Annotated in this window: 47 protein-coding genes (1 of these 47 running past the window's edge); 21 read left to right on the top strand and 26 right to left on the bottom strand. The window is 66.8% G+C overall.

Annotation, left to right across the window (positions count from 1 at the left end; translation table 11 throughout):
• Positions 1 to 90 precede the first annotated feature (90 nt).
• Both CRO07_RS15715 and CRO07_RS15720 read right to left on the bottom strand, forming a co-directional pair.
• A complete protein-coding gene (locus CRO07_RS15715) occupies positions 91 to 2556 on the bottom strand; it encodes a fibronectin type III domain-containing protein (protein WP_097031612.1) in 2466 nt (821 codons plus the stop codon).
• Positions 2556 to 2894 (bottom strand): spike base protein, RCAP_Rcc01079 family, encoded by a 339-nt coding sequence (locus tag CRO07_RS15720; protein ID WP_235841043.1) that lies wholly within the window; start codon positions 2892 to 2894, stop codon positions 2556 to 2558. Before CRO07_RS15720 ends, CRO07_RS15715 begins: the two co-directional genes overlap by 1 nt.
• Before the next feature lie 111 nt (positions 2895 to 3005).
• Between CRO07_RS15720 and CRO07_RS15725 the strand changes: the two genes are divergently transcribed.
• The 13 genes from CRO07_RS15725 (at position 3006) to CRO07_RS18785 (ending at position 21194) form a co-directional block, all read left to right on the top strand.
• On the top strand, positions 3006 to 4088 hold the full coding sequence (locus CRO07_RS15725) for a glycosyltransferase family 4 protein (RefSeq protein WP_176504601.1): 1083 nt from the start codon (positions 3006 to 3008) through the stop codon (positions 4086 to 4088).
• A gap of 128 nt (positions 4089 to 4216) precedes the next feature.
• The gene (locus tag CRO07_RS15730) at positions 4217 to 5008 is read left to right on the top strand and encodes a WecB/TagA/CpsF family glycosyltransferase (RefSeq protein WP_235841044.1); all 792 of its coding nucleotides are present in this window, start codon (positions 4217 to 4219) and stop codon (positions 5006 to 5008) included.
• Between the two features lie 73 nt (positions 5009 to 5081).
• Complete coding sequence (locus tag CRO07_RS15735) at positions 5082 to 6611, top strand: hypothetical protein (RefSeq protein WP_097031614.1); 1530 nt, start codon at positions 5082 to 5084, stop codon at positions 6609 to 6611.
• On the top strand, positions 6612 to 7574 hold the full coding sequence (locus CRO07_RS15740; protein WP_097031615.1) for a glycosyltransferase family 2 protein: 963 nt from the start codon (positions 6612 to 6614) through the stop codon (positions 7572 to 7574).
• A 4-nt stretch (positions 7575 to 7578) separates the two neighbouring features.
• Positions 7579 to 8421, top strand: coding sequence for a sulfotransferase family protein (locus CRO07_RS15745; protein WP_097031654.1), 843 nt, complete (start codon positions 7579 to 7581; stop codon positions 8419 to 8421).
• On the top strand, positions 8418 to 9377 hold the full coding sequence (locus CRO07_RS15750; RefSeq protein ID WP_097031616.1) for a glycosyltransferase family 2 protein: 960 nt from the start codon (positions 8418 to 8420) through the stop codon (positions 9375 to 9377). Before CRO07_RS15745 ends, CRO07_RS15750 begins: the two co-directional genes overlap by 4 nt.
• A gap of 359 nt (positions 9378 to 9736) precedes the next feature.
• A complete protein-coding gene (locus tag CRO07_RS19205) occupies positions 9737 to 10408 on the top strand; it encodes a VPLPA-CTERM sorting domain-containing protein (protein WP_097031617.1) in 672 nt (223 codons plus the stop codon).
• A 184-nt stretch (positions 10409 to 10592) separates the two neighbouring features.
• The gene (locus CRO07_RS15760) at positions 10593 to 11951 is read left to right on the top strand and encodes an oligosaccharide flippase family protein (RefSeq protein WP_097031618.1); all 1359 of its coding nucleotides are present in this window, start codon (positions 10593 to 10595) and stop codon (positions 11949 to 11951) included.
• A gap of 189 nt (positions 11952 to 12140) precedes the next feature.
• Positions 12141 to 14609, top strand: coding sequence for a tetratricopeptide repeat protein (locus CRO07_RS15765; protein ID WP_141400085.1), 2469 nt, complete (start codon positions 12141 to 12143; stop codon positions 14607 to 14609).
• A 141-nt stretch (positions 14610 to 14750) separates the two neighbouring features.
• The gene (locus CRO07_RS15770; RefSeq protein ID WP_097031620.1) at positions 14751 to 15368 is read left to right on the top strand and encodes a polysaccharide biosynthesis/export family protein; all 618 of its coding nucleotides are present in this window, start codon (positions 14751 to 14753) and stop codon (positions 15366 to 15368) included.
• Between the two features lie 23 nt (positions 15369 to 15391).
• On the top strand, positions 15392 to 16738 hold the full coding sequence (locus CRO07_RS15775) for a hypothetical protein (protein ID WP_097031621.1): 1347 nt from the start codon (positions 15392 to 15394) through the stop codon (positions 16736 to 16738).
• Positions 16739 to 16783: 45 nt separating this feature from the next.
• On the top strand, positions 16784 to 17515 hold the full coding sequence (locus CRO07_RS15780) for a rhomboid family intramembrane serine protease (protein ID WP_097031622.1): 732 nt from the start codon (positions 16784 to 16786) through the stop codon (positions 17513 to 17515).
• A gap of 445 nt (positions 17516 to 17960) precedes the next feature.
• Complete coding sequence (locus CRO07_RS18785; protein ID WP_176504602.1) at positions 17961 to 21194, top strand: right-handed parallel beta-helix repeat-containing protein; 3234 nt, start codon at positions 17961 to 17963, stop codon at positions 21192 to 21194.
• A gap of 46 nt (positions 21195 to 21240) precedes the next feature.
• Here the strand turns inward: CRO07_RS18785 and CRO07_RS15790 are convergent, their stop codons facing one another.
• Positions 21241 to 22533, bottom strand: coding sequence for a glycosyltransferase family 4 protein (locus tag CRO07_RS15790; protein WP_235841045.1), 1293 nt, complete (start codon positions 22531 to 22533; stop codon positions 21241 to 21243).
• 165 nt (positions 22534 to 22698) lie between these two features.
• Between CRO07_RS15790 and xrtD the strand changes: the two genes are divergently transcribed.
• Positions 22699 to 24297, top strand: a complete 1599-nt coding sequence (gene xrtD / locus CRO07_RS15795; RefSeq protein ID WP_097031623.1) for a VPLPA-CTERM-specific exosortase XrtD — start codon at positions 22699 to 22701, stop codon at positions 24295 to 24297.
• Between the two features lie 52 nt (positions 24298 to 24349).
• Here xrtD and CRO07_RS15800 read toward each other — a convergent pair whose 3' ends face one another.
• From CRO07_RS15800 to CRO07_RS15815, 4 genes are all read right to left on the bottom strand, one after another.
• Positions 24350 to 26098, bottom strand: a complete 1749-nt coding sequence (locus tag CRO07_RS15800; protein WP_097031624.1) for a PQQ-dependent sugar dehydrogenase — start codon at positions 26096 to 26098, stop codon at positions 24350 to 24352.
• A 63-nt stretch (positions 26099 to 26161) separates the two neighbouring features.
• A complete protein-coding gene (locus tag CRO07_RS15805) occupies positions 26162 to 26983 on the bottom strand; it encodes a tyrosine-protein kinase family protein (RefSeq protein WP_097031625.1) in 822 nt (273 codons plus the stop codon).
• Between the two features lie 37 nt (positions 26984 to 27020).
• On the bottom strand, positions 27021 to 28544 hold the full coding sequence (locus tag CRO07_RS15810; RefSeq protein ID WP_097031626.1) for a GumC family protein: 1524 nt from the start codon (positions 28542 to 28544) through the stop codon (positions 27021 to 27023).
• Positions 28541 to 29446 (bottom strand): ExeA family protein, encoded by a 906-nt coding sequence (locus tag CRO07_RS15815; protein ID WP_097031627.1) that lies wholly within the window; start codon positions 29444 to 29446, stop codon positions 28541 to 28543. Before CRO07_RS15815 ends, CRO07_RS15810 begins: the two co-directional genes overlap by 4 nt.
• A gap of 439 nt (positions 29447 to 29885) precedes the next feature.
• Between CRO07_RS15815 and xrtE the strand changes: the two genes are divergently transcribed.
• The gene (gene xrtE, locus CRO07_RS15820; protein ID WP_097031628.1) at positions 29886 to 31487 is read left to right on the top strand and encodes an exosortase E/protease, VPEID-CTERM system; all 1602 of its coding nucleotides are present in this window, start codon (positions 29886 to 29888) and stop codon (positions 31485 to 31487) included.
• Between the two features lie 181 nt (positions 31488 to 31668).
• Positions 31669 to 32265 carry a VPLPA-CTERM sorting domain-containing protein gene (locus tag CRO07_RS15825; protein ID WP_204840033.1) on the top strand — a complete coding sequence of 199 codons (597 nt, stop codon included), beginning with the start codon at positions 31669 to 31671 and terminating at the stop codon, positions 32263 to 32265.
• Positions 32266 to 32317: 52 nt separating this feature from the next.
• Here the strand turns inward: CRO07_RS15825 and kdsA are convergent, their stop codons facing one another.
• Positions 32318 to 33157, bottom strand: a complete 840-nt coding sequence (gene kdsA, locus CRO07_RS15830; protein ID WP_097031630.1) for a 3-deoxy-8-phosphooctulonate synthase — start codon at positions 33155 to 33157, stop codon at positions 32318 to 32320.
• Between the two features lie 77 nt (positions 33158 to 33234).
• Positions 33235 to 34656, bottom strand: a complete 1422-nt coding sequence (locus tag CRO07_RS15835) for a mannose-1-phosphate guanylyltransferase/mannose-6-phosphate isomerase (RefSeq protein WP_097031631.1) — start codon at positions 34654 to 34656, stop codon at positions 33235 to 33237.
• Between the two features lie 124 nt (positions 34657 to 34780).
• Here CRO07_RS15835 and CRO07_RS15840 point away from each other — a divergent pair, with 124 nt between their 5' ends.
• Positions 34781 to 36274, top strand: a complete 1494-nt coding sequence (locus CRO07_RS15840; protein ID WP_097031632.1) for a phosphomannomutase/phosphoglucomutase — start codon at positions 34781 to 34783, stop codon at positions 36272 to 36274.
• Here CRO07_RS15840 and rfbA read toward each other — a convergent pair whose 3' ends face one another.
• The 5 genes from rfbA to CRO07_RS15865 all read right to left on the bottom strand — a co-directional run bounded on the left by rfbA (position 36275) and on the right by CRO07_RS15865 (position 40589).
• Positions 36275 to 37162: a glucose-1-phosphate thymidylyltransferase RfbA gene (rfbA, locus tag CRO07_RS15845; RefSeq protein ID WP_097031633.1), complete on the bottom strand. Its 888-nt coding sequence runs from the start codon at positions 37160 to 37162 to the stop codon at positions 36275 to 36277.
• Positions 37159 to 38010: a dTDP-4-dehydrorhamnose reductase gene (rfbD, locus tag CRO07_RS15850; protein WP_097031634.1), complete on the bottom strand. Its 852-nt coding sequence runs from the start codon at positions 38008 to 38010 to the stop codon at positions 37159 to 37161. Before rfbD ends, rfbA begins: the two co-directional genes overlap by 4 nt.
• A complete protein-coding gene (rfbB, locus tag CRO07_RS15855) occupies positions 38007 to 39047 on the bottom strand; it encodes a dTDP-glucose 4,6-dehydratase (protein WP_097031635.1) in 1041 nt (346 codons plus the stop codon). Before rfbB ends, rfbD begins: the two co-directional genes overlap by 4 nt.
• Positions 39044 to 39610: a dTDP-4-dehydrorhamnose 3,5-epimerase gene (rfbC, locus tag CRO07_RS15860; protein ID WP_097031656.1), complete on the bottom strand. Its 567-nt coding sequence runs from the start codon at positions 39608 to 39610 to the stop codon at positions 39044 to 39046. The genes rfbB and rfbC overlap by 4 nt, the downstream gene beginning before the upstream one ends.
• Positions 39611 to 39674: 64 nt before the next feature.
• Positions 39675 to 40589: a replication initiator protein A gene (locus tag CRO07_RS15865; RefSeq protein ID WP_097031657.1), complete on the bottom strand. Its 915-nt coding sequence runs from the start codon at positions 40587 to 40589 to the stop codon at positions 39675 to 39677.
• Between the two features lie 660 nt (positions 40590 to 41249).
• Here CRO07_RS15865 and CRO07_RS15870 point away from each other — a divergent pair.
• The 3 genes from CRO07_RS15870 (at position 41250) to CRO07_RS15880 (ending at position 45281) form a co-directional block, all read left to right on the top strand.
• Entirely contained in the window at positions 41250 to 42704 is a 1455-nt protein-coding gene (locus CRO07_RS15870; protein WP_097031658.1) for an AAA family ATPase, read from the top strand.
• A gap of 124 nt (positions 42705 to 42828) precedes the next feature.
• A complete protein-coding gene (locus tag CRO07_RS15875) occupies positions 42829 to 43878 on the top strand; it encodes a ParB/RepB/Spo0J family partition protein (RefSeq protein WP_097031636.1) in 1050 nt (349 codons plus the stop codon).
• A 92-nt stretch (positions 43879 to 43970) separates the two neighbouring features.
• On the top strand, positions 43971 to 45281 hold the full coding sequence (locus tag CRO07_RS15880) for a DUF2793 domain-containing protein (RefSeq protein ID WP_097031637.1): 1311 nt from the start codon (positions 43971 to 43973) through the stop codon (positions 45279 to 45281).
• 3 nt (positions 45282 to 45284) lie between these two features.
• Here CRO07_RS15880 and CRO07_RS15885 read toward each other — a convergent pair whose 3' ends face one another.
• Positions 45285 to 47519, bottom strand: a complete 2235-nt coding sequence (locus CRO07_RS15885) for a glycosyltransferase family 2 protein (protein ID WP_097031638.1) — start codon at positions 47517 to 47519, stop codon at positions 45285 to 45287.
• Between the two features lie 135 nt (positions 47520 to 47654).
• On the opposite strand from CRO07_RS15885, the gene CRO07_RS15890 reads away from it, so the two are divergent.
• A complete protein-coding gene (locus CRO07_RS15890) occupies positions 47655 to 48539 on the top strand; it encodes a glycosyltransferase family 32 protein (protein WP_097031639.1) in 885 nt (294 codons plus the stop codon).
• Positions 48540 to 48560: 21 nt separating this feature from the next.
• On the opposite strand, the gene CRO07_RS15895 is transcribed toward CRO07_RS15890, so the two are convergent.
• From CRO07_RS15895 to CRO07_RS15945, 11 genes are all read right to left on the bottom strand, one after another.
• Positions 48561 to 49565 carry an NAD-dependent epimerase/dehydratase family protein gene (locus CRO07_RS15895; protein WP_097031640.1) on the bottom strand — a complete coding sequence of 335 codons (1005 nt, stop codon included), beginning with the start codon at positions 49563 to 49565 and terminating at the stop codon, positions 48561 to 48563.
• Positions 49566 to 49770: 205 nt separating this feature from the next.
• Entirely contained in the window at positions 49771 to 50559 is a 789-nt protein-coding gene (locus CRO07_RS15900; RefSeq protein ID WP_097031641.1) for a DUF1217 domain-containing protein, read from the bottom strand.
• Positions 50556 to 50966 (bottom strand): flagellar biosynthesis repressor FlbT, encoded by a 411-nt coding sequence (gene flbT, locus CRO07_RS15905; RefSeq protein WP_097031642.1) that lies wholly within the window; start codon positions 50964 to 50966, stop codon positions 50556 to 50558. Before flbT ends, CRO07_RS15900 begins: the two co-directional genes overlap by 4 nt.
• Positions 50963 to 51328 carry a flagellar biosynthesis regulator FlaF gene (flaF, locus tag CRO07_RS15910; protein WP_097031643.1) on the bottom strand — a complete coding sequence of 122 codons (366 nt, stop codon included), beginning with the start codon at positions 51326 to 51328 and terminating at the stop codon, positions 50963 to 50965. Before flaF ends, flbT begins: the two co-directional genes overlap by 4 nt.
• Positions 51329 to 51418: 90 nt before the next feature.
• Positions 51419 to 52261, bottom strand: coding sequence for a flagellin N-terminal helical domain-containing protein (locus CRO07_RS15915; protein WP_097031644.1), 843 nt, complete (start codon positions 52259 to 52261; stop codon positions 51419 to 51421).
• 330 nt (positions 52262 to 52591) lie between these two features.
• On the bottom strand, positions 52592 to 53287 hold the full coding sequence (locus tag CRO07_RS15920; protein WP_097031645.1) for an ABC transporter ATP-binding protein: 696 nt from the start codon (positions 53285 to 53287) through the stop codon (positions 52592 to 52594).
• The gene (locus CRO07_RS15925; protein WP_097031646.1) at positions 53284 to 54036 is read right to left on the bottom strand and encodes an ABC transporter ATP-binding protein; all 753 of its coding nucleotides are present in this window, start codon (positions 54034 to 54036) and stop codon (positions 53284 to 53286) included. The genes CRO07_RS15920 and CRO07_RS15925 overlap by 4 nt, the downstream gene beginning before the upstream one ends.
• The gene (locus tag CRO07_RS15930) at positions 54033 to 54962 is read right to left on the bottom strand and encodes a branched-chain amino acid ABC transporter permease (RefSeq protein ID WP_097031647.1); all 930 of its coding nucleotides are present in this window, start codon (positions 54960 to 54962) and stop codon (positions 54033 to 54035) included. Before CRO07_RS15930 ends, CRO07_RS15925 begins: the two co-directional genes overlap by 4 nt.
• Positions 54959 to 55876, bottom strand: coding sequence for a branched-chain amino acid ABC transporter permease (locus CRO07_RS15935; RefSeq protein ID WP_097031648.1), 918 nt, complete (start codon positions 55874 to 55876; stop codon positions 54959 to 54961). Before CRO07_RS15935 ends, CRO07_RS15930 begins: the two co-directional genes overlap by 4 nt.
• 31 nt (positions 55877 to 55907) lie before the next feature.
• Positions 55908 to 57071 carry an ABC transporter substrate-binding protein gene (locus CRO07_RS15940; RefSeq protein WP_097031649.1) on the bottom strand — a complete coding sequence of 388 codons (1164 nt, stop codon included), beginning with the start codon at positions 57069 to 57071 and terminating at the stop codon, positions 55908 to 55910.
• A gap of 454 nt (positions 57072 to 57525) precedes the next feature.
• Positions 57526 to 57671, bottom strand: partial view of a hypothetical protein gene (locus CRO07_RS15945; RefSeq protein WP_097031650.1) — the 3' end only. The gene runs 484 nt beyond the window's last position; 146 of the gene's 630 nt are visible here — the last part of the coding sequence; the start codon falls outside the window, past its right edge; the stop codon is at positions 57526 to 57528.

The raw sequence follows: 57671 nt of genomic DNA on the forward strand, positions 1-57671 counted from the left end.
CCACGCCCCATTCCGTGACCGAGGCGGATTTGCCGCCAGACGACACGCCGAAAGGCTGGCCCGCGACGGGGCCTTTGAACTTGATCCGCATCACAATGCCCCGCACTCAAAGTTATCCAGCGATCCGATCGGCAGGCCCGCCTCATCGCTGGCGTTGATGAACCCAAGGCCGGCCTTTCCGGCGCCAAGGAAGGTGGTGTCCGTCACCGTGGCGACGACGGTCGATCCGGAGATCACCCGCAGCGTCGATCCCTGTGCCTCGACCCGGAGAGTGCCGCCCAGCGGGACAGGGACGCTGGCAATGTTCGAGACAGTCGTCTCCACCCCACCAACGGATTTGAGCACACGGGCCGCGCCGTTGGCCCGCACTCGGATTTTTAGCCAGTTGCCGGGGTCTTGCCAGCGCAGGAAGGCGTAGAAATAGCCGTTGACCGTGACGTTCAGCTTTTCCGACACGGTCACCTGCACATACTGATCCGCCGGCAGATCGACGTTCGCCACAACACAGTTTTCCCCGGTCGCCGCGCCCGCGCTTGTTTTCAGCACGTTTCCGACGATTTCCGGCGACGACCCGATAAAAGCCGTCCAGTTCGGTGAGGCCGAAAGCAACTGATCCGCTCGGTTGAAATCATCCACGAACGGCAGGATCAGCGAACCCGAGGCCGGGGTCGCCGTCACAGGGGCACTCGCCTCGCCGGCGCCGATGGCATTCACCGCCAAAACGCGGAAGCTGTAGCCGGTGCCGTTCGTCAGCCCGATCACGGTGGCGCCTGTCCCGGTGCCCGTGCCATCGGCAAACACCGACCAGCCCGCGCCGCTGGCGTATTCCACGATGTAGTCGATGATCGGCGATCCGCCGTCGGATGCCGGAACCGTCCATGTCAGCGCCACCTGACCATCGCCCGCCACGGCCGACAGCCCCGCGACCTGCCCCGGCACGGTATCGGGAACGCTGACCGTGACCGCGGTGCTGATTGCCATGGCGGTCCTGGAACCGCTGATGGCGGTCTCGGCCACCGTGATCGCGGCCCCGGCATCGGCGCCTGTCAGCACATGGCTCGTGCCCGTGGCGCCATCGATCGCCACGCCATCGCGGCACCATTGCAGGATCAGGTCCGGCTCGGGGTCAGCTTCGGCATAGGTCCACAGCCCGCTTTCAGCCGTCAGGGTCTCACCGACCATTGCGGTTCCGAACAGCCGCGGCGGCAGAAGACTGACCGGCCCGGCCGCCAGATTGTCCTGCGACACCAGCACAGGCCATGTCCGCGCCAGGGCATACGCCCCGCTGGTGACCGAGACCGGCACGCCTTGGTCCGACGGCACGAGGCTGTTGATATCAAGGATCAGGGTGTTGTCACTGTCGGTCTGCAACCGAGAGGCATACTGGACGGTGACAGGATCGGTGGCAAAGGCCCGCTCGGCGCCCCCGGTCGTGCGCACCGTGACCTGGAAACCCGCCCGCTGGCCTTCCAGCAGCGGTTGGTCAGCCGAGACCGCATCGCCCAGAAACGTCACCGAAACCGTGGCGATGCTGTCACCCTCGACCGTGAAATTCGCCGGTGCGATCATCTCGGCATGGAAGGGCACATCCTGCACCGACTGGCCTTCGTAAAGCGGCGCCATCGCGGGCGGACGCGAGGCAAGGACCGCAACCACCGGCACGATGGCGCTGCCGGATGCCGACCATGGGCCCACCCCCAGCGCGTTCACCGCGCGGGTCTGGACATGACAGGGGATGCCGGCGGCAAGGCCCGTCAATGTCCAGAGTTCCGCAATGGCGGTGACCTCGGTCCAGGTCGTCCCATCGGTCGAATGACGCAGATCGTAACGCAGGATGGGGGCATGGTTGTCGGCCGGGGCCGCGGCACGGGCAACAAGCACCCCGCCCGCCCCCGAGGCGGTGACGGCGGGGGCAGCCATCGGCTCGGGCTGGTCGGCCACCGTCAGCGCAAAGCCCGCTTCGGCCTGGCCGCCGGCATTCACGGCCCGCACCACGACGGGCGCCGCGGCGACCAGAGTGGTGGGCCGGCCGGAAATCCGCCCTGTCGCGGCATCAAGCGCCAGCCCCAGGGCCGCAATGTCGGCCGAGACCGGCGCAAGCGTGAAGCTCAGCCCCTCGCCGGTGAAGGCCGCCCCCGCCTCGACCGGGGCCAGCGTCTGGCCACGCTCGGACAGGACGGCGGCAAGCGGGGCCGCAAGCCGCGGCGCCTGCGGCAGGACAACCGTCGTGCCCGCACCAAAGACAAAGGCGTTTCCGGCACTGTCCACGACCGCGACGCGGGCCCGGACCGCGGCGCCGGTGCGCACCCTTGCCGTCCCGTCCAGGGTCCACGGACCGGCATCGACGGACCATTCCGCCGTGGCGGAAACGATCGCGCCCTTGCGGGACAGGTAGTTCGCCGGATCGGTGGCCGAGACGGGAAGCGTCTCGGCAAGGCTTGTATCGTCCCTCACCGCAAGGATCGCGGGACGGACATGGGCGGTAAAGACGGCGCTGGCTGCGGCCGCCGGCTCCAGGGGGGTCCCCGCGCCAAGGGCAAGAGCAAGACTGATCATCAGAACATCGCCACGATGCCGGTGGCGGTGGTGCCGGTCGCCCAGACCCGGCAGGCGCGGACCGGGAAGGCGGTTCCGGCGGCGATCGTCACGGTGGCGATATCGCCGCCGCAGGTGGTGATCCGCACGGCGCCCGAGATCGCAACGTTCAGCGCCCGGCTGACGTTGCTCAGGTTGGCGGTATCGCTGGGGATCACCTCTTCAAGGTGGCTGGCGGGGCTTTCGAGACCGGGAACGCAATGGGCGAAGTGATCGGTCATCTGGATCTCCATCATGGCGGGACAGCGCGGATCGGCAAAGCGCAGCCGGGGCGCTGGCGCAGGTGTCAGGGCCGCCATCTTCCCGAAGATTCACCAACACGCCGTAAGGGTACCGTTCGGGGGGGCTGGCGGTTGTCAGACCGGGGCCTGTCCACTAGGACAACGGACATCACAGCCGGAGCGGCCTGCATGAAAATCACATTCGTTCTTCCCATCCCATCCCTTGCAGGGGGGGTACGTGTGGTTGCCATCTATGCCGGAAAGCTGCTGGAACGGGGGCATGATGTCCGGGTGATCTCGCTGTGCCCTCGCGCGTCTTCGCGGTCACACCGGCTGATGCAACTGGCCCGTCATGGATTCCGGCAGGGGCGCAAGAAATCCGACACCACGCTGCTCGATTTCCTGGGCGACCGGCATATCGTCATCGACAAGCCCCTTCCCCTGAACCCCGATCTGATCCCCGATGCCGATGCCATCGTCGCGACCTGGTGGAGCACGGCCTTCGCGGTCTCGGCACTGCCGCCGTCCAAGGGCCGGCACTTCTACTTCATCCAGCATCACGAGGTGCATGACCACCTGCCCTGGCACCTGTCGCGGGGCAGCTACTTCCTGCCGATGCGGAAGATCACGATCTCGCAGTGGCTGGCCGAGACCATGGCCACGCTTTACGGCGACCGGGATGTGGCGATCATCGAGAACAGCGTGGACATGGCGCAGTTCCACGCCCCCGAACGCGACAGGAACGCGGTGCCCACGGTGGGGCTGCTGTATTCGACAAAGCCGATGAAGGGTGTGGACATCAGCCTTGCCGCGATCAGGATCGCACGGCAGCGGGTGCCGGACCTGCGCGTGGTGGCCTTTGGCGAACATCCCGTCGATCCCGCGCTGCCCCTGCCCCAAGGGTCCGAGTTCCACCTGCGCCCCGATCAGGACCGGCTTCGCGACATCTATGCCGCCTGCGACGTGTGGCTGTGCGGCAGCCGGACCGAGGGCTTTCATCTGCCGCCGTCCGAGGCGATGGCCTGCCGCTGCCCGGTGGTCTCGACCCGGATCGGCGGCGCGGTCGAGATCGTGACCGAAGGGGTGAACGGTCACATCGTCGATGTCGAAGACAGCACGGCACTGGGGGAACGGCTGGCGGATGTGCTCTCGCTGTCGCCCGCGGCCTGGAAGGCCATGTCGGATGCCGCCCTTGCCCGGGCACAGAGCTACACTTGGGACGAGGCGGCCGAGCGGTTCGAACGCTGTCTTGTGGCGGGGCTTTGCGACTGACACCGGCCAAAGACCCTGCAACCGGGCCGCCGCCGGCCCGGAATGCGCAAAATCGACCCGATGCGGTTTGATCCTGCACCGGGTCGGGGTATTGCTGGGGTCGGCCGCAAGGGCATGGAGATCGACGGATGCTGGACTGGTCGGACATGGGCGCCTCTGCCGCGAAGGATGGCGGCGATGGGGTGCGGGTGAACGTGGCCACGCAGGCGGATCTGCTGGCCGATCTCGACCGCCGCCTTGATGCCGGGCACGGCTTCACGGTGGCCACGCTCAACCTCGATCATGTGGTGAAGCTGGGCCGCGATCCGGCCTTTTGCCGCGCTTACCGCGCCCACAGCCATGTCACCGCCGACGGCAATCCGATCGTCTGGCTGTCGCGGCTTGCCGGGCAGCGGGTGGATCTGGTGCCCGGTTCAGAGCTGATCGGACCTTTGGCGCAACTGGCCGCGCAAAAGGACATTCCGGTGGCCTTCCTGGGTTCGACGGCGGACACGCTGGACCGGGCGGCCGAGGTGCTTGTGGCGCGCCATCCCGGGCTGCGGGTGGTGGCACGGATCGCGCCGCCGATGGGCTTCGACCCCGAGGGGGCCGAGATCGGGCCCTGCCTCGACCGGATCGCCCGCAGCGGCGCAAGGCTCTGCCTGCTGGCGCTCGGGGCGCCCAAACAAGAGATCTTTGCCGCCCGGGCGCAGGACCGGCTGCCCGGGGTGGGCTTTGTCTCGATCGGGGCCGGGCTCGACTTCCTGTCCGGCCGGCAGGTGCGGGCGCCGCGGCTGTTGCGGCGGCTGGCACTGGAATGGCTGTGGCGGCTGGCGATGAACCCCAGGCGGCTGGCGGCGCGCTATGGCGCCTGCTTTGCCGTGCTGCCGCAGGCCTTCGGCCAGGCGCTGAAAAGCCGGCAGGCGCAGGGGCGAGGATGACCCCGGCCATGCGGTTTTCCCGGACCCTGCGACGGCCGCCCCACCGGCGTTCGGTCAGAAAGGCGGTCCGCCCATGCTGATGCCCGAGATCGCGCTGTTCTCCTGGCCGCTGGTGGTGCTGATCCTGTTCCGGACCCTGTCCCCGGCCGCCGCGGTGGCGACAGCCATCATCGCGGGTTATCTGTTGCTGCCCGGCGAGCCTTCGATCAACGCACCGCTGCTGCCCACCATCGACAAGGATTCGATGCCCGCCATCACGGCGATGGCGATGGCGCTGATCTTCGCGGGGACGGCCGGACATGCCAGCCGTGCCAGCCGTGCCCGGTCCGGACCCACGGCCACGATCCTGCCGGGCTGGCTGCCACGGACCCCGGTCTCGCATCTGCTGCTGGCCATGCTGTTCATCGGCAGCATCCTGACCGTGCTGACCAACGGTGACCGGCTGGTCTATGGCGACACCACCCTGCCCGCCATCCAGCTCTACAGCGGCTTTTCGGCCATCCTCACCAGTCTGGTGATGCTGCTGCCGTTCCTGCTGGCCCGCAAGTTCCTGGCCGATGACGACGGGCACCGCACGCTGCTGCGCATCCTCTGTCTTGCGGGGCTGCTTTACTCGGTTCTTGTCCTTTACGAGATCCACATGTCGCCGCAGCTCAACCGGATGGTCTACGGCTTCTTCCCCCACAGCTGGATCCAGCACATCCGCGGCAATGGTTTCCGGCCGCTGGTCTTCCTGCATCACGGGCTTTGGCTGGCCATCTTCATGGCCGGCACCTTCCTTGCCGCACTCGGGATGACGCGGCTGTCTTCGGGCGCCACAAGGCTGCGCTATCTGGCGGCGGCGGGCTGGCTGTTTGCCACCCTTGCGCTGTCCAACAGTTTCGGCGCGCTTCTGATCGCGATCTGCGCCGGCGGCCTGATCCTGGCCTTTCCCGTGCGGATCGTGCTGCTGTCGACCGCGGTCATCGCCGCGATCATGCTGACCTATCCGGTGCTTCGCGGCGCGGATCTGGTCCCGGTGGACAGGATCGCAAGCTGGGTGGGCACGATCAGCGACGAACGCCGCCGGTCGTTCGTCTACCGGACCGCGAACGAGGACATCCTGCTGGAGAAAGCCAACGAGCGTCCGCTGGCCGGCTGGGGTGGCTGGAGCCGGGGCCGGGTCTTCGACGAGGATGGCCGCGACATCAGCACCACCGACGGACTTTGGGTGATCGTGATCGGCAGAAGCGGCTGGATCGGCTATCTGGCCCAGTTCGGCCTGCTTGGCCTGCCACTGATCCTGCTGGCGTTTCGGCAGCGAGCCCGCGGGGTGGGGGCGCCCACTGCCTTTCTGGGCCTGATCCTTGCCGCCAACATGGTCGACCTGATCCCCAATGCGACCCGCACGCCGGTGACATGGCTGATCGCGGGCGCGCTGATGGGCCGGCTGGAGCTGTCGTCAAGCCGTGCCGCAGCAAGGTCCGGGGATGCCGCCCCGACGGCCGATCCGCCGATTGCGGACGCGGCCCCGACCGCCGCCGGGCCCGAGCCCCGGCTTTCGCCGCAATACAGCGCCCGTTACACGCGGCAGAAATACCTTCACGAAAGAACCGATTCCTGAATGAGCTGCTCCTTCGTCGTTTCCATCATCAATTACCGAACCGGCGCGCTGACCCTTCAATGCATCCGCTCGGTGCTTGAAGCCGCGGCCGGGCACGAGGTGCATGTCGTCGTGGTCGACAATGCCTCGGGCGACGGCTCGGCCGAGACAATCGCGGACTGGATCGCCGCGCAGCCCGCGCCGCTGCCGGTCACGCTGGTGAAATCGCCCAGGAACACCGGCTTTTCCGGCGGCCACAACATCGGCATGCGGACGCGGACGGCGGATGCCTATCTGATCCTGAATTCGGATGCGCTGCTGCGGCCGGGCTTTTTCGACCGGATTGCGGCGGCCCTGGCCGCCCATCCCGAAGCCGGGCTGTTCGCTCCCCGCATCGAGCACGAGGACGGCACGATCCAGACCTCGTGCTTCCGCTTCCCCTCGCCTTTGGGCGAACTGGTGGGCTCGGCCCGCAAGGGCCCCGTCACCTGGCTTTTCAAGCGTCACGAAGTGGCGCTGGGGCCCCATCCCGACCCCGCCGCCATCGAATGGGCATCCTTCGCCTGCATCCTGCTGCGCGGGCGCATGGTCGATGAGCTGGGCCCGATGGACGAGGGCTACTTCCTTTACTACGAGGATACCGAATATTGCCTGCGCGCCCGTCGTGCCGGCTGGGGCATCGTTCATGTCCCCGACGCGCGGGCGGTGCATTTCCGCGGCGGCAGCGGCCCGGTCAAGGCGCTGGTCAGCGCCCGCAAGCGCCTGCCGGGCTATTACTATGCCTCGCGCACGCGGTTTTTCTATCAGGCGCATGGCTGGGGCGGGGTCATTCTGGCCAATCTGATGTGGTATCTGGGCCGGGGCGTCGCCCATGGTGCCCGCCTGCTGGGCAAGCCCGGCTCGCCGCTGCCCGAAAGACAGGGCCGCGACATCTGGATCAATGCGCTTCGGCCGCTTGGCCCCCGTCTGGCACCGGGGGAATAGGGCGATGGCGCTTCCCGACTTCCTGCTGATCGGCGCGATGAAATGCGGCACCACCACGCTGGCGGCGCAACTGGCCGCCCAGCCCGGCCTGTTCATGACCGACCCGAAAGAGCCGAACTTCTTTTCCGACGATGCCATCCATGCCCGCGGCGCGGGCTGGTATGAAAGCCTGTTCGCCGCCGCCGCCCCCGGCGATCTGAAGGGCGAGGCCAGCACCCATTACACCAAGCTGCCCACCCATCCGCAGACCATCGCGCGCATGACGCGGATGCTGGCGGCGCCGAAGCTGATCTACATGATCCGCAATCCGCTTGACCGCGTGATCTCGCATTTCATCCACGAGACCAGCCACCGGGTGATCCGGACCGACCTTGACCGGGCGATCGGGATGCATCCCGAACTGGTGGAATATGGCCGCTATGGGATGCAGATCGCGCCCTTCCTTCAGGCCTACGGCGCGGGGGCGGTGCTGCTGACCAGCCTTGAACAGCTCAAGGCCGATCCGCAGGCGGAACTGGGCCGCATCGGCCGCTTCATCGGGGCACCCGGCCCGCTGCATTGGGATGACGCCATCGGCGCCCGCAACAGCGCCGAGGACCGCTTTCGCCACCTGCCCGCCCACCAGCTGCTGGTGAACAGCCCCTGGGCCACGGCACTGCGGCGGACGCTGGTGCCGAAATCGCTGCGAGAATGGGTGAAGCGCAAGCGCAGCTTCACCGAACGGCCGCAGCTTTCCCCCGAGACGCGCCGCCGGCTGGAAGACATCTTTGCCGCCGACCACACCGAGCTTGCCCGGGCCTTTCCCGGCCATCCGGCGCTGTCGGCCTGCTATCCGTTCCGCGCATGAGCGGCCCCATCGTCGCCGCTGTCGTGATCGGCCGCAACGAGGGCGCGCGGCTTGCGCGCTGCCTCGGCTCGCTTTCGGGGGTGGCGCGGCTGGTCTATGTCGATTCCGGCTCGACCGATGGCAGCCTTGATCTGGCACGCCGCCACGGCGCCGAGGTGGTCGCGCTTGACCCCGCGCAGCCCTTCACCGCGGCACGGGCCCGCAATGCGGGCTTGGCGCAGCTTCTGGCCGGGGCCGAGGCGCCCGACCATATCCAGTTCGTCGATGGCGATTGCGAGTTGCGCGAAGGCTGGCTGGCCACGGCCACCGCCTTCCTGGACAGCCACCCCCGGGCCGCCGTGGCCTGCGGCCGCCGGCGCGAACGTCACCCGGACGCATCGGTCTACAACCGTCTGATCGACCGCGAATGGGATACGCCGGTGGGCCGAACCCGCGCCTGCGGCGGCGATGCGCTGATCCGGACCCGCGCGCTGACGGCGGTCGGGGGCTACAATCCCGGCCTGATCGCCGGCGAGGAACCCGAGCTTTGCCTGCGCCTGCGTCAGGCCGGCTGGGAGATCTGGCGCCTCGACCACGAAATGACCTGGCACGACGCCGCCATGACCCGCTTTGCGCAATGGTGGACACGGGCCCGGCGGGCGGGGCACGCCTATGCCGAAGGGGCGGCGCTGCACGGCCGGACAGCCGAGCGCCACAATGTGGCCCCGATGCGCCGCGCGCTGATCTGGGGGGCGGGCGTTCCGCTGGGGGCGCTGGTCTCTGCCACAGTGTCGCCCTGGGGGGGACTGCTGCTGCTGGCCTGGCCTGCGCAGGTGATCCGGTTGGGCCTGCGCGACGGCGACTGGGTGCGGGCCTGTTTTCTGACCCTGGGCAAGCTGCCCGAGATGCTGGGCGTCATGCAATTCCATCTGCGCCGCATCGGTGGGCAACGGGGTCGACTCATCGAATACAAGTAAGGCGCGGCCGGCCGGCGGCACCACAAGACGCCCCAAGGAAGGCCGCCGCCTGGCATCCGCACAGATCGTCTGCCGATGGGCACCGGCGATCTGTTAATGCGCTGTAATAAAAACCACTTTTTTCCAGACCCCCGCCCCGTCGAAGGCGTCCGAAAAATCTCAAATCAACACGATTTACATCCTCAGGTTGATAGACCCCGACCCCACGCCCCCATGGATTTATTTTCCGCACAACCGCAATAAGGCAGAAATCTGTTTGAAATCTGGTTTATTCTGGCGCGAATTGTGGTATCTGATGGATGTGCGGCTCATCGGGATGCATGAGTCTGGCGTGACTTATTTGCAACGGGGAATTTGGCATGAGAAACTACATTGGAACTGCAGGCGCCGCGGTCTTGGCGCTGATGATGGGCACGGCCTCCTATGGCGCGACCATAGACTTCACCGATTCCGCCAGCTTTGATTCCAGCGGTCACGTGTTCACCGGCACGCAGGCGGGTGGCTGGAGCCTCGAAGGTTTCGACCAACCTCCGTTCCTGACCGCCGTGCCCCATGACAAATGCGACGACGAAGCCGGCGACACGCTCGTGTGCGACAATGACGGGATCGGCGTGGGCGCCAGCGACGAGGTTCCGGCGACCGAAAAGATCACCAAGTATCTGACGATCACCTTCGACAAGATAGTGAAACTGACCGCCTTCTACACGCTCGACACCTATCTGGTCACGGGGACCGACATCGGCGAGAAGGCCTATGTCAGCCTTGGGGCCGGGCCGGGCGCCGAACTTGCCACGGCATTCGCAACGAAATCGAATGGCGCAGGCTACGCTTCGGCCTCGGGGATTGGCGTGAACGGGCAGATCTTCACCTTCTGGACCGTGTATGAGGCCAACGACGAACGCGCCCTTGCCGACTTCGCGCTGGCCGGGATCGATGTCACGCCGGTTCCGCTGCCGGCCGGCCTGCTGCTGATGGGCACCGCCCTGGGTGGTCTGGGCTTTGCGGCGCGCCGCCGGAAAGCGGCCGTCTGAGACCGCGACGGTTCCGATCGCGACACCAGGCAAAGACGGGGAGGGTTCTCCCCGTCTTTTTTATTCCGGGGCTTTCTGCGACAACCGACGCTCGGATGACAAACGATCTGGCATGCGGAACGGGCGGCCGGTATCAGGGTCTGCCAGAACTGGGTGAAACATCGGGCAGAGCGAACCTCAGACGTTGAAGACCAAATTTTCCCGGTTTCTGTCGGACGAGGGTCTGCGCGCCCGCGCCATGCGCGGCTCGGCACTGACGGTCCTTGATGTCGGGGGGGCGAACCTGCTGCGGCTGGTTTCGAACCTGATCCTGACCCGGCTGCTGTTTCCCGAAGCCTTCGGCCTGATGGCCGTCGTGCAGGTGTTCCTGAGCGGGCTTCAGATGTTCTCGGACATCGGCATCACCACTTCGATCCTGCAGAACCGGCGCGGCGACGATCCCGCCTTCCTGAACACGGCCTGGACCATGCAGATCCTGCGCGGCTTCGGACTGTGGCTGGGGGCCTGCGCGCTGGCCTGGCCGGCGGCCGCACTTTATGACGCGCCGATCCTGATGCTGCTGCTGCCGGTGGCAGGTCTTCAGGCGGTGATCACAGGCTTTGCCACCACCAAGACCGCCGAGGCGAACCGCCACCTGCGACTGGGTCGGCAAACCGTTCTGAATCTTGGCTGGCAGACGGCGGGCATCGCAGTGACGGCCCTGTTTGCCTGGTGGCTGGAATCGGTCTGGGCGCTGGTGATCGGGGGGCTGATCACCGTGGCGCTCAGAACCGTTCACATGCACATCACGCTGCCCGGCACCCCGAACCGGCTGCACTGGGACTGGGAAATCGTTCGCGAGATGGTCGGCTTTGGCCGGTTCATCTTCCTTGGAACGCTGGCAAGCTTCTTCATCAACCAAAGCGACAAGCTGCTTCTGGGCATGTTCGTGACCCTGGCGCAGCTTGGCATCTACAATGTCGGCTATTTCCTGGGCGCGGCGCCACTGCTGGTCACCAAGGCCCTGTCAGGCAAGGTGATCGTGCCACTTTACCGGATGCGTTCGCCCGCGGAAAGCCGCGAGAACCGGGCCAAGGTGCTGCGGGCGCGACGCCTGCTGATTGCGGGCAGCCTTGCGCTGACCGTGCCGTTTTCGCTGGGTGGGCCACCGCTGATCGGGCTGCTTTACGATCCCCGCTATGCGATGGCAGGGGCGGTCGTCTCGCTGGCCGCGCTGTCGGTGGTGCCGCAGATCGTTTTTGCCTCTTATGGCGGGATGCTGCTGGCCCACGGCGATTCAAGGCGCCACTTCCATCTCGTGATGCTGACGGCGCTGCTGCAAGTGGCTTTTCTGTTCGCGGGGATCTGGCTGTTCGGCGTGGTGGGGGCGGTGCTGGCGCCCGGCGTGGCCTGGCTGACCGCCTATCCGGTGATTTCCCGCTATGCCCGGATCTACAACGCCGACGACCGCTGGGGCGAGGCGGTGCTGCTGGCGCTGGGGCTGGGGCTTAACGGCTATGCCTGCTATCTCCATGCCGCCGACATTGCGGCATGGCTGCCCTAGGGCCGGCCACAGCACCGCCTTGAAGATGCCCGCAGCGGCTGTAAGGTTGATCGCTGTAAAGTTGGCCGGGGGCAGGCTGCTGCACGCTTGGCAGTCAACCCGCGCACCCGGGACGTGTGGGTTGGGCCTGTGGCGACCCTATTTTCGTTGATATGATTTTTGCGGACATTGGTCTGGAAGGTGACTGCCGTGTTTCAATCAAGACTCCTTGTCGCTTTGGTGTTCTGTGTGATGCTTGCCGCGTGCAAGACCGATCAGGAACGCGCTGACGAAGCCTATGAACGCGGGCTGGCCCTGCTTGCGGCGGGCGACGAGGCCCGCGCCCGGGTCGAGTTCCGCAACGCGACCACCGCCGAGGTCAATCATGTCGGCGCGCAGACCCAGCTTGGCCGGCTGTTCCAGCGCGAAGGCGCCACACGCGCCGCCTTCCGTGCCTATCTGCGGGTGGCCGAGGCGGACCCGACCAATCTTGAAGCGGTCTCGACCCTGGCGCGGATCGCCTTCCGCCAGCAGGAATGGGACATTTTCGAACGCTACGCCCTGCGTGCGCTTGAACTGGCGCCGGCCGATCCCGGCGTGAAGGTCATCGGCCTTGCGCGCCAGTATCGACAGGCGGTGCTGGACAAGGATCAGGCCCGCCGGCAATCGCTGCTGGCCGAGGGCGAGGCGCTGTCGGCGCAACAGGGCGACGACATGCTGCTGCGCTTCGTGCTGATTGACAGCTATGTCACCGATGGCCGCCCCCGCGATGCGCTGGCCCAGATCGATGCGGCCCTGGCCACCGACCCGAAAAATCCCGGCCTTCACACCATGAAGCTTCAGGTTCTGGGCCGGCTTGAGGATATCGACGGGATCGGCGCCGAGTTGCACCGCGCGGTCGAGGTCTTCCCCAACGACAAGTCCTACAAAGAGGCGCTGATGCGCTATCTTGTGACGCTGGGGCGCGTCGATGAGGCCGAGGCTTTCCTGCGGGCCGAGATCGACAAGCGTCAACTTCCCCCCGGCGTCCCGGAAGAAAACGACAAGCAGAAGACCGCCCGGGACGAGGCACTGGGGGCCGCCATCGTCGATCTGGTGCAGTTCCTGAAGATCGTCCGCGGCAACGACGCGGCCTTGGCCGAATTGCAGACGCGGCTGACCCCCGAGACCCACAAGCTGCGCGCCCTGCGCGCGACACTCGACTATGAAATGGGCCGGCGTGACGCGGCGATTTCGGAAATGGAGACGCTGGTCGGTCTGCCCGAGGACGCCCTGCCCCCCGAGGATCGGCAGAACTTCAAGGTGGTACTGGCCGGGATGCTGGCGCAGAACGGCAACGAGGTGGGCGCGCGGCGGACGGTCGAAGAGGTGCTTCAGACCGATCCGAACAATGTCGAGGCACTGAAGTTCAAGGCGGTCTGGCTGATCGACGAGGACAAGACGGCCGAGGCGGTCTCGGCGCTGCGCACGGCATTGGCCGCAAGCCCCGACGATACCGCCGCCCTGACGCTGATGGCGCGGGCCCATGAACGGGCGGGCAATACCGATCTGATGCTTGAATCGCTGGCGCTGGCGGTCGACGCCTCGAAGACCGCGCCCGAGTCGTCGCTGCGCTATGCCCAGGCGCTGGTCAGGGCCAAGCGTCTGGATCAGGCCGAATCGGTTCTGGTGGCGGCGCTGCGTCTGGTGCCCGAGGATGTGGCGCTTTTGACCGCGCTGGGGCAGGTGCAACTGACCCGCGACAACCGGCCGCTGGCGCGTCAGACGCTGCAACGGCTGGCGGCGCTGACCTCAAACGAGGCGCGCCGCGCGGCGGCCGATCTGGAACTGCGGCTGATCGAACGCGAGCAGGGCACCGAACAGGCGCTGCAATATCTGGGTTCGCTGGCGGGCGACGAGAACGAGCGTGCGAAACTGGCGCTGATCCGGGCGCAGCTGCTGTCGGGCAAGACCGACGAGGCGCTGGCCTATGCCAACGAACTGGTGGCGGCCAGGCCCGACGATCCGTCCTACCGCTATTTCCGCGCCCTCGCGCGGGCGGCGGCGCAGGATTACGCCGCGGCCGAGCAGGACCTGACCGAGCTTTTGCGCAAGAACCCGAAGCTGGTGCAACCCTGGCTGCAACTGGCGCGGCTGCGCGGCATCACCGACTCGCAAGAGCGGCTTCAGGCCACGCTGGACGAGGCGCTGGCCGAACTGCCGGACGCGCCCGACATCCTGTGGGCCAAGGCCTCTTTCCTGGAACGCAACGGCGATATCGACGGGGCGATCGCGATCTATGACACGCTTTACCGCCGCGATTCAGCCGCGATGGTGGTGGCGAACAACCTGGCCTCGTTGCTGGCCACCTACCGCGACGATCCCGAAAGCCTGGCCCGCGCCGAGGTGATCGCCCGCCGCCTGAAGGATTCCGAACTGCCGGCGTTGCAGGACACCTATGGCTGGATCCTGTTCCGCAACGGCAAGGCCACCGAGGCCCTGACCTATCTGGAACCCGCGGCCAAGGGGCTGCCGGGCGATCCGGTGGTGCAGGCCCATCTGGGGCGGGTCTATCACGCCCTGGGTCGTCTGGACGAGGCCCGAACCCAGCTTGACCTGGCCCGCACGGCCGCGGGCGAACGGCCCTCGGCCACGGTCAAGGGCGCGATCGCGCCGCTGGAAACCGCGCTGACCCCGTGATCCGGGGCCAGTGGCGCAACCATCACAGCGGGTCGATAGTTGGCCCGGCGGCGGCCTTGGCTGTTGCCTGGGCCGGATTTTTCCGCAGTATCAACGGAAATCGGCGGGGGAATGCCCCCTCCGGACCATTTGAGGCATGACATGAAGAAAGTTCTTCTTGCGATTTTCGGCTTTGTGCTTCTGGCAGGCGCTGCGGCGGCCCAGAGCGACTACCGCATCAAGTCCGGGGATACGATCGCCGTCGAGGTGCTTGAAGATCAGCAGCTCAACCGTTCGCTTCTGGTGCTGCCCGATGGCACGGTCAACTTCCCCTTCGCCGGAACGATCCGCGCCGGCGGGCAGACCGTGGATGAGGTGCGTCAGGCCATCGCCTCGGGGATTGCGGGCAACTTCGCCTCGCCGCCCACGGTGTTCGTCACCGTCAGCGGGCTGCGCCCCGAGCCGCCGCCCGTCGCGGGCACGGCGGGGGTCGCCGCCACCGGCCCGGTGATCGGGATCTATTTCCTGGGCGAGGTCAAGACGCCCGGCCGTCAGGCCGTGGCCCCCGGTACCACCTTCCTGCAAGCCGTGGCGCTTTCGGGCGGGTTCACCCCCTTCGCCGCCACCAAGCGCATCCAGTTGCGCCGGACGGTGGAAGGCGTGCCCAAGGTCTACAGCATCAACTACCGCGCATTGTCGAACGGGGCCGCGCTTGCCCAGGACATCGTCCTTCAGGAAGGCGACGTGATCCTGACGCCGGAACGCCGGCTGTTCGAGTGACCGGACATCGGGGGGCCAGATCCGTGACGCGCATCCCTGCCAGCGCCGTGGCCCTTGCCGCCCTTGCGATCAGCTGGTCTGTGTCAGCCGTGCGGGCCGACCCGGGGTTTGAGGCCCGCCTGACCCTGTCGCAGGGTCTGAAATCGATCGAGAAAAGCGGCGGCACCATCGAACCCGGCGACGAAGGCTTCAGATCCACCACCGCGCTGGATTTCGGCCTGACCAGTGTCACCTCGTACCAGCGGTTCGGGATCGGGGTCGGCGCGGATCTGGACTATATTCCCGACGCGGCCGACACGTTCTCGACCTCGCGGGAAGTGGCCAACCTCGGCTACGAGATCCAGAGCCGGCAGTCGCAGTTCAACATCGATCTGGGCTACCGCAGCGTCGATATCGAGGACAGCGTCTTTCTGGACGAACTGACCGGCGAGGATGTGATCGCCGACGATGGCCGCCGCGAGATCGTCAGCATTTCCAGCGCGCTTCTGATGGGTCGCGAGGCGCCGCTGTCGTTCTCGCTGCGTCAGCAGCAATCGGAGTCGCGCTATACCGACACCACCGATCCCGACCTGCGCGACAGCACCTCGCGGTCGGTCGCGGCCGAACTGGGGCTGCGCGTCTCGCCTCTGGTGACGCTGAAGGCCGATGCGTCCTGGAGCGATTACGATCAGGACGGGCCGGATGGCAACTGGCGCACCACCCGCCGCGCAGGGCTGGGGGCCAGCTATCAGCTGTCGCCGATCACCGCGCTTTCGGCCGGGATCAACTATTCCACCAACCGCACCGACGATCAGGACGACAGCGACGGGCTGGGCTACAGCCTGGGCCTGCGTCAGGCCCGTCCGAACGGCACCGTTGATCTGTCGCTGTCCAGCTTCGAGACGGTGAACGGCACGCGCAGCGAATTCAGCCTGGGCCGCAGCCTTGATTTTTCCTGGGGGGTGGCCTCGCTGGCGGTGGGGGCCAGCAAGACCGGCGGGTTCGAAGCCCAGCCGACGATCAACGGCCGGATCGACTATACGCTGGACAAGCTGAGCAGCTTCAACCTTGCGCTCAGCCAGGCGGCGGTGACCGGGTCCGAGAATGAGGAAACGATCCGCACCCAGCTTTCGGTCGGCTACAGCCGCGAAATGACCCCGCGCAGCCGGCTGACGGGCAAGCTGCAACTGTCCGATCGCGACGTTCTGGGTTCGACCTCCGAGGATCAAAGCGTGCTGCGCGCGGATCTGGCCTATGCCCATGAGATTGGCCAGGACTGGAATCTGGTATCGGGCTATGAATATTCCCGCACCGACCGCGAGATCCTGGAAGACCGCAAGAGCAGCACGCTGTTTCTGAAGCTGGAAAAGACCTTCGCCTATCGCCCCTGAGCCTGCGCCCTTGCCAGGGCTGCCGCAGGGGCCGAACCTTGGGACATGATCGCACGCCTTCGCCCCATTCTGCGCGATGCCCTGCCGCCGCTTCGGCAGGCGGCGTTGCTTTATGGCCTCTGCGCGCTTTGTATTCTGATCGAGATCGTCCTTCAGGCCGGCGACCGGCACTGGCTGGCATCGCCGCGCCTGCGCCAGACCGTCTATGAATATGCCGGCTTCTGGCCGGGCCTGATGGGGCCATGGCAGCCGAACTATCCGCTGCAACCCTGGGTGATGTTTCTCAGCCATGCCGTCCTGCATGGCGGGCTGCTGCATCTGATCTTCAACATGGCGACACTGTTCAGCCTGGGGTTGCCGGTGCAGGACCGGGTGGGTCAGCGCGGGCTTGGCCTGCTGCTGCTGGCCTCGGTTCTGTCTGGGGGGCTGGGCTACGGGCTGCTGACCAACAGCCCCAGCCCGATGGTCGGCGCCTCGGGCGGGCTGTTCGGACTCGCGGGTGGATTACTCGCATGGAACTACATAGACCGATTCGCTTCGGCGCGGAAACTTTGGCCGGTGCTGCGTGCGACACTGTTGCTCGTGGCGATGAATGTGGCATTGTGGTGGCTGATGCAGGGCCACCTTGCCTGGCAGACTCACCTTGGTGGCTTCATCGGCGGCTGGCTGGCCGCGCTGCTGATTGACCCTTCTTCCCGAAATGAACGGGAAGAAAAGCAGTTAGCGGGAACAGACCCGGGCACCTCTTCGAACGATACGAACCCCTTGAACGGGTGATATTCTTTCGACATTCGCCAAGACAACTTGCGGCTGAGCTGCGCGAACGCGATATATCCGTGGCCGATTTCTGCCGAGCGTTAACCAATTTTAGCAGGCTACCGCCGAGGTTGTGAGCGGAGACTTGCCGGCCGCGCGCCCCTTCCCCTAGAGCAGTTTCAGGCCCGGTGCACATGACGCCATCGGGGAACCGCAAAATCGCCGAAAAGGTGAGGTCTGATCACAACAGGCTAACTCTGCGTTGATGATCTTCCGGCTATGCCCGACACTGGGCGCCCGCTGAAAGGCCATCAAATCCACTGTCCTTCACCGGGCGGGGGGCAAATTCGTTTGCCCGGATGCAGCAAGGAGAGCGCCACGAATGACCCGGACTGAACCTTTGGGGACTGCCGAACGCACTCAACTCCGTCTCTACCGGACGCTGCAGACAGGAATTAGAAACGCCATGGTCTCTCTCGCACTCATCAGTCAGTTGCTTGCCTCGGGCAAGGCTGCGGCGGCCGTCACCGACGGTGGTCTTTTCAAGATGTCAGGCAAGCAGGCGGCACTGGCCGCGCTGCTGCCGGAATTCGCCTCCCCTGTGTCGGCCAAGACGTCGAAAGCGTCCGCCACGGCCGATCAATCCTTCACGGCGAAGGTCACGAAAAGCCTGAAGGTATCGCTCGAGGCCAGCGAAAAGGGCAAGACGCAGGAAAGCTCGATCCTGACGTTCGAAGCCACGACGACGAAAACGCTGTCCAGCCAGAAGACCACCTCGCCCGGCAAGGGCAAGAAGCCGGTCCCGGCACCGGTCGAAGACGAAGTGACCCCCGCCCCGGCCCCGGTCGAACCCACCCCGGTCGTGACCGAACCCGCTCCGGCCCCAGTCGAGCCTACCCCGGTCGTGACCGAACCCGCCCCGGCCCCGGTTGAACCCACCCCGGTCGTGACCGAACCCGCCCCGGCCCCGGTCGAGTCCATTCCGACCACCCCCGAGCCGCTGCCCGTGACCGACACGACGACGCCGCAGGCCCCGACCGACGGGCCGGTCATCCAGACCTCGATGGCCACGCAGGCGATGACCGGCCGGGTCGCGACGATCCAGCTTGATCTGGCGCCGGGCGCCACCGTCCAGGTGACGGGCCAGCCCGCCTATGGCCGTGTCACCGTGAACCCCGACAATTCCCTTGCCCTGGTGCTGACCGGCGAGACGAGCGTGGACGATCTGCTGTTCTCGGTCGAAATCCGGCATGCGAACGGCACGCTGGAACAGCAGGAAATCGCCGTGGACGTGACCGAGGGCCTTCAGGCCGGCGGTTGGGGTCTGGGCGATTATTACATGCTTGAGACCGGCAGCGACGGCCGCGTGGTGGTCGAACATGGCGAGATCCACCGCGAGGTCTATATCTCGGGCAACGCTGCGGCGCTGAGTGCGGCCGACATCGCCGCACGTGAGGGTGTCTCGGTCGAAAGCGTGACGACGAAATTCCTGATGGATCGCCCGCACTATGGCGCAAGCGCGGATCTGGCGCTGGACGAAGCCATGGGCATGAAGCTCTGGAATGCGCTGACCGACAACCAGAACACATCGCACTGGCTGCTGTTCGAGCGGGGCTATACCTATTCGCCCGGCCGCGTGGTTCAGGACGATGCCGATGGCGAATCCGAGCTGCATCCGCTTTATGTCACCGCCTACGGCAGCGGCGCCGATCCGATCTTCGCGACCGAAGTCAAGCTGATCAAGATGTCGTGCGAAAACGTCGTGTTCCAGGGCATCGAGTTCGCCGGCGGCTTCACCGCCCTTGTCGGGTCGAACCTGCTGATCGACGACGTGCAACTCAGCGGCACCAACGGCGTCGATGTCCAGAACGTCCTCGGCTTCACCATGCGCAATACCGAGGTGCTGGATATCATCCGCGACGGCACCTACGACGGCAGCGATTACTGGTCGCCCAAGTCGAACCGCACCAGCGGCGTCTATGTCGAGAACACCAAAGGTCTGCTGATCGAAAACGTCCTGATCGACCACTCGGGCTGGGCCGAGGGCTACGATTACAACCTGTCGGCCACGTCCGGCGGTCAGCCGCCGAGCATGTATTCGCACAACTTCTATCTGCAAGGCACCAACAGCGACATCACATTCCGCGACAACATCTCGCTCCGGCCGGCGTCGGACGGGGTGCAGGTGCGCTCGGGCGGCCTGGTCGAGGACAACATCTTCATCGACGGCAATGCCAGCCTGTTCACCGGGGCGACCAACAACTATTCGCTGGTGACAGGCAACGTCGTCACCTCGGGGGCGCACAAGACGGTTTCGGCCGGACAGGGCGCGCTGACCCAGGGCATCGTGAACAACGGCTATCTGACGACGCTGCTTGACAACCTTGTCACCCACATGGCCGATCCCAACAACCCGGCGGAAATCGCCGCGAAAACCATCACCCACAATGCTCTGAACAGCGCCCCGCCCCTCTACTACAACGACACGATCGTGCATAACTGGGGCAAGCAGGCGAACCTTAACACCGCCGGTCTCGACACCAGCCTGTTGAACGCCACCACGATCCAGAAGTTCGCAGCCCTCGTGACCGGAAAAAGCACGGCCACCATCGAGGATCTGGCACAACATCTGCGTGCCAACAGCGACGACCGGATCGATGGCACGCTGGACGCCGACACGATCATCGCCTACTTCCGGGAAGCCTTCGGCATCGATCTGGCCGAGACCGACGCAGGCAGCGCCCGCTTCGTGCCGAGCGATCTTGGCGAAGGCATGCGCTGGGACAACCGGCTGAACTGGGATACCGGCGTGCTGCCGACCGAGGGTCAGGACATCGATCTGGGCAACAACAAGGTCTACTACAGCGGCACGACCACGATCGGCGATCTGAAGCTTGGTTCTTATGGCGAGCTGGTGGTGAACAACGGCCGCCTGAATGTCGGGGGCGATGTCCTGACCGAAGGCTCCGGCGCCCGGCTGATGATCGACAAGGCCGGCCAGGTCTGGGTGGACGGCTATTCCGACGCCAATCTGCTCAATATCTCGGTTGCGGGCGGTCGGTTCGCCAACGTCGGCGATGTCGACGGTGCGATCCGGATGGATGTCTCGGACAACGGTCAGGTGATCTTCGCCACCGGCGGCGCGAACTTCGACCTGCGGGCCGGCAGCCAGATCATGCTGCACGGCGATGACATCCGCGTGGGCTTTGACGGCGCATCTTCGGGCAATGCTGTGCTGCGGCTGAACCAGGACTCGGCTCTGGGCTTCGATGCCGGGGACGACGGACGGATGGGCCGGATTTCCGAATTCGTCAGCGGCGCGTTCGGCAATTCCCCGAATGTCCAGTCGGGCGTGAACCTCGGGTCGGCACAACTCTATCTGGATCTGAACGGGATGGTTGCGGGAAGCCATGTCCTGATAGCGGTGGACGAGATCATGGGCTCGTTCGGCGGTTTCAGTGCGGCGGGCCTTGGATCGGCGCGCGATGCCACCATCCTTGTCGACTACACCGCCGATCAGGTGGTGCTGCAACTCGGGGCCGAGGGTGCGGGCTCGGGCCGGCTGGATCTGGTGACGAACGGCAACCAGAGCGACTTCGCCACCACGAATGCCGCGCTGTGGCAGGCGCTGACCGATGGCCATGGCAGCTATGCCCAACCCTCGACGACGGAAGCCGCCCTCGCCTGGGACTGGATCTAAGGGATCATGGCGGATCTGCGCCGGCCGTCTCCTCCCCGGGCGGCGTTCAGATCCGGAAAAGATCCGGCAGGGGATGTCCTGCCAACACCACATCATAGACGCGGCGCACCTGGGCGGCCTTGGCCGCCCAGGTGAACTGTCGTTCCACCATGGCCCTGCCCGCCGCGGCCAGACGCGGCAGATCCGACGGATCTGCCAGAATCCGGCCCAGCCGGTCGCGCAGCCCGGCGATGATCGCGGGCCGCGGCCCGATCGGAATCCGGTAGCCCGTGGCCTCGGTCACCAGCTCGCCCGGCCCGGCATAATCCACCACCACCGGCACCAGCCCCAGCGCCATCGCCTCAAGCACCACCCCGCCGCCGAATTCGCGGATCGAGGGGAAGGTCATCAGGCTTGAGCGCACCGCCACATCCTGCACCGCCCGGTGGTCGAGCATGCCGTGAAACGTCACCCCGCCCGCGATCCCCAGCGCCCGCGCCTGATCTTCCAGCGCGCCCCGCATCGGCCCGTCACCGATGATGTCCAGCGCCAGCCGCCCGTCACGCAGGAAGGGTGCCGCCGCCTCAAGCAGCATGTCCGGCCCCTTGTAGGGCACCAGCCGCCCGATGAAACAGGCCCGCAGCGGGCCCTCTGTCCGCTGTTCCGCCCGCTTGTTGAACCGCGCGGGGTCGATGGCATTCTCGGGCAGGTAGACGGTCTTGTCGCGATGGCGCGCCGGGATCTCGCCTTGGGTGTGGCGCGAGCCGACAAGGATCGCGGCCGCCGTCGACAGCGTGGCGGCCCGCCCCGGAAGCAACCTGTAGGCGCCGCGGACATAGGACAGCCATTCGCGTTCGCGCCGACGCTCGGCGTCAAAGCCCGCAGGCCAGGGCACGCCCCCGTTCAGCGGGCCCAGCACGAAGGGCACGCCCGCCCGGGCCAGATGGCGGGCGATGGGGGACTGAACCGTAGGGCTGAGCGGGGTCACCCGATGCACAAGGTCATAGCGCCCGGCCCGCAGATCGGCACCGAAGCGGGCCCAGACCAGCCGCTCGAAATAGGGATAAGAGATCGCGTTGATCGCGGTCGTCATGGTCCAGCCCTTGCCCGACCCCATGCGCAACAGGCTGGCCAGCCGGTGCATCGGCCGTGCGATGGCCTCGGAATCGATGGCGGTGAAATCTTCGCCTTCGCAAAGACCTGCGCGCAGGATGGCCTCTCGGTTGCGGATCTGGGTCACCAGATGCACCCGCGCCACGCCGCGCAGCGCATGGGCCAGCGACCAGCCGACCAGCGGCACGCTGACCCATTCGGGGTTGGCGGCCTCTGCCAGGATCAGGACGCGGGGGGCATCGGACATCGGCCGCCTTTCAGCCATGACGGAATCGCGACTGGACAGGCGCAGGCGAACGGGCAATCCTTTGATCCTGCAAAGTCATCATCAACCAATCCATGATAGCAAACACATATTCATTCCCATGCGCCCCGCGCTGAGACAAGATCATTCGAAAAAGAGGGTATAGACATGCCGGCAACGGCCACCACTGTCCGGTCCCGACCGCGCGTCCTGCCGGGCCATGGCCTGTTCTGGCTGCTGGCGGCGGCGCTGGCGGCGGGCTTTTATTTCATCGACGGGCTTGATGCGCTGCTGACCGCATGGCAGCGCCCGGAATACAGCCACGGGCCACTGATCCCGGTCTTGTCGGGGCTGTTGTTCCTGCGCCAACTGAAGGAATATCCGCCCGAAACCGGGCCGGTGCGCGACCGCTGGGTGGGGGTTCTGGTGCTGCTGGGCGCCATCGCCTTCGGCACAGCCGGCAAGCTGGCCAATATCTCGGACATCGTGGCCTATGCCACCATTCTGTGGGTGGGCGCGATCCTGCTGATCGGCTTCGGCTGGAACCGGGGCAAGCATTTCTGGCCGCCGGTGCTGCATCTGATCTACATGCTGCCGCTGCCGGCGGTGCTGTATTTCAAGGTGTCGAACTCGCTTCAGTTCATCTCGTCGGAACTGGGGGTGCAGTTCCTGCGGATGCTGTCGGTTCCGGTCTATCTTGAGGGCAACATCATCGATCTGGGTGTGCTTCGGCTGCATGTGGCCGACGCCTGTTCGGGGCTGCGTTACCTGTTCCCGATCCTCAGCTTTTCCTACATCTTCGCAGTGCTTTACCGCGGGCCGATCTGGCACAAGGCGGTGCTGCTGATTTCGGCGGTGCCGATCGCGGTGCTGATGAATTCGGTCCGGATCGCGGTGGCCGGGGTGCTGGCGCAGAAGTTCGGCGTCGAATGGCTGGAAGGGTTCACCCATTTCTTCGAGGGCTGGGTGGTCTTTGTCGCCTGTATCGCGCTGCTGTTCCTGCTGGCGCGGGTGATGCTGTTCTTCCATGAACGCCGGATGGGGCTGGCCGAGGCGCTGGACCTGGATACCACGGGGCTGGGCACCCAGGTTCTGCGGCTGCGCAACGTGCAGGCTTCGGGTGCGCTGATCGCGGCGGTGGCGGTGATGGTGGCGGTGAACCTGGCCTGGCTGGCGCTGCCCCAGCGCAACGGCACCAGCATCGAGCGCGATCCCTTCACGCTGTTTCCCCGCCAACTGGCGGATTGGGAACAGACCGGCCCGCGCGAGATCCTGCCACCAGAGGTGGAACGTGCGCTTCAGGCCGACGACTATCATTCGGTCAATTTCGTCCATGCCGTCAGCGGCGCCCCGGTGGGCTTCTTCTCGGCCTGGTATGCCGATCAAAGCAATGGCGGCATCCACTCGCCCGAGATCTGCCTGCCCGGTTCCGGATGGGAGATCGCCTGGCTGCAACGGCTGGACATCACCGAAGAGATCGGCACTGAAATGCCCTTCAACATCAACAAGGCGGTGATCCAGCGCGGCGAGTCCCGGATGCTGGTCTATTACTGGTTCGAGCAGAAGGGCCGAAAGGTGGCCTGGGATTTCGCGGCCCGGTTCTACCTGCTGGCCGACGGCGTGCGCTCGGGGCGGACGGATGGCGCCATCGTGCGGCTGACCACGCCCATCCTTGACGGCGAGACCGAGGCCGCGGCGCAAGAGCGGCTGACCGGCTTTCTGAAAGAGGTGCTGCCCCCCCTGCCGCGGTTCGTGCCGCAGCTTTGACCAAAGCGGCCCCCGCAAGGATCGCGGGGGCCGGATTCGGCGCGGGATGGGATCAGTTATAGGTCATGTGCTTTTGATCGGCGGTATCGACCTGTTTCAGCGTCCAGATCAACGCATCCAGCAGGTCGGGATCGTCGATCTCCGGATCGGGCATGCCGGTTCCGGGGGCAAAGGCATTGGGATCGCGCAGATAAACTTTCAGGGTCTCGTCGTCCCAGACGCCGCCCCGCGCCCGCAGCGACGGCGAATGGCCCGAAAAGGTCGTGGTCGCGATCTTCCGCCCCGCCACCCCGTTCAGCGAGGGGCCGGTGCCGTTCACATACTGCTCGAAGGAATGGCACTGGTTGCAGGCATCCAGCGTGCTGAGAACCCTCTGCGCCAGCGCGGGGGGAAATTCCACCGCGACACGCTTGCGGACATCTTCCAGCGGATCGGGGCGGCGCTCGGCGCGGAACAGGATCAGGTCGTTGCGGTCGGTCAGCACCGCGATCCGGTCGGGGCCGACCTGGGTGACAAAGCGCACCCGTTGGCCCAGGGCGATGCGTTCGACGAACAGGACACGTTCGCCCTCGATGCGGATGTGAAACAGGCTCTGGCCGAACTCGGCCGAGGACAACGAGCCCGCGATCAGATCGCCATCCCAGGCCGGATCGAACCCGTCCAGCGCCACCAGCGACGAGGGCGCGACCGAGGGCAGCCAGGCATAGACCGGCTTGTCATGCAGGTCGTGGCGGGCATAATCGCCTTTGATCGGCATCGGCAGGCCGCTGTAAAGCGTGCCCAGCGTCTCTTCGGGCCAGCCGTAATTGCCGCCTTCGCGGATCAGGTTCAGTTCGTCCCCGCCGCGGTAGCCATGCTCGACCGTCCAGAGCCGGCCGAGCTTGTCGATGGCGATGCCGCCGGGGTTGCGATGCCCCTTCGAGACGATGCGCGACTGGCCGGTGACAAGATCGATGGCCATGATCTTGCCGAAGCTGGTCTGGTCGGACTGGATGCCGGCGTCATAGGTCAGGATGCCGTCAAGCTCATAGTCGCCACTGGACAGATAAAGCGTCGAGGGCGCCCGGAACGCCATCCGCCCGCCGGCCCCCAGCCCGGAAAGCGCGGTGCCGGCGGGGTTCAGCGGCTGGCAGGGATAGGTGTCAAACAGCGTCTTCCAGTCAGAGGCCGCATTCTTCAGATCGGCCACGTCACGGACGGCCTCGGGGATCGGCAGCCAGCTGACGCGGGTGCCGTAACATTCCCTGTCGGCATCGAACCGGGTGTAGGAGAGCACAAGGCCGCGTATCCCACCCTCGTCCACATAAAGCATGTGGTTGAAGCGAACGCGTTGGAACAAGTGCTGATAGCCCTGGTATTTCCCGGTCCGGGCCAGCGATTTGTAGGCCTCCAGCCCGTTTTCGGGCGGGACGATCGGGGTGCGGCGCAAGGCGCCTTCGTCCTCGCGCAGAACGAAGCTTTCGCCCTTGTGGTTCATCACCAGCAGCCTGTCGCCCCAAAGCGTAAGGCTGCCGCCGTTGACCCAGTCGTTGCCGGGCTGGGGATAGACCTGGCCCACAAGACGCAGGTGGGTGGACTCGATCTGCGCCATCTTCTGCGCCAGCGGCGAAGGTTGGCCGGCCAGCGCCTTCAATTTGCGCTCGACCCGGGTCAGGACGGAATGGGCCGGGTTCAGCCCGAACCGCTGGGTATAATAGCCGGCCAGATAGGTGGCCCCGGCCAGGGCCGCGACAAGGCAAAGCGCCAGAAGCAGGCGAAAGGCACGGCGAAGGATCGAGGGGCGGGACGACATATCTGGCATGAAAACACCTGATGAAATCCAGAGACCCAGGACCCTAACACACCAAAGCCGTCAGGGCGCCGGTCAGACCTCGCCCTGATAGTAGTAATCCGCCTCGGCCTCGACATGGCGGCAATCGTTCAGCACCACGCCCAGCACATTGGTCAACTGGCCGACCTCGCGCTCGCAGGTATCGAGATGCGAGGCCCGGGTCTGTTCCGCCTTGGCCAGGACCAGTGCGCAATCGACATATTTCAGCACCGCGCGGGCGTCGTCGGTCTGAAGCATCGGGCCAAGGTCAAAGATCATCACATGCGGCGCATAGCGGGCCTGAAGCGTATCCAGCACCTCGCCGGTCTGACGCGCAGTCAGGATGTCGGTCGGATCGGCGGTCGAGCCGCCCGACATCGCCAGCGCAAGGTTGCCGTTCACGCACAGCATATGGTCCTGCGGGCTGACCTGGCCGGTCAGCATGTCGCGCATGTTGTGCTGCGGCCGACACCCCAGCAGCGCGGCCACCCCCGGCCTGCGCATGTCCAGATCAAGCAGCATGGTCCGGGTCTGGGTCTGCCGGCTGAGACCGAAGGCCAGGTTGCAGGCCACCGTGCTCTTGCCGCAGCCCTGTTCGGGCGAGGTGATGGCCAGCCGGGTCCAGCCGTTCTGGCGCATCGCCAGAAAGACCTTGGTGCGCAGCACGTCGAAGGGGGCGGCCTCTTTCTGTGCGATATAGGAAAAGATGCGGTGGCGGTGCAGCACGGCCGGATCGGGGGTAAAGGGCGCAAGCTCGGCCCAGGGGCCTTCGGTGCTGACGGGCGCGCGGGCCGCCGTGACGGCAGGCCGGGCATCAAGGGCCTGGCCTTCCCGCGACTCGCGGGCCTTCTGAAGGGCTTTCTGAAGCTTTTCCATGGGTGTCCGGTGGTTCTGGCGGGATCGCGCCCGCGCCTCAGGTCAGCCGCTCGACGATCAGCGAGAACAGACGGTCAAGCGGCATGTAATAGGTATCAAGCGCCCAGAGCAGCGCCGGCACCGACACCGCGACCACGGCCACCCCGGTCAGGCGCCGCAGACGCCGAAGCCGGCGCTGCACCGCCGTCTCGATGCGCGGCAGCGTGGCCAGGGGCGTGATATCCAGCCGCGCCACGATGTCGCCCGGCCGGCGGACCGACTGGTTGACCAGTTCCAGCAGCACGAACAACCCACCGGCCAGCGCAAGCCCCGCCGCCACGCCAATGGCCACGATCTTCGGCCGGTTCGGGCTTGACGGCGCGTCGGGCACGCTGGCGGGTTCCAGCACGCTGATCCGCTCGCCCTTGGACGACAGTTCGATCCGCTCGGTCATCCGGGCCTGGTTCAGGCGCTGGACGGCCGCGGAATACAGCGCCTGGGTATCGGCGCGCTGACGCTCCATCGCCTCGATCGCGATGCGGTTCGAGGGCGTGCGGTTGATGCCGTCGGCCAGCGCCTCGAGTTCGGTCTGAACGCTGGCGATCTCTTGCTGAAGGCCGGCGATGCGGGTGTCGATCTCGGCCAGGGTCACGTTCAGCACCGAATCGGTCGAGGTGCCTTCGCTGGCCGGCGCCTGTTTCGTCAGCCGCTCGCGCAGCGCATCGACCTGGGCCTGCAACAGCCGGATCTTCGGGTTCTGCGGCGAATAGACCGCCAGCGCATTGCTCAGTTCCTGTTCCAGCGTCTGAAGCTGGCGTTGCTCGGGGGTCAGCGGCAGCGCCCCCGAGGCATCGAAGGTGCCGTTGGCCTCGTAGGCGCGCTGGATGCTGGCGCGCTGCTTTTGCAGATCGTCCAGATCGCGCACCGAACGCGACAGCCGTTCCTGCAACAGCGCCTGCCGGCTCATGCGGTATTCCAGCGTCTCGGGCAGGGCATCGGCATTGGTGTTCTTGAATTCGACCAGCCGCGCACTTTGCCGGTCAAGCTCCTGGGACAGGGTGTCGACCTCTTGCTGGAAGAAATCCAGCGTGCTTTGCGCCCGGCCGGCACGGAAACTGCTGTTGGTGGACAGAACGATGGTCACATACTGGTTCACCACCGCCGCCACCTGCTGCGGATCGGGGCCCGAAAACCGGATGGTCATCAGCGTGGCCTTGTTGCGGCCGCTGGACTGGGTGACGGCGGTGCGCTCGCGCATCTGTTCGACGATGTCGTCGGGCGACATGGCGGACGCATTGGCAAAGACGGCATTCTGGCGCGCCACATCCAGCAGGTTCGCCCGGGTCATCAGGCGCTGCTGGATCACCTCAAGCTGTTCGGCCGCCGCAATGTCGCTGGGCGCACGCGCCGTCGTGTCAAGGATTTCCGGGCTTTCGACCAGCAGCTTCGCCGAGGTGGCATAGGTGGTGGGCGCACGCACCGCCACAACCAGTCCGATCCCGGAGGCCAGAAGGAACAGCCCCGCCATCGCCGGCAGGCGGCTGGACAGGATACGGGCATAGAACCTGATGTCGTCGATCATTCGGCAGCTTCGTTCTTCTCGCTGGGGACAGGATCGCAAAGCAGCATGACGCCGCCCGGATTGAGAGCGCCCTGGGTGAAGGGGCCGACGAACACGCCGTCGGAAAGGATCTCGCGGATGATGGGCAGATCGACCCTGCGTTCCTCGGCGCTGGCGGCATAGACCAGCGCAAGATCGCACAGCTTGTTGATCAGCCGCGGCGTGCCGCGGGTTTCGGCATGGACGGCCGCGATGGCCGCTTCGGTGAATTCCTCGCCAGAGCCGTCGACATGCTGAAGCCGGTGGCGGATGTAGGCCCGCGTCGCCGTCTCGTCGAGCCGTTCCAGATGATAGGCGGCCGCGATCCGCTGGGCGAACTGTTCCAGCCGCGGGTCCTGGATCATCCGGCGCAGCTCGGGCTGGCCCACAAGGATCAGCTGCAAAAGCTCGTCCTTGTTGGCGTTGATGTTGGTCAGCATCCGAAGTTCTTCCAGCGTCTGGATCGACAGGTTCTGCGCCTCGTCGATCACCAGCACCACATAGCGGCCCTGGGCATATTCGGTGATGACGAAATCCTGGAACTGCTGGAACATCGACACATAGTCGGCATCGGGATCGGCCCGGATGTCGAGCGCGTAAAGCACCCAGCGCAGCAGGTCGCCGCGTTCGCCCTGCGCGTTCGAGATCAGGCCGATGCGGATGTCCGGATCGACCGAGGACAGCAGATACTGAAGCAGCGTGGTCTTGCCCACGCCGATCTCGCCGGTGACCACCGTCAGCGGCGCCCGTGTCGCGATGCCATATTCGAGAATCGTATAGGCCTTGCGGTGCGCCCCCGACCAGTAAAGGAAATCGGGGTCGGGCAGCAGGGTGAAGGGCCGCTCGCGGAACCCGAAGAAGTTCATGTAGAGATCAATGGCCATGGCACACGCTGCGACGCTTCGGCCGGAAAAGCTGGGTCATTTATGGGTATGGTTCAAAAACATCTGGTCACTCTTCTCCCCTGCGACAAGCTTCAGGTCAACTCTGCCCGTGCGAAACAATCGGGCGGGCGGTTCGCGGGGCCGGTCTTGCCCGTGACGCCTGTTTCCAACCTTAAGGCAGCCCGGGCCGGAACGTGAACCGTTTCCTTGGCCCCGGCGTCCGCCGTCCACGGACCCTGTCTTTCGCGCATTCTGACAGGCCATTCGGGCAAGATCGCGGCAAAGCGCCCCCTGCACGCGAAGTTGCATCCCGCGCGGCAGGTGGGGCAGGCGCTTGCCAGACCCGGCAGCCCCCGCAGACAGCCCCCGAAAGCCGGTTTCCTTTCCCCGCGAAATCGGCCAGCCTGCGATCATTCCAGACAACGGTTCATTGCCCGACATGAGTTTTTCTCCCACCCTTTCCGCCCGCCCGCCCCGCATCGCCCTTGCCGTCGCAGCCCTGCTGCTTGTTGCGGAACTGGGGGGGATCGGGCTGATCTTCAAACACGGGATCGCGTTCACCTGTCTTGACAACTGGCCGGCCCTGGCCTGCCGGGGCAGCAGCCGCACCCTGGTCGCGCTTTACTGTGTGCTGGGGACGCTGGCCCTGCTGGCGATGCTGCGGCCGGAACCGTTCCGGACCCTTGTCGGCGCCGCGGGCGAACGGCTTTGGCCGCTGGCCCTGAATGGCGCGGGCGTGGCGCTGGCGCTGGTTCCGATGGCGCTGCTGCGCGAGGGCGGCGGGGCGGCCGCGCTCTGGCCAAGCCTTGGGGCCTGGGTCGCGGGGATGGCGCTGATTCTTGTCGGGCTTGGGCTTTATCTGGCGCCGGCGGCGCGCTGGCGGGCGTTTCTGGCGGAAGCCTGGCCCAACCTTCTTCTGGTCACCGCAGCCGGCGCCGCGGCGCCGTGGCTGGCCGTGCTGATCCGCCCGCTCTGGCGGATCGAGGCCATCGCAGACGCCACCTTCCGCGCGGTAGCCGCGATCATCGGCTTTCTGGGCTATGAGGTGACGGCCGATCCCGCGCGGAAGATCATCGGCACCGACGCTTTCTCGATCTCGGTGGCGCCGGTCTGTTCGGGGATCGAGGGCATCGCGCTGGTGACGCTGTTTGTCACGCTGTATCTGGTGCTGTTCCGGCGGGATCTGCGCTTTCCGCGGGCCCTGCTGCTCTATCCGCTGGGGATCGCGGCCTCGGCGCTGCTGAATGTGGTGCGGATCGCGGCGCTGCTGGTGATCGGGCTGGAGGGCAATCCGGCGCTGGCGGTGGGCGGGTTCCACAGCCATGCCGGCTGGCTGATGTTCACGCTGGTGGCGCTGGCGATCGTGGCGCTGGCGCAGACGGTGCCGGCGCTGAAGACGGCAGCAGTCCCACGGGCCACGGCCCATGCCCCCCTGCCCTTCCTGCGCGATCCGGTGGTGGCGCGCATCCTGCCGTTTGCGGTCTTCATGGCGACGGCGCTGGCGGCCTCGACGCTGACGGCCCAGCCGGGGGTGGTCTATCCCTTGCGGATGCTGGCCCTGACGGCGGTGGTTCTGGCCTTCGCGCCGCTTTACCGACACCTGCCCTGGCGGATCGACCCCTGGGCGGTGGGCGTGGGCGCGGCAGTGGGGCTGATGTGGGTGCTGATCCCGGTCGCCCCCGCCGAGGCCCCGCCCCATGGCGCGCTGGCGGGGGGGCTTTTGGTGCTGTGGTTCGTGGTGCGCGGACTGGGCACGGTGCTGCTGGTGCCGCTGGTCGAGGAATTGTTCTTCCGCGACTATCTGGAAGGCCGGCTGCGGATCGGGACGGGACGGGCCTGGGCGATCTTTGCCGCCCTTGTCACCGCGGCGCTGTTTGCCGCCCTGCATGACCGCTGGGCCGAGGCGCTTGTGGCAGGTCTTGCCTTCTCGGCGCTGGCGCGGCGGCAGGGCAACATCACCGACGCGATCCTGGCCCATGCGGTGGCGAACCTTATCGTCTATGCCGTGGCGATCGCGACGGGGAACCTGGCGATCATCTGACGGCCCAACCCTGTCCCTGGCCCCGCAGGACCATGCCGGCGGCAGGGACGGGGATATCGGGGTTTGTCCTTAATTTTGCCTCAAACCTTGAGCATTTAATCCGAAATGGTCTTTGACCCATCCGAACGTGATCTTGACACATCTGAATGAATGGCCGGACGGACATATGCAGGAGATTGATTTGAAAAAGAAATTCTTCAAGATTGGCCTTCTGGGCCTGGCCTTGGCGACAGGGCTGATGGCCACACCGCCAGCCGATGCCGCAACGATCGGATTCGACATCGACTGGACGAATTCCTCGGTCGCGGTGACCAAGAACGGCCGGGCCTGCGCGGCGGGGATCGACTGCGGCGTGATCGCCACGCTGATCAGAAACGACGGGGCGATCCGGGTCGGCACCGGCGACAGCGAACAGGTGGACCTGCTGACCCTTGAAAGCATACCGGGCTTCCGCGAGCCCAACCGGGGCGCCTATACGATCAGCGTGAACCTTGCCTTCTCGCTGGCGCAATCGAACGGGGAAACCCGGAATTTCACCACCACCGCCATCGGCACGCTGAACCAGCGCGGCGCGCTGTCGTGGACCACGATGGAGCCGATCCTGTTCAACGGATCAGAGGTCGCGCTGTCGTTCGGCGGTGGCCAGGGCGGGCAAGGCGTGGCGCAGGCCACCGTCACCGGGATCAACGTGGTGCCGCTGCCGGCCAGTGCGCTGCTTCTGGGCGCGGGCGTCGGCGGGCTGGCACTGCTGCGCCGGCGCAAGCGCCGCACCGCCTGAAACCGGCCCCTTCGGACCCGCGGCCGGCGCCCCTGCGCCGGCCGCTTTCGTTTCAAAGCAGCGATTTCGCCAGATCGTCAAAGGCGCGCAGCTCTGCAATCAGCGCGCCCATCCGGTCGACCGGGATCATGTTCGGCCCGTCCGAGGGCGCGCGGTCGGGATCTTCATGGGTCTCGATGAACAGCGCCGACACCCCAACCGCACAGGCCGCCCGGGCCAGAACCGGCGCGAACTGGCGCTGGCCGCCGCTGGCACCGCCCAGCCCGCCGGGCTGCTGCACCGAATGGGTGGCGTCAAACACCACCGGCCAGCCGGTCGCGGCCATCACCGGCAGGCCGCGGAAATCGGTCACCAGCGTGTTGTAGCCGAAGGATGTCCCGCGTTCGCACAGCATGATCCTGCGGTTCCCGGTCGAGGCCACCTTGTCGGCCACGTTCTTCATGTCCCAGGGCGCCAGAAACTGGCCCTTCTTGATGTTGATGGCGCGGCCCGTCTCGCCGGCTGCCAGCAGCAGGTCGGTCTGCCGGCACAGGAAGGCGGGGATCTGCAACACGTCGCAGACCTCGGCCGCTTTGGCGCAGTGCCAGACCTCATGCACATCGGTCAGCACCGGCACGCCGAATTCCTCGCGGATGCGGCCGAGGATCTCAAGCCCCGTTTCCATCCCAAGCCCGCGCGAGGTGCCCAGCGACGAGCGGTTGGCCTTGTCATAGCTGGCCTTGAAGATGAAGCGCGTGCCGGTGGGCGCGCAGGCCTCGCTGATGCGTTCGGCCATCATCCGGGCATGGTCCAGGCTTTCAAGCTGGCACGGCCCCGAGATCAGCGCGACCGGATGCGCCCCCCCGATGGCGATGTCGCCGATGGTGACGATGGTGGTGGGCGTCTGTGTCATGGCCGTCTCCCGCGCGCTGAGGGGTTCTGCTTATGCCAAGCGGCGGCCGGGTTCAAACTGCCCTGCCCTGTCGCCGGTCAGCCGCGGGCATAGGCATCTTCATAGCGCAGGATGTCGTCCTCGCCGAGATAGGCGCCGGTCTGGACCTCGATCAGCACCATCGGCACCTTGCCGGGATTCTCCATCCGGTGAACCGAGCCCAGCGGCACATAGACCGACTGGTTCTCGGTCACCAGCCGCGCCTCGCCATCGACGGTGACCTTCGCCGTGCCCGCCACCACGATCCAGTGTTCGGACCGATGGTGGTGGCTTTGCAGCGACAGAACCCCCCCCGGTTTCACCAGGATGCGCTTGACCCGGAAACGATCGCCCAGCACCAGCGTCTCGAACCAGCCCCAGGGCCGGTGATCCAGCGGAAAGCTTTCGGCCTGATCGGCGCCGCGCGCCTTCATTGCGGCCACGGCTTCCTTCACCTCTTGCGCGCAGTCGCGATGCGCGACCAGCACGGCATCGGGCAGGGCCACGGCGATGATGTCGCGCAGGCCCAGCCCCACCAGTTCCAGCCCCGGTGCCTCGGATCGCAGCAGGCTGCCTTCGCAGCGGATCGCGGTGGCGGGGCCCGACAGGACATTGCCCTGCGCATCCGGCCCCGCCTCGCGCCAGACCGCCTGCCAGTCGCCCAGATCGGACCAGCCGCCCGCGAACGGCACCACGGCACGGTTCGCCGCCCGTTCCATCACCGCGCAATCGATCGAGATCGCCTCGGCCTGGCCCCAGGGATCGGGCGCGATGCGCAGGAAACCCAGATCGGGCCTGGCCTCGTCCAGCGCGCGGCGGACAGGGTCCAGCATGTCGGGCACATGGGCCGCAAAGGCCGCCAGAATGGTGCGGACCGAAAACAGGAAGATCCCGGCATTCCACAGATAGCTACCCGCATCGAACATCCGTTGCGCGGTCGCAAGGTCGGGCTTTTCGACGAACCGGGCCAGCGGCACCGGGGCAAGGCCGTCGGGGGTGGCCGACAACTCCAGCCAGCCATAGCCGGTTTCGGGCCGGGTGGGGGTGATGCCGAAGGTCACCAGATCGCCGGCCTCGGCTGCGCCCCGCCCGGCCTCGACCGCGGCGCGGAAGGCGGCCGCATCGGGCACCACATGATCCGACGGGCAGACCAGCATCAGCGCATCCGGCGTGGTGGCCGCGACATGCAGGGCGGCGGCCAGGATCGCAGGGGCGGTGTTGCGGCCTTCGGGTTCGATCAGCACGGCGCCGGGATCGATGCCCACGGCCTGAAGCTGCTCGGCCACGATGAAGCGGAAATCAGCATTGGTGACAATCACCGGCGACGCGAAGCCCGGCCCCGCCACCCGGCCCGCCGCGGCCTGAAACAGCGTCATGTCGCCGGTCAGCGGCGCGAACTGCTTGGGATAGCTTTTGCGCGACAGCGGCCAGAGCCGGGTGCCGGAGCCTCCGGAAAGCAGGACGGGAACGATGGTCGGCATCAGCGACTCCGGGAAACAGGGACCGGGGCCAGATTAGGCCCCCTGCGCGGCTTGGCAACCGGCAGAGCGGCTTGGACGCCTGCGGCCGGCCGGCTATAGGAAACGAATTGCAACGGAGATTTCCATGACCCGCCCCCTTGCCACCGTCCTCCCGAACAGCTGGGCCTTTCTGCGCGATGCGATGATCGCCCCCACCGGCTTTCGCGAATATGACGCGCGCTGGAAATATCCCGATCAGATCAACCTGCCGGGCATGACGGCGCTGGGGCTGGGCTTGGGCACGCAGATGCGGGGGCGGGGCCTGTCCGACATCGTGGTGGCAAACGACTACCGGGATTATTCGCTGGCGATCAAGCAGGCGCTGATCCTGGGGCTGATGCAGGCGGGGGTGCGGGTGCATGACATCGGGCCCGCGCTGTCGCCGATGGCCTATTTCGCGCAGTTCCATCTGGATGTGCCGGCGGTGGCGATGGTGACGGCCAGCCACAATCCGAACGGCTGGACCGGGGTGAAGATGGGTTTCCAGCGCCCGATGACCCACGGCCCCGACGAGATGGCCGAATTGCGCGACATCGTGCTGGAGGGGCGCGGCACCCCCGCCCCGGGCGGGTCTTATGTGTTCCGCGACGGTGTGCGCGAGGCCTATCTGGACGATCTGGCAGGCGGGTTCCGGCTGTCGCGGCCGCTGAAGGTGGTCTGCGCCACGGGGAACGGCACCGCCGGCGCCTTCGCGCCCGAGTTGCTGGCCCGCATCGGCGCCGAGGTCGTGCCGCTGCATTGCGAGCTGGATTACACCTTCCCCGCCTACAACCCCAACCCCGAGGCGCTGGAGATGCTGCATGACATGGCGGCGGCCGTGCGGGCTGCGGGTGCGGATCTGGCGCTGGGGTTTGACGGCGACGGCGATCGCTGCGGCGTGGTGGACGACGAAGGAGAGGAGATCTTCGCCGACAAGGTGGGGGTGATCCTTGCCCGCGATTACGCCCGGCTTCATCCGGGGGCGCGGTTCGTGGTGGATGTGAAATCCACCGGCCTTTTCGCCTCGGACCCGGTGCTGAAGGGGCTGGGCGCCACGACCGAATACTGGAAGACCGGCCACAGCTACATGAAGCGCCGCGTGTTCGAGACCGGGGCGCTGGCCGGGTTCGAGAAGTCGGGACATTATTTCCTCGCCCCCCCCGTGGGGCGCGGCTACGATTGCGGAATGCGGGTCGCGGTCGAGTTGTGCCGGCTGATGGACCGCCATCCGGGCGCGTCGATGTCGGATCTGCGCCGCGCGCTGCCCGTCACCTTCACCTCGCCCACCATGTCGCCCTTCTGCCCCGACACCGAGAAATACGGCGTGCTGTCGCGGATCGGGACGCGTCTGGAAGGGATGGCCGCCGCAGGGGCATCCCTGGGCGGGCGGAAGATCACCGGCCTTGTCACGGTGAACGGGGTGCGGGTGATGCTGGACAACGGCGGCTGGGGATTGGTGCGCGCCTCGTCGAACACGCCAAACCTGGTCGTGGTCTGCGAAAGCCCGGACAGCGCGGCGGAACTGCGCGCAATCTTCGACGATCTCGATGCGGTGATCCGCACCGAGCCGTCGGTCGGCGCCTATGACCAGCAGCTCTGATCAGGCCATCGGCGGATCGACCAAGAGCCCGCGCAGATAGCGGCCATAGTCGTTCTTCGACAACTGGTCGGCCAGCCCGCGCAGCGCCTCGGCGTCGATCCAGCCCTGGGCGAAGGCGATCTCTTCGGGGCAGCCGGTCTGCATCCCCTGCCGCAGTTGCAGCGTGCGCACGAAGTTGCCGGCATCAAGCAGGCTGCCATGGGTGCCGGTATCGAGCCAGGCAAAACCGCGCCCCATGCGCTGCACATCCAGCGTGCCTTCGGCCAGATAGATCTCGAGCAGCGAGACGATCTCCAGTTCGCCGCGCGGCGAGGGGGTGATGCGGCGCGCAAGGTCCGGCGCGCGGGCATCGAGGAAGTAAAGCCCCGTCACCGCATAGTTCGACGGCGGAACCGCCGGCTTCTCGACGATGCCGGTGGCGCGGCCGGTGCCGTCCATCGCCACCACGCCATAGCGTTCGGGATCGGCGACATGATAGCCGAAGACGGTGCCGCCGATGTCCTTGCCACTGGCTTTCGCCAGCAGATCCGGCAGACCGTGGCCAAAGAAGATGTTGTCGCCCAGAACCATGCAGGACGGATGACCGGCTAGGAAATCTTCCGCGATGGTATAGGCCTGCGCCAGACCTTCGGGCCTGGGCTGCACCAGATAGGTCAGCGAAAGCCCCCACTGGCTGCCGTCGCCCAGTGCGCGGCGGAACTGGCCGGCATCCTGCGGCGTGGTGATCACCGCGATCTCGCGGATGCCGGCCAGCATCAGCACCGACAGCGGATAGTAGATCATCGGCTTGTCATAGACCGGCATCAGCTGTTTCGACACGCCCAGCGTGATCGGATAAAGTCGCGTGCCCGATCCGCCCGCCAGAATGATGCCTTTACGAACGGTCATTCGGAAACCTCTTGAAGATCGTGCAAGACCGCGGCCAGACCCGTGCGCCAGTCGGGGCGCGACAGGCCGAAGGCCGCCAGACCGGCCGTATCCAGCCGCGAATTCAGCGGCCTCGGCGCCGTTGTCGGATAGTCCGCGGAAGGGATGTCCTGCACCTGGCAAGGCAGATCGGCCTGGCGGAAGATCTCGCGCGCGAAATCGGCCCAGCTGACATCCGGGCCGCCCGAGAAATGGCAGATGCCCGACAGATCCGGGCGCTGGCGCAGGGTTGCGGCGATGGTCAGGCAGGCGGCGGCGATATCGGCGGCCGGCGTCGGCCCGCCGATCTGGTCGCAGACCACCCGCAGCAGCGGGCGGTCCCGGCCCAGCCGCAGCATGGTCTTCACGAAATTCGTGCCATGGGCCGAAAACACCCAGGAGGTGCGCAGGATGACATGGGGGCCGCCCGCCGCGCGCACCGCCTGTTCCCCCGCCCGCTTCGACCGGCCATAGCCGCCCAGCGGATGGGTCGGATCTTCCGGCCGCCACGGCCGGTCGCCCGCGCCGTCAAAGACGTAATCGGTCGAGATATGGACGAAGGGGATCTGCAACTCGGCGCAGGCCCGTGCCATCGCGCCGGGGGCGTCGGCATTGACCACGGTGGCGGCAGCTTCCTCATCCTCGGCGCGGTCGACGGCCGTCCAGGCGGCGGCATTGATGACGGCGGCGGGCCGGGCCGCCAGGATCGCGCGGGCGCAAGCCGCAGGATCGCCCAGATCGGCCTGATCGCGACCCAGAAAGCGGGCCTCGGGCGCCCGTTTGGCCAGTTCGCGCGCCACCTGGCCCGTCTGGCCAAAGATCAGGATCATGCCCCCACCCCCAGCCGCTGCCCCACGCCCTGCCGGCCCTGAAGCGCCCGCCACCAGGGCTCGTTTTCCAGATACCAGTCCACCGTCCGCTCCAGCCCCTGATCCAGCGTGACCGAGGGCCGCCAGCCCAGTTCGCTGCGGATGCGGCTGGGGTCGATCGCATAACGCAGGTCATGGCCGGGGCGGTCAGCGACAAACGTGATCTGGTCGGCATAGGGCCGCGCCTTCGGCCGCTTGCGGTCCAGGATCGCGCAAAGCTTTTCCACAAGGTCGATGTTTCGCGCCTCGTTCTCGCCGCCGATGTTGTAGCTGCGGTGATTGGCGCCCCGCGCCAGCACGGTCAGCAGCGCATCGGCGTGATCCTCGACATAAAGCCAGTCGCGGACATTCTCGCCCCGGCCATAGACCGGGATCGGCGCGCCCGCCAAAGCCTTCAGGATCACCACCGGGATCAGCTTTTCGGGGAAGTGGAACGGGCCGTAATTGTTCGAGCAGTTGGTCAGCACATAGGGCAGGCCGTAGGTCTCGCCCCAGGCGCGCACCAGATGGTCGGACGCGGCCTTCGAGGCCGAATAGGGCGAGTTCGGCGCATAAGGCGTGTCTTCGGTGAACTGGCCGGTGGCGCCCAGACTGCCATAGACCTCATCGGTCGAGATGTGATGAAAGCGGAAGCCCGCGGGCCTGCCCTGCCCCAGCCAATGGCTGCGGGCGGCTTCCAGCAGCACATAGGTTCCGCGCACATTGGTGTCGATGAAGGCGCCGGGCCCGTCGATGGATCGGTCGACATGGCTTTCGGCCGCCAGATGCATCACCGCATCGGGGGCATGGGCGGCAAAGATCCGCGCCATGGCCGCCGCGTCGCGGATGTCGGCCTGTTCGAACGCATAGTTCGGGGAACCGGCCACGCTTTCGACATTGGCCAGGCAGGCGGCATAGGTCAGGCAATCGACATTCACGATCCGATGGCCGTCGGCAATGGCACGGCGCACAACGGCCGAGCCGATGAAACCAGCGCCCCCGGTGACAAGGATCTTCATGGCGCCTCGCAGACGAAGGGGCTGACCCAGTCAACAAAACGGGGCGCGCGGGCATCCTTGTCCGACAGCACCGCCGTTCCCGGATCGATGCCCCAGTCGATGCCCAGATCGGGATCGGCGAAATGCACCGCGCCGTCGCAGGCGGGGGCATAGATGTCGGTGGTCTTGTAAAGAACCAGCGTGTCGGGTGCCCGGGTGACGAAGCCGTGCAGGAAGCCCTTGGGGATCAGAAGCTGGCGGGCGTTCGCGGCCGAAAGCTCGACCCCCACCCAGCGGCCGAAGGTGGCCGAGCCCACCCGCACATCCACCGCCACATCAAGGATCGCACCATGGCCCACGCGCACCAGCTTGTCCTGCGCATGGGGCGGCGCCTGATAATGCAGGCCACGCACCGTGCCGGGGGCGGCGCTGATCGACTGGTTGTCCTGCACGAAGTCCAGATCCAGCCCAAGGCCCGCCAGCGTCGTGCGGCTCCAGGCTTCCTGAAAGCTGCCGCGCGCATCGCCGAACACCTTCGGCGTCAGGATCAGCACCCCCGGCAGCGCCGTCTCTTCGATCTTCACCGACAAATCCCTCGTTCAAATGCTGCCACCCTTCATCCGCCGAAACCGGCCGGGGGCGCAAGGGTCAGGCCGCCCCTGCCCGCCGCTCGACCCAGCCCAGAAAGGCCGCATCGGCCGACCGCAACCGTGGCTGGCCGCTGCGCTGCCAGAAGCCGTGCCATTCCGCCACCAGCGCATGAACATCCCAGCCGGGCATCAGCGCCCGCACCTTGTCCAGCGTCGCCTCGCGCAGGCTGGGGGCCATGCCGGGGGCCAGAACCGGCTCTCGGCGGGTGACGCAAAGGATATCACCCGGCTCTTCGGCCAGCCGGTAGCCCGGCAGCGTATCGGCCGCGATCATGTCGCGGATCATCTTGCGAAACACCCGGAGCGGCGAGGCCGACCCCGACTTCTTGCACAGCGTCGCGATCGAGACCCGCCATTCCGGCTGCTGGCCGCAGTGCTTGCGCGCCAGTTCGTAGATCCGCCGTTCCAGGGGCTTTCTCAGCCGGAAGTAATCGCGGCTGAGGGTCAGCACCGATTTCGTCAGCACCGCCTGAAACAGCCATTCCGACAGCGTGACCACCACCTGCACCATGCGGCCGCCCCGCGTGCGGCGCACGATCTGCCAGCTTTCGATCAGGCCGAAGCCGGTGGTGATCTCGTGCCCGCCCTGCATGATGTTGGTGGTGATACGGGTGCCGGCCAGCCGCTCGAACGCCTCGCGCAGGCGCTGGTAGCCGTCGCCGCTGGTCTCGCGCTGGGTGGCGGTCATCAGGTCATGCGCGGTCAGATGCAGCCTGCGCCCGATGGCGCGGCCGGCATTCAGCCCGGCCATCAGCTGGCTGATGCAGTAGATCAGGATGTCCTTGTCAAACAGCGTGGCCAGCCCCCGGACCGACGGCGTCACGGTGATGCGCACCCCGTTGTGGGAATAGTCGAGAACGCGCAGATCGGGACGGGTGGCCAGCGAGAACACCGGATGTTCCATCGAGGCCATGTCGTCCTTGGGCAGCGCATCAAGGATGTCGCAGATGAAGAAATCCGCCGTCTCGGGCTGCGGGGCCGGGACGCCCTCGGCCTCGACCACCGCCGGGGCCGCGCCCCCTCCGGATCCGTCCGCGCCCGGGGCTGCTTGCGCACCCCGTCGCGCGGCGGCCGGCTTTCGCCTTCCGCCTGTCGTCTGCATGTCCATTCGCCTGTGCCTGCTCGATGATGCGGCCCCCGATGTGTCCCCGGGATGTCTCGCGCCTTCGTGGTTTCGATGACACCCAGCCTACGGCAAGCCCCCCCGTCCGTCCAGCATGGCAAGCAGCGCACGGTGCCGATCATCGGGGTTCCGGAGTCGGAGAAGCGTGGGTTCAGAGTCGGATCATCGGGGTTCCAGAGTCGCCTCCAGCCCCGGAACCGGAAAGTTCGCGTTTTTTGACAAAGGCTTGGCGAAAGCCACCGGGCCCTGTAACTATATATAACCCAGAACTAACTGATGCAGCCTGGACACGCTTGTGCAAAACCCGCAGGGAAGGCGCGCAGGATCTGTCAGAAATATGCCTTGAAAATCAAAAATCTGTTCGGCCATGTGCGCTGAAAATTGCAATATCGCCAAAAAGGTGATACTTGCGATGAAAGCAGGCAGATAACCCGGAAACAGGGGATGGACATGGCAGAGGCGGCAGGGCGAAAGACGGTCGGGCGGGGCCGGGCAGAGATCCGCAAGGCAGGCAGTCCCAAAGAGCCGCTGGCACCGCTGCCGCCCTATTTCAACATCTCGCCCGACGCCGCCCTGGCCGAGCTTGAGGCGCCGCTGACCACCGCGGGCTTTGCCGAGATCGCCGAAGCCTGCACCCGCGGGCGGGATGATCTGGCCTCGCGCGGGCTGGACGAGGAAGGGCGCAAAAGTCTGCGGCTGTTCTCGACATGGGAGATCACACGCTATCTGATCCCGGTTGCCACCGCGCATTTCCGCCGCGTGCTGAAGGCCAATCCCGACCTGCCGCAGGGCATCTCGGAAACCGAGGGCGGGGCCAAGTGGTTCACGCTGGACGAGGTGCTTCGCCTGCGCGCCCATTTTGCCGCCGAAGGATCGAAGGCCAAGGAATACCGCCCCTACCGCCCCGCGGGGTTGCCGGCCAAACTGGTGGCGGTGGCGAACTTCAAGGGCGGGGTCGGCAAGACCTCGACCGCGGCGCATCTGGCCATGTCGGCGGCGCTGGATGGCTACAAGGTGCTGGTGATCGACCTGGACAGCCAGGGCTCGATGACCTCGATCTTCGGGGGGCGGATCGCGGACGAATGGGGCACGGTGTTCCCACTGCTGGCCCGCCATTACGCCGGCCACCTGCAAGCGGAAAACCGGGCGCGGGTGTCGCGCGGCGACCCGCCGGTGCCGATGGACGAGACCCTGACCGAGGCGCAGAAGATCCGCGCGGGCGATCTGATCGCGAAGACCCACTGGCCCAACATCGACCTGATCGGGGCGCAGCTGAACCTGTATTGGGCCGAGTTCCAGATCCCGGTCTGGCGGATGCAGGGGCGCGGCTGGAAGCTGTGGGATGCACTGACCGATGTGCTGGCCGAAGACGGGGTGCTGGATCGCTATGACGTGATCTTCATCGACACGCCCCCTGCCCTTGGCTATCTGACCATCAACGGGCTGGCCGCCGCCGACATCCTGCTGGTGCCGCTGGGGGCCTCGTTTCTGGAGTTCGACTCGACGGGGCGGTTCTTTGACATGCTCCATTCCACCTTCCGCTCGATCGAAGAGGGCGAGAACATCGCCGCCCGGGCGCTCGGGCGCGAAGAGCTGTCGTTCGAATGGGATGCGGTGCGCGCGGTGCTGACGCGCTTTGACGGCGCGCAGCAGGGCGAGATGGCGGCCTTGATGCAGGCCTATATGGGCCGCACCATGAGTTCGGTCCGGCAGGATTTCACCGCCCTGATCGGTCAGGCCGGCGAGCAGGTGAACGGCATCTACGAGGCCGATTACCGCGACTTCAACCGCGACACCTATATCCGCGGCCGCGAGACCTTCGATGCCACCTATGCCGCCTTCAAGCGGCTTCTGGTGGGCATCTGGCGGCGCGAGGAACTGGCGGCGAAAGCAGCGGCCGAATGATCCGCGGGGCGCAAAATGTTTCGCGCGCGAAACAAGTGACGATGGGGCTGGCCGGGGCAGGTGATGGCCATTTGTTTCGCGCGCGAAACAAATCGGCGGCCAAGGCGACGGAAAGGACAGGCTGATGGCCAAGCGCAAGCGACTGACAGTGCCCGCTTTCGGCGGTTTTGCCGCCCCGCCCCCGCCCGAGGCCAAACCCGCCCTGGGTCCCGGTCTGGCCCCTGCCCCGATCAGCCGCGTGACCGGCGAGGCGGCCGCGACGGCGGCGCTGCGCGAAGTGGCCGAGGAACTGACATCGGCCCGGACCGAAGGCCGGCTGGTGTTGCGGATCGACCTTGACCGGATCGAGGAAGGCTGGCTGGTTCGCGACCGGCTGGGCATCGATGCCGAGGAACTCGACAGTCTGATGACCAGCCTTGCCGCCCATGGCCAGCGCAGCCCGATCGAGGTGGCCGAGATGGGCGAGGGCCGGTTCGGGCTGATTTCGGGCTGGCGTCGAGTGACCGCGCTGCGCCGCCTGCGCGACCGCACCGGCGAGGATCGGTTCGCAAGCGTTCTGGCGATCCTGCGTCGCCCCGATACCGCCGCCGAAGCCTATGTGGCGATGGTCGAGGAAAACGAGATCCGCCTGGGGCTTTCGTATTTCGAACGCGCCCGCATCGCGGCCAAGGCGGTCGAGGCCGGGGTGTTTCCCACCGAAAAGCTGGCGCTGCAAAAGCTGTATGCCGCGGCCAGCCGGGCGAAACGGTCGAAGATCGGATCGTTTCTGGGCATCTTCCATGCGCTTGGCGGGGCGTTGGCCTTCCCCTCGGCGCTGCCGGAACGGCTGGGTCTGATGCTGGCCCGCGCGCTTGAGGACGATCCGGACCTTGCCGGGCGTCTGCGCGCCGAACTGGCCGCTGTCGCCCCCGCGACAGCCGAGGCGGAACAGGCGCTGATCGCCGCTGCGGTCACCGAAGCGCCCGGGGGGGAAGTGCCCGAACCCCCGGCCGAACCCCCTGCCCCGCCCGCCGATCCGAAACCGGCCAAGCCCCGCCCCCCGTCCGATGCGGCCGAGATCCGTCCCGGCCTGTTCCTGAAAGGTGCGAAGCCTGGCGAGGTGGTGCTTTATGGCCCGGCGGTCGATGCGGGCTTTCGCGACCGGCTGCGCGACTGGCTGGCCGGGCAGGTCTAGCGGGCGTTGCAGGGGCTGCGTGCGCTGGCCACACCGGGCCTTCATCCGCAGCCCCTAGCCTCTCGGCCCATCCGGTGCCGAAGGGGTTTTGCATGTCCGACACGTCTCCCATCCTGTCGCTTCCCTATATCCTGCCCTCGCAGGCGCAGAAGCATGTCACCCACAACGAGGCGATCCGGCTGCTGGATGCGCTGGTGCAGTCGGCGGTGATCGACCGCGATCGGACCGCGCCGCCCGCCGCCCCCGCGCCGGGCGCCCGCCATCTGGTCGCCGCGGGCGCGACAGGGCCCTGGGCGGGGCAGGATGGCCGGCTGGCGGTCTGGGACGGCGAAAGCGCGCTTTGGCGTTTTCTGGTGCCGGTGCAGGGCTGGCAGTGTTTCGTGCTGGCCGAAGGGATCGGGCTGGTTTTCACCGCCACCGGCTGGCAGGTTCTCAGCCGGCTGGCGCCGGAATTTCCGCAACTGGGCATCGCCACATCGGCCGATCAGACCAACCGTCTGGCGGTGGCGTCGCCCGCGACGCTGCTGACCCATGCCGGTGCCGGACATCAGGTGAAGGTGAACAAGGCGGCTGCGGGCGAAACCGCAAGCCTGCTGTTCCAGTCGAACTGGTCGGGCCGGGCCGAGATGGGTCTGGCGGGCAATGATGATTTCTCGGTGAAGGTCAGCCCCGACGGCAGCGCCTTCCTGACCGCGCTTCAGGCGGATCGCGCGACGGGGCGGGTGACGCTGCCGGGGGGGCTGACGCTGGACGGCACGCTGACGGGCGGCGCGGTGCAGGACGCGCCGGCGGATGCGACCGCGGGGCGGCTGCTGACGGTGGGGGCCTTCGGGCTGGGCGGGCTGGCGCCGCTGATCGGCAATGCCTCGGTGACCGATGGCTCGATCGTGCCGGGGTTTCATGCCTATGACACCACCCTTGGCAGCAGCGGCGGCCCCACCGGCACCAAGACCGGCATCCTGCTGCATCAGCGGCGCGCGGCCGGGGGGGGCGAGGTTCAGCTTCTGATCGTCGACAGCGCGACGTCTTCGGCCAGTACGCCCGGGATCACCTTTTCGCGGTCGCGTGCCGCCGGTGCCTGGTCGGTCTGGTATCCAGGCGGCATCGTGGCCAGCAACAGCAACGCCAATGGCCGCTTCATCCGCCATCAGGACGGAACGCAGACCTGCTGGCAAAGTGTCACCACCTCGACCTCGGCCGAGGTGACGGCGACGTTTCCGGTGGGGTTCTCCACCACCAGCGGGCTGATCACCACGACCGGGGTGAACAGCCCCGCCGCAGCCGCAATCACCGCCCGCGTCACGGGGCGGACCACGACAGGCGTCAGTGTCTCGGCGTTCGATGCCGCCAGTCTGCGGGTGCAGGCGACGGTCGAACTGATCTCGATGGGCCGCTGGTACTGAGCCTTATTCCCGAGGCAGGGGATCGTCCGGCAGGGTGAAGAAGAAATCCCCCGGCAGATCCCTGTCCAACAGATCGTCGGGGATCGTGTCCGGCCCGGCCATGAACACGGCCGAGCCGAAATGTGGCTGCATCCGGCACAGCTTTTCCATCCGCGGCCCGGTCAGGTCGCGGAAGAAGGCTTCGGGTTCGGGCGTGGCGCGCAATTCGGCGATCCGGGCGCGATGGGCCGCGACCGCGGCCTCGTGCGCGGCCCCGATCGCGGGATCGGCCAGCAGCCGGTCCATTTCTGCCCGCAGGCGGGGTTGCATCCGCAGCGCGCGGCGATCCTCGTCGATGTTGTGGTTCATGCGGAACCAGTAGCTCAGCCCCTGGTCGCGCTCGACATGGTTCACCCGGCCGCGGTCGCGCTTGACCAGAAAGCTTTCGGCCGAGCGCACGGCATAATGGTTCAGCGTCACCCAGTCATAGCCCACCGTGGCCGCGTTCGACCGCCAGCCGGTGCGGAACATCTCTTTCGGCATCGGTTGCCCCGATCCGTTCAGCCAGCGCACCCGGTCCCACAGGTCGGGTTTCAGCCCCTTGGGCCGATGCACCCCCAGCTTCTTGTAAAGCCCCAGATTGCGGAACAGCGTCTTGAAGCCCCAGGCCTGATGCGGCTTGGGCGCATGTTCGGGGGCACAGCGGGTGAATTGTTCCGTAACGCAACGGTCCTGATAGTGGTGGACCCCGGCATTGCCGAACAGCCGCCAGGTCAGCGAGATCAGATTGGCATCCCCCATTGCCGCGTAAAGGTCGGCCAACGTGCCCTGGCCCAGATGGACGGTGATGAATTCATCGACATCCATGCAGATCAGCCAGTCGGCCTTCTGGATCAGCGGCTCTGACTCGGCGGCTTGCAGGGCTGCGTGCTGCGGCCGCAGCCCCATTTCCCGAAAAGGATTTTCACGGTGCTGCACAAGACCGCGGTCCTGCAACAGATCCAGCATCCTGTCGGTGCCATCGGTGCAGTCGTTGGTGTAGATCAGGAAGTCCTCGACCCCGATCATCCGGTGCCAGGCCAGCCATTCCAGAATGAAGGGGCCTTCGTTCTTCATCGTGGTCACGATTGCCGTGCGCGGCTCCGCGGCAGCGGGCGCCCGCAGGCTGGATACCGGGGGGCGCACCGGGCGATGACCCAGCCGCGCGGCCAGCGCCAGCAGCGCCGGGTCTTCGATCAGGCTGGATTTGGGCACCAGTTCGCCGGTGGCCCGCCCCGGAAGCTGGATCGCCATCGCGCGCCAGAACGCCACCACATCGGTCGGCCCGGGCCGCCGATACGAGATCCGCACCTGCCGCCAGGTGTTTTCCAGCCCGGCCTTTTCGGGCGCGACACCCCAGCGGGCGATGCCGCGGCGCAGATCGAACGGGTGGCAGATGTGATCGCCGAACCGCGCCTCGGCGCCGGAACGCAGCCGCCAGGGATAGATCCGCCGCCCCACCAGCAGCACCGTGCCCTGATCGGCCTGCACGCAGAGATCGAAGGCCCGTGGCGCACCTTCGGCCCGCGGGCACAGCAGATCGGTCGCATCCAGCGCCAGCACCGCCCGCGCGGCGGACAGGAACCGCCATTTCATCGCCTCCCACAGCGCAGGCTCGCCCAGGGGGCCGCGCAGGCGGTCTTCGGGCGGCGGGCCCATCAGCTCTTTGCCCGGCGCGTCAGGCGCCAGGAAGGGATGCGACAGCGCCCCCATTCCAGGCTTGCCCAGAGGCTGCGGGCAATCGAGCAGCACCACCGTCAGGTCGCAGCCCTGAAGCGCCGCCTCCAGCCGGGCGGGCAGATCGGCGGGCGCCTCTGGCAGGCGGTTCACGATCAGCGCGGCATCCGCGCCATGTTCGGCGGCATGCCAGCGCAGCCCCTCGGCCAGTTGGGTGGCGGTTTCGCCGATGCGGAAGGCAAGGATGGTGTTCAGCCCGGCAAACAGGTCAGGCTCGGCGGGGCAGGGGGCCGGCACCAGCCGCCCGCCGTCCGCCAGCGCCACCGGGCCGGTGCCGTCCGCCACCAGCATGGCCGCGCCGCCGATCTCGCGGATCTCGACCACCTGCCGGCATCCGGGCGCACCTTCGGCGGCAAAGGCCGCAGCGCCGGTGCCCGCGGCGGTGAACAGCCGCAACCGACCGTCGGGCGTTTCCACCGCCTCGATCAGCCGCAGGCCCTGCATCTCCTGCGCGGCCATCCGGCGCCGGATCACGCGTGCCATGCCTGCCGCCCCCCAAAAGGAATTGAAAGCAATTGCCGGGCCGGCCCTTTCGCCCCGGCCGCGCCCTTATTCCACGCGCAGATCGGGCCGGCAAGCGCGGGTCCGGCCTTGGCAAGGCACGCGGATCGCTTCACCATGGGCAAAAAGGACACCATCGTGGCAACACCGGATTATCAGATCGCGGCACTCTGGATCGGCGGCGATCTGAGCTTTCTTGAACAGTTGTGCCTGAAGTCGTTCCTCGACGCGGGCCATCACGTCCGGCTTTATTCCTACGAGCCGATCGGCAATGCCCCCGAGGGGGTCGAGATGTCCGACGCCGCCGGGATCCTGCCGCGGGCCGATATCCTGCGCCATGAACGCACGCACAGCCCGGCGCTGCATTCCGACCTGTTCCGCTACCGGCTGCTGGCGGCCGAGGATCGCACGATCTGGGCCGATACCGATGCCTATTGCGTGAAGCGGTTCCAGACCCCCACCGGGCATTTCTTCGGCTGGGAATCCGACAAGCACATCAACGGTGGCGTGCTGGGCCTGCCCCCGGACAGCGCGGCGCTGGCGGAATTGCTGGACTTCACCGCCGACCCCTACGCGATCCCCGACTGGTTCGAGCCCGCGGAACGCGACCGGCTGGCCGCACTGCGCGAGGCCGGCACCCCCGTCCATGCCGGCGAGATGCCCTGGGGTGTCTGGGGGCCCCATGCGCTGACCCATTTCCTGCACCGGACCGGCGAGGCCCGCCATGCGCTGCCGCGGGTGGCGCTTTATCCCTTCGCCTATCGCGACCGGGCGCTGATGCTGCGCCCCGGGCTGGACCCTGCGCCCTATGTCACCGACGAGACCTTCTCGATCCATTTCTACGGGCGGCGGATGCGGGCACGGCTGCGCGAGAAATTCGACGGACTGCCGCGGCCGCGCAGCCTGATCGGCCAGCTTCTGAAACGCCACGGCATCGACCCGGCGCTGGCGCCGCTGCCGCCGGCCCTGCACGCCGCCCCCCCCGACGAGGACGAGGACTGATCCCGCCGCCCGGCGCCGGAGCTATTTCCCCGACCAGTCGCGATACCAAGCGACAAAGCGCGCGATGCCTTCGCGCACATCGGTCTGGGGGCGGTAGCCGGTCAGGCGCTGCAAAAGCCCGGCATCGGCCCAGGTGGCCGGCACGTCGCCCACCTGCATCGGCATGTAGTTGCGGATCGCGCGCCGGCCGAGGCTGTGTTCGATCGCCTCGATGAAATCCAGCAGCCGCACCTTTTCCGAATTGCCGATGTTGACGATGCGGAACGGCGCTACCGGCGACAGGCTGTCGCCCTCGACCGCGGTTTCCGGCCCGCCCGGCACCGCATCGATCAGGAAGCGGATCGCGCGCACCAGATCCTCGACATAGGTAAAGTCGCGCCACATCTCGCCGTGGTTGTAGATGTCGATCGGCCGCCCATCCAGGATCGCCTCGACAAAGCGGAACAGCGCCAGATCCGGCCGCCCCCAGGGACCATAGACGGTGAAAAAGCGGAACATGGTGATCGGCACGCCATGCACATGGGCCCAGGCGTGGCCCATGCTTTCATTGGCCTTCTTGGTTGCGGCATAGATCGTCAGCTGGCTGTCGGCCTTGTCGGCTTCGCGAAATGGCATCGTCTCGTTCGCGCCATAGACCGACGAGGTCGAGGCCATCATCAGATGGCCGACCCGCAGCCTGCGTGCGGCCTCCATCACGGTGAAGCTGCCGATGATGTTGGCATCCAGATAGGCGCGCGGATTTTCCACCGAATAGCGCACCCCGGCCTGCGCCGCGAGATGGACGATGATCTCTGGCGCGAAGTCGTCGGCCACCCGGTCGAACAGGGCCTGATCCTCCAGCATGCCTTCGGTGGCCGAGAAATTGCCGTCCTGCAACAGCATCGCATGGCGCCGCCGCTTCAGCGCCACATCGTAATAGTCGGTCATCCCGTCATAGCCATGGACACGGAAACCCTCGGCCAGAAGCAGCCGGGCCAGATGAAAGCCGATGAAGCCGGCGGTGCCGGTGACGAGGATGCGGGTCAAGACAGCACTCCTTTTGCAAGCGGCGACGGTGCGGGGCGCGAGGCCGCAGCCCTCGTTTCGTCCGACCATAGCCGGCCCGCGGTACGGGTGGAAGGTGACCCACCCTGTCCCGTGCCCGTCTGTCCCGTTGCCCGTCTGTCCCGTGCCCGTGTCGTCTGTCCGTGTCGTTCCATGCCCGCGGCCCTCAGGCGAGAAGCGGTTGCCCTTAACGAGCAAGCAGCGTCAGCGCGATCTGGCCCGAACTGTAGGTGCTGCCCGCTGAAATTTCGGAACGGACCAGGAAAGTCTTGATCAATTTTTCCCGTGACTCGGCATCCTTGAACTGGGATGCCGAATTGCTGCCGAACATGGCTTGGGCCTTGTCCTTGTAGACCGCGAGCTGCCGGTCGAGATCGACCGACGCAAATTGTTGCGGCAAACCGAAGGCCCCGTCGAAGACCGCACGCAGCGATTTGGACCCGAGGATGCTGAACCACTTGGCATTCTCGCTCATGGTCTCGGAGGCCAGGGCCCCGATTTCACGGTTCAGGCTCAGCGCGAGGCCCATGTTCTCGTCCAGATTGCCCACCGCCGTCTCGAAACTGCGGGTCCGGAACTGCTCGGTGATCTTCTTTGCGAACCCGTCCGAGGCGGTGCCGGGGCTGCCTGTCCCGTCCAGGGCGAAAGCCTTCGCAAGGGCATGCCATCGCTTGTCGGACAGCCTGTTGGCCAGCGCGGTCTTTTCCGTCGTCCCGTCGGTAAGAACCTTCTTGATCAGGGCTTTGCCGTTGATCGCCTCTTCAAGACCGAAGGCCCCCAGTGCGACCTTGAGCAGTCGGTAGTCCGACACCAGATCCTCGGGCGTGCGGACGCTGCCGATCTTCGCGGCGAAATAGTCCACATCTTTCTGAATCTGCGGGGTCTGGTCGTGGCTTGCCCGCTGCCGCTCCATCGTGCGCTCAAGCAAGCGCCAGCCGGCATATCCCGACAGGGGAAGAACCGGCTGGAAACTCATTGGCGGCCGCCTGCCGTGGCCAGGAGCCGCGCCTCGCGTGGCAGAAGGCTGCGCAGCGCCTTCAGGGTCTGATAGTGCTGCCCGGCCAGAAGGGCCTCGGTCGCAAGACCCAGTTGCGCCCGGCTGTCGGGATCGGTCAGCGCCTGACTGAGCTGTTCTATCCCGCGCAGCAGTTGCGGCCGGATGTCGTCCATCGTGGAATCCCCCGACAGGACAAGCTGGGCCATGTAGCACAGCCGCCGGACCGGCGTGTTCGCCTCTTCGGGGCGGATGGCGTCGCGCTGGCGCAGGATGACGGAATTCGGGGTCATCACCGAAATCCGGGTGCGTCGGTCGCCGTTTTCGATCACGGCGCCGTTGATCATCACCCGTTCGCCGGGGCCAAGCCGCAGGACAAGGCCGCTCATGTTGCGCCCCCCTGACCGGCAAGACCGCGCATCATCGCGGTGTTGATGTCGATCAGCAGGTCGGTGTTGGCTTCGCGCGCCAGCACTTTGGACGACTGTTGCTGGACGACCTCGTAAAGGTAGAAGATCCCCGCCCGCAACTCGCGCGGGAGGCCGTTTTCGGGATGGGCCACATCCACGGCAAAGCGGCTCCAGAGTTCTCGGTTCTGTGTGATCGCCTGGGCGAGGGCGGGAAAGCCGAGGGGATCGGCCGGGTCCGCCTCTTTCAACTGGGCGGTGACCTTGGCGAGGATCGCATATTCGGTGGATCGCGGCGTGCGCGCCGAACCCGGGCCCGCCGCGCCATAGGCGGTCCGGGCCATCGTGGAAGTATTCACGGTCTGTCCTTCCGTGTCTGGGAGCGTCTTGCTCTACCGGAGGGGCCGGAGCGTTTCGCCCCGGCCCGCCGGGACTTAGCGGAACAGCGACAGGATGTTCTGCGGCGCCTGGTTCGCGATCGACAGCGACTGCGTGGCCAGCTGCTGCTGGACCTGCAGCGCCTGCAGCTTGGCCGAGGCGGCTTCCATGTCGGCGTCGACCATCGAGCTGATCCCGTTCTTGAGCGAGTCGACAAGCTTGCCAACGAACTCTTTCTGATCGGTCACGCGCGATGCCGCCGCACCCAGCGTCGCCGCCCCTTCGATGGCCGTGTCGATCAGGGCTTCGATCTCACCGACTGCCGTCAGGGCCGAGGCCTTGTCTGCCACGGCGGTGACCCCGGCCGCATCGACATTGGCCTCGAAATCGGGGCCGGTGACCGTGATCGAGACCGCCGTGGTCGCGACCGTGCCGCTTGTGCGGTCGAGCGAGGCCAGCACGTCATAGGTAGCGCCGCCGTTGCCGATGTCGGTCTTGAGCAGGGCGATCCCGTTCAGCTGCGAGCCATCGATGATCGCGGTGATCTGGTCGCTTTTGGCCTTGATGGCATCCTGCACCTTGTCGAAATCCGCGGTGTCGTTGGCGGCGCCCGCCGCCAGATCCTTCATGTCCTTCAGAAGGCCGACGATCTGTTCCGCACCGGCCACACCGACGGCGAGGGTGGATTCGGCCACCGACAGCTGGTCACCGATAACCTTGAAGCTGGATGCGTCGGTATCCATCACCTTCGCGATCGACCAGATCGCGGCATTGTCCTTCGCCGAGGCGATGCTTTTGCCGGTCGAGATCTCGTTCTGCGTCTTCGACAGGCCGGTGTTGATCGTCTTCAGGGTTTGCAGCGCGACCATGGCGCTGGAGTTGGTCAGGATGCTGGACATTGCTGTCACCTTTCGAAATGGACGCTCGGCGTCGTTGGGTTTCGCCGCAAGGCTTGCGGCACGTCGAGTCGTTCTGACCCCGCGGCGGCAGTCCCTGACGCGCCCCGCGTCGCCCTGATCGGGGCGCAAGAGCACCGTCGCCGTCTCGGGTAAAGGCCAAGCTAACGGCACAGCCCCTTGAAAACGGCTTTCGAGTCAAATTGTTGGCTCACCTTTCCGACCGGCAGTGACGGCGCGCGCGATCCCCACGCAGGACGTTCACGGGCCTTGGGTCCGGGGGCAGGCATGCGGCAGGCAGCCTTGTCATGCGGGATCTGGCCGGGCGCCGTCTCAGACGTGCAGGAACCGCTCGCGGATCTTCGGGTCGGCGGCCAGGTCGGCGCTGTCGCCCTGCCAGACGATGCGGCCGCGCTCGATCACCAGATGGCGGTCCACCAGCCGCGACAGCGCGGCGATGTTCTTGTCGATCACCAGAATGGCCATGCCCTCGGCGCGCAGGCGGGCAAGGCAGTCCCAGATCTCGGCCCGGATCAGCGGCGCAAGGCCCTCGGTCGCCTCGTCCAGCACCAGAAGGCGGGGGTTTGTCATCAGCGCGCGGCCGATGGCCAGCATCTGCTGTTCGCCGCCCGACAGCTGGCTGCCCAGATGGCCACGACGCTCGGCCAGGCGTGGAAACAGCGCCACGACCTTCGCCAGATCCCAGGGGCCGCCGGGGCGGGCGGTGGCGATCAGGTTTTCCCGCACGCTGAGGGTGGGGAAGATCTGCCGCCCCTCGGGGACCAGCCCCAGCCCAGCCCGCGCCACTGCGAAAGGGGGGGCGCCGGTCATGTCGCGGCCCGCCACCTCGATCCGGCCCGAGGTCGGGCGGATCAGGCCGAAGATGGCGCGGACGGTGGTGGTCTTGCCCATGCCGTTGCGGCCCAGCAGCGCCACCGCCTCGCCGGCCGCGATGGAAACGTCGATCCCCGACAGCACCTGCGAGCCGCCATAGCCCGCAAAGATCCCCTGAAGCCGCAGAAGGATCATGCGCCCTCCTCATCGCCCAGATAGGCGGCGCGCACCTGCGCGTCGGCGCGGATCGCGTCGGGCGTGCCGGTGGCGATCAGCCGGCCATAGACCAGCACGCTGATCCGGTCGGCCAGCGCAAAGACCGCCTCCATGTCGTGCTCGATCAGCACGATGGAAAGCCGCCCCTTCAGCCCGGCGATCAGATCCAGCAGGGCCGCGCTTTCGCGGTGGCCGGTGCCGGCCAGGGGCTCGTCCAGCAGCAGCACCTTCGGCTGCATCGCCAGCGCGATGGCGATTTCCAACTGGCGCTTTTCGCCATGCGACAGGGTGCCGGCGCTGCGGTCTTCGGCACCCGCCAGCCCCGCGGCGGCAAGCGCCTCGGCCGCCTGATCGTTCAGCGCGCTTTCGCGGGCAACCTGGCGCAGGAAGCGAAAGCTGGACCCCGACCGCGCCTGCACCGCCAGCGCGACGTTTTCCAGCGCCGTCAGACCGGCAAGGATCGAGGTGATCTGGAACGACCGCGCCAGCCCCCGCCGGGCCCGGGCGGCCATCGACAGCCGGGTGATGTCATGGCCCCCCAGCAGGATGCGCCCCGCATCGGGGGCAAGGCTGCCCGACAGCTGATGGATCAGCGTGGTCTTGCCGGCGCCGTTCGGGCCGATGATGGCGTGAAGCTCGCCCCAGGCCACATCGAAGCTGATCCCGTCGCTGACCTTCAGTGCGTCGAAGCTTTTGGTCAGGCCGCGGACCGACAGGGCAGGGGTCATCGCCGCCCCCGAAGCGCGCCCAGCAACCCGCCGCGGGTGAACAGCACCGCCAGCACCACCGCAGCCCCGAAGGGCAGCCGCCAGTGCGTGGTCAGCCGCGCCAGCGCCTCTTCGGACAGGATGAAGGCGATGGCGCCCAGAACCGGGCCGGTCAGCGTGCCCATGCCGCCCAGAACCACCATGGCGATCATCTCGCCCGACCGCGCCCAGCCCATGTAGGACGGCGAGACGAAAGCTGCGTGATTGGCCAGCAGCACCCCCGCCACCGAGGCGATCATCCCCGAGATCGCATAGGCCGTCAGCCGGTAGCCGAAGGGGGAAAAACCGATGGCCTGCATCCGGGTCTCGTTCTCGCGTGTGCCGGTCAGCACCCGGCCAAAGCGCGACCGGGTCACCGCGCGCAGCAGCGCCCAGATCCCCGCCAGCAGTGCCAGCGTGACATAAAAGAACCGCAGGCTGCTTCCGAACGGATCGGCCCCGAACAGGGTCGAGCGTCCGGCCAGCGCCATCCCGTCATCGCCGCCATAGGCCGACAGCGAACTCATCAGGAAATAGGCCATCTGCCCGAAGGCCAGCGTGATCATGATGAAATGCACCCCCCGCGTCCGAAGCGAGATCGCCCCCGTCACCAGCGCGAAGGCGCCCGCCGCCGCCAGCGCCACGGGCAGCTGCACCTCAAGCCCGGTGACCCCGTTCGCGGCCAGGATCCCCGCCGCATAGGCGCCGATCCCCAGATAGGCGGCATGGCCAAAGGACACCATGGCGCCGAAGCCAAGGATCAGGTCCAAGGACAGCGCGGCAATGGCAAAGATCAGCGCGCGGGTCAGCACCACGGTCAGGAACGGCTCTCCCATCGCGGAAAACAGCGCGGGCATCGGCAGCAGCACCGCGAAGGTCACCAGCATCGCGCGGTCTGAAAGCCTCATCTTTGCACCGGGAACAGGCCCGCGGGGCGGACGGCCAGAATCGCCGCCATCAGGATATAGATCAGCATCGGCGCCAGCGTCCGGCCGGTCTGGCTGGCCATGTCCGGCTCCATCAGGCTGCGCAGCAGGATCGGGCCAAAGCTGCGGCCCAGGGTGTCGACCAGCCCCACCAGCAGCGCCGCGACAAAGGCCCCCCGGATCGAGCCGATGCCCCCGATCACGATGACCACGAAGGTCAGGATCAGCACCGTGTCGCCCATGTCGGGCTCGGCCGAGATCACCGGCACCATCATCGCCCCGGCAAAGCCCGCCAGCATCGCGCCTGCACCAAAGACCAGCAGGAACAGCCGGTTGATGTCGGTTCCCAGCGCCGAGACCATCGCCCGGTTCGACGCCCCTGCGCGCAGAAGCATCCCCAGACGCGTGCGGTGGATCATCCACCACAGCCCCAGCGCCACCCCCAGCCCCGCGCCAAGGATCGCCAGCCGGTAGACCGGATAGCGCAGGGTGCCCCAGACCGGGATCGACCCCGACAGCGCCTCGGGCAGATCGACCGAGATCGGCGCCGACCCCCACAGGATGCGCACGCCCTCGTTCAGCATCAGCATCAGACCGAAGGTCACCAGCACCTGATCCAGGTGACTTCGGTCGTAAAGCCTGCGGATCACCAGCCATTCCAGCACCAGCCCGAAGGCCAGCGCCACCGGCACCGCCAGCACAAGCCCCAACAGGAAGTTGCCCGCAAGACCCGTGAAGGCCGCCGCCAGATAGGCGCCGACCATGTATTGCGCGCCATGGGCCAGATTGATCACATCCATCACGCCGAAGATCAGCGTAAGACCCGCCGCCACCAGAAACAGCAGGACGCCGAATTGCAGACCGTTCAGGCCTTGCAGGATCAGAAGATTGGTCATGGCCGCAGGCGGGGCAGGGCGGGCGCGCCCGTCACTTCATCGGACATTCGGCGGCATAGGCATCGACGGGTTTCTCCAGCACCTTCTCGACGATCTGGGTCTGGAACTTGCCGTCCGCACGTTCGGCCACGCGGGTGACGTAGAAATCCTGCAACGGGAAGTGGTTGGCGCCAAAGGAAAACTCGCCCCGGACGCTGTCGAAATCGGCCGCCTTCAGGGCTGCGCGCAGCGCGTCCTTGTCGGCCAGATTGCCACCCACCGCGCGGATTGCGGAATCCAGGAGGTAAGCCGCGTCATAGGCATGGGCCGCGTAAGAGGCCGGCACCCGGTCGTATTTCGCCTCGAACGCGGCGACGAAGGCGCGGTTGCGCTCGGTATCCAGATCGGGCGCCCAGTCGCCACCGGAATGGAAGCCCACGGCGTCCTTCTTCTGGGCGGGAAGCGTCACCTCGTCCACGGTGAAGGTGGAATAGAACGGGATCGTCTCAAGCCCCGCCTGCCGATACTGGCGCACGAAGTTCACCCCCAGCCCGCCCGGCATGAAGGCATAGACCGCATCCGGCGCGGCGGCGGCGATCTGGGCCAGTTCGGCCGAATAGTCCATCTGGTCCAGCGGCACATACAGTTCATCCGCGACCTCGCCGGTGTAGGTGCGCTTGAAGCCGGTCAGGTGGTCCTTGCCGGCCTGATAGTTCGGCGCGATCAGGAAGGTGCGCGCGGCCTTGCCGCTGACATAGGCGCCCACCACCTCGTCGGGCTGGTCGTTCTGATAGGACACCGCGAAGAAGTTCGGGTTGCAGCCCGCCCCCGCCAGCGCCGAGGGGCCGGGGTTGGGCGACAGCACGAACACGCCCGCCTCGGTCAGCGGGCCGGTGATCGCCATCTGCACGTTGGAATACATCGCCCCCACGACGACATCGACCTTGTGCGATTCCACCAGCTCACGGGCGCGGTTCACCGCGACATCGGGCTTCAGCTCGTCATCGACGACGATGACCTCGGACTCCAGGCCGCCCAGCTTGCCGCCCATCTCTTCCAGCGCCAACAGGAAGCCGTCGCGCCCCTGTTCGCCCAGCACCGCCGCCGAGCCCGACAGCGTCATCATCACGCCCACCTTGACGCCTTCGGCCAGCGCCGGAAGCGCCGTCAGCACCAGACCCGCCGTCAGCGCCGAAATCCTTGTGATCCGCTTCATCGCAAACTCCCTCGTTGCCGCGGGCCGCTGTCCTGCCGCCACGGCGGCCGGGCCCTTGCCGTCATTTCTGGGCGATCGGGGACAGTCGTGCAACCCGCAACCCGGGACCGGCGACCATCCGTCCGGGCGGCAGTGCCGCAGGCGCGGGATTTTCGGTCAGGACGAAGGTGCCGCGCCGCGCATGGCCCTGAGGGCTGTGCGGGCTGTGGTACCTCCATGATGCCTGGCACCGGCACAGCACGTCCGGAAAGCGCCCGTCAAAGCGCCCGTCCGCCCCGCAGCCTGCGGCGCGCGAAGCGGGACTGCGGGCAGGGCGGGCACGGTATCGCGGCACCGGCACCGCACGCCCCCGAAACCCGACCGTTCCCAACCTCGGGTGCCCCGAACACGGCCCTTCCGAAAGCGGTTCGCCCCGCAGCCGCCGGGCCGCAAGACGGCCTGCTGCCGGTCGGGGCTATGCCATCAGGGACAGCAGGCCGATCGCCAGCGAGACCAGTGCTGCTGCCATCGCGGTGCCGGAAACGATCCAAAGTCCGGCCTCGGACCGGGCCGCGGGCGGATCGAACGGGGCAGACAGCCCTTCAAGCCGGACCTGCCCCC

The organism is Cereibacter ovatus (assembly GCF_900207575.1).
Taxonomy (GTDB): domain Bacteria; phylum Pseudomonadota; class Alphaproteobacteria; order Rhodobacterales; family Rhodobacteraceae; genus Cereibacter_A; species Cereibacter_A ovatus.

Excerpts from the sequence above, each read along its gene's own strand:
- CRO07_RS15790 (WP_235841045.1), bottom strand. The coding sequence starts at position 22,533 with ATGTCCGATGCCCCCCGCGTCCTGATCCTGGCAGAGGCCGCCAACCCC.
- CRO07_RS15735 (WP_097031614.1), top strand. The coding sequence starts at position 5,082 with ATGCTGATGCCCGAGATCGCGCTGTTCTCCTGGCCGCTGGTGGTGCTG.
- CRO07_RS15940 (WP_097031649.1), bottom strand. The coding sequence starts at position 57,071 with ATGAAGCGGATCACAAGGATTTCGGCGCTGACGGCGGGTCTGGTGCTG.
- CRO07_RS15810 (WP_097031626.1), bottom strand. The coding sequence starts at position 28,544 with ATGATCGACGACATCAGGTTCTATGCCCGTATCCTGTCCAGCCGCCTG.
- flbT (WP_097031642.1), bottom strand. The coding sequence starts at position 50,966 with ATGAGCGGCCTTGTCCTGCGGCTTGGCCCCGGCGAACGGGTGATGATC.
- kdsA (WP_097031630.1), bottom strand. The coding sequence starts at position 33,157 with ATGACACAGACGCCCACCACCATCGTCACCATCGGCGACATCGCCATC.
- CRO07_RS15925 (WP_097031646.1), bottom strand. The coding sequence starts at position 54,036 with ATGACCCCTGCCCTGTCGGTCCGCGGCCTGACCAAAAGCTTCGACGCA.
- CRO07_RS15885 (WP_097031638.1), bottom strand. The coding sequence starts at position 47,519 with ATGGCACGCGTGATCCGGCGCCGGATGGCCGCGCAGGAGATGCAGGGC.
- CRO07_RS15935 (WP_097031648.1), bottom strand. The coding sequence starts at position 55,876 with ATGACCAATCTTCTGATCCTGCAAGGCCTGAACGGTCTGCAATTCGGC.
- CRO07_RS15715 (WP_097031612.1), bottom strand. The coding sequence starts at position 2,556 with ATGATCAGTCTTGCTCTTGCCCTTGGCGCGGGGACCCCCCTGGAGCCG.
- CRO07_RS15720 (WP_235841043.1), bottom strand. The coding sequence starts at position 2,894 with ATGGCGGCCCTGACACCTGCGCCAGCGCCCCGGCTGCGCTTTGCCGAT.
- CRO07_RS15770 (WP_097031620.1), top strand. The coding sequence starts at position 14,751 with ATGAAGAAAGTTCTTCTTGCGATTTTCGGCTTTGTGCTTCTGGCAGGC.
- CRO07_RS15805 (WP_097031625.1), bottom strand. The coding sequence starts at position 26,983 with ATGGAAAAGCTTCAGAAAGCCCTTCAGAAGGCCCGCGAGTCGCGGGAA.
- CRO07_RS15780 (WP_097031622.1), top strand. The coding sequence starts at position 16,784 with ATGATCGCACGCCTTCGCCCCATTCTGCGCGATGCCCTGCCGCCGCTT.
- rfbD (WP_097031634.1), bottom strand. The coding sequence starts at position 38,010 with ATGATCCTGATCTTTGGCCAGACGGGCCAGGTGGCGCGCGAACTGGCC.
- CRO07_RS19205 (WP_097031617.1), top strand. The coding sequence starts at position 9,737 with ATGAGAAACTACATTGGAACTGCAGGCGCCGCGGTCTTGGCGCTGATG.
- CRO07_RS15870 (WP_097031658.1), top strand. The coding sequence starts at position 41,250 with ATGGCAGAGGCGGCAGGGCGAAAGACGGTCGGGCGGGGCCGGGCAGAG.
- CRO07_RS15915 (WP_097031644.1), bottom strand. The coding sequence starts at position 52,261 with ATGTCCAGCATCCTGACCAACTCCAGCGCCATGGTCGCGCTGCAAACC.
- CRO07_RS15745 (WP_097031654.1), top strand. The coding sequence starts at position 7,579 with ATGGCGCTTCCCGACTTCCTGCTGATCGGCGCGATGAAATGCGGCACC.
- CRO07_RS18785 (WP_176504602.1), top strand. The coding sequence starts at position 17,961 with ATGGTCTCTCTCGCACTCATCAGTCAGTTGCTTGCCTCGGGCAAGGCT.
- CRO07_RS15730 (WP_235841044.1), top strand. The coding sequence starts at position 4,217 with ATGCTGGACTGGTCGGACATGGGCGCCTCTGCCGCGAAGGATGGCGGC.
- rfbB (WP_097031635.1), bottom strand. The coding sequence starts at position 39,047 with ATGAAGATCCTTGTCACCGGGGGCGCTGGTTTCATCGGCTCGGCCGTT.
- CRO07_RS15725 (WP_176504601.1), top strand. The coding sequence starts at position 3,006 with ATGAAAATCACATTCGTTCTTCCCATCCCATCCCTTGCAGGGGGGGTA.
- CRO07_RS15815 (WP_097031627.1), bottom strand. The coding sequence starts at position 29,446 with ATGGCCATTGATCTCTACATGAACTTCTTCGGGTTCCGCGAGCGGCCC.
- CRO07_RS15740 (WP_097031615.1), top strand. The coding sequence starts at position 6,612 with ATGAGCTGCTCCTTCGTCGTTTCCATCATCAATTACCGAACCGGCGCG.
- CRO07_RS15750 (WP_097031616.1), top strand. The coding sequence starts at position 8,418 with ATGAGCGGCCCCATCGTCGCCGCTGTCGTGATCGGCCGCAACGAGGGC.
- CRO07_RS15930 (WP_097031647.1), bottom strand. The coding sequence starts at position 54,962 with ATGAGGCTTTCAGACCGCGCGATGCTGGTGACCTTCGCGGTGCTGCTG.
- flaF (WP_097031643.1), bottom strand. The coding sequence starts at position 51,328 with ATGGCCCGGACCGCCTATGGCGCGGCGGGCCCGGGTTCGGCGCGCACG.
- rfbA (WP_097031633.1), bottom strand. The coding sequence starts at position 37,162 with ATGACCGTTCGTAAAGGCATCATTCTGGCGGGCGGATCGGGCACGCGA.
- CRO07_RS15875 (WP_097031636.1), top strand. The coding sequence starts at position 42,829 with ATGGCCAAGCGCAAGCGACTGACAGTGCCCGCTTTCGGCGGTTTTGCC.
- xrtD (WP_097031623.1), top strand. The coding sequence starts at position 22,699 with ATGCCGGCAACGGCCACCACTGTCCGGTCCCGACCGCGCGTCCTGCCG.
- CRO07_RS15865 (WP_097031657.1), bottom strand. The coding sequence starts at position 40,589 with ATGGCCTCGATGGAACATCCGGTGTTCTCGCTGGCCACCCGTCCCGAT.
- CRO07_RS15840 (WP_097031632.1), top strand. The coding sequence starts at position 34,781 with ATGACCCGCCCCCTTGCCACCGTCCTCCCGAACAGCTGGGCCTTTCTG.
- CRO07_RS15920 (WP_097031645.1), bottom strand. The coding sequence starts at position 53,287 with ATGATCCTTCTGCGGCTTCAGGGGATCTTTGCGGGCTATGGCGGCTCG.
- CRO07_RS15900 (WP_097031641.1), bottom strand. The coding sequence starts at position 50,559 with ATGAGTTTCCAGCCGGTTCTTCCCCTGTCGGGATATGCCGGCTGGCGC.
- CRO07_RS15800 (WP_097031624.1), bottom strand. The coding sequence starts at position 26,098 with ATGCCAGATATGTCGTCCCGCCCCTCGATCCTTCGCCGTGCCTTTCGC.
- CRO07_RS15880 (WP_097031637.1), top strand. The coding sequence starts at position 43,971 with ATGTCCGACACGTCTCCCATCCTGTCGCTTCCCTATATCCTGCCCTCG.
- xrtE (WP_097031628.1), top strand. The coding sequence starts at position 29,886 with ATGAGTTTTTCTCCCACCCTTTCCGCCCGCCCGCCCCGCATCGCCCTT.
- CRO07_RS15835 (WP_097031631.1), bottom strand. The coding sequence starts at position 34,656 with ATGCCGACCATCGTTCCCGTCCTGCTTTCCGGAGGCTCCGGCACCCGG.
- CRO07_RS15890 (WP_097031639.1), top strand. The coding sequence starts at position 47,655 with ATGGGCAAAAAGGACACCATCGTGGCAACACCGGATTATCAGATCGCG.